Origin of the sequence: Luteibacter sp. (genome assembly GCF_009912395.1) — a bacterium.
Taxonomy (GTDB): Bacteria; Pseudomonadota; Gammaproteobacteria; order Xanthomonadales; family Rhodanobacteraceae; genus Luteibacter.
In genome coordinates, this window is the sequence record NZ_WNDO01000001.1 from 335,335 (window position 1) to 390,755 (window position 55,421).

The following is a 55,421-nucleotide window of genomic DNA, read 5'->3' on the forward strand; positions in this document are numbered from 1 at the left end:
CTCGACCTTGCGGTACGGCGTCTCGAGGAAGCCGTAGGTGTTGGTGCGAGCGTACACGGCGAGCGAGTTGATCAGGCCGATGTTCGGGCCTTCCGGCGTTTCGATGGTGCAGACGCGGCCGTAATGGGTCGGATGCACGTCGCGCACTTCGAAGCCAGCGCGCTCACGGGTCAGGCCGCCCGGTCCGAGCGCCGAGACGCGGCGCTTGTGGGTCACTTCGGACAGCGGGTTGTTCTGGTCCATGAACTGCGAGAGCTGCGACGAACCGAAGAACTCCTTCACCGCCGCCGCGACCGGCTTGGCGTTGATGAGCTCCTGCGGGGTCAGGCCCTCGGACTCGGCCAGGGACAGACGCTCGCGCACGGCGCGCTCGACGCGGACCAGGCCGATGCGGAAGGTGTTCTCGGCCATTTCGCCGACCGAACGCACGCGACGGTTACCGAGGTGATCGATATCGTCGACCGTGCCGGTACCGTTGCGGATGTCGATGAGCACGCGCAGCACGTCGAGGATGTCCGACGTCTCGCCAAGCTCGCCGAGCAGGCGCTGGGACTCTTCTTCCTTGCGATCGCTGAAGTACTTGTAGTCGTACAGCACGCCCGGACCGACGATGTCCTTACGGCCCACGCGACGGTTGAACTTCATGCGACCCACGGCCGACAGGTCGTAGCGGTCGAAGGTGAAGAACAGGTTGAAGAACAGGTTCTGCGCGGCGTCCTTGGTCGGCGGCTCGCCCGGACGCATCATCCGGTAGATTTCGACCAGGGCTTCGAGCTGCGTGCGCGTGTTGTCGATGCGCAGGGTGTTCGAGATGTACGCGCCGCGATCGAGATCGTTCACGTACAGCGTCGGCACCGTCTCGATACCGCCCTTGCGGAAGCGCTCGAGATGGTCGGCGGTCAGTTCGTCGTTGGCCGCGGCGATGATCTCGCCGGTGTCCTTGTCGATCATGTCGATCGCGACGATACGGCCGACCGGGTAGTCGTCCGGCACTTCGAGCGTAGTGATCTTCTCGTTGGCGAGCTGGCGGACGTGGCGCGCGGTGATGCGCTTGCCGGCCTCGACCAGCACCTTGCCGTCGACGACGAGGTCGAAGCTCAGGGTTTCACCGCGCAGGCGCTCGGCGACGAGGTCGAGCGTGACACCGCCCTTCTTGCCCAGGTGGAACACGTTGTGCTCGAAGAAGATGCTGAGCATTTCTTCGTTGACGTAGCCGAGCGCGCGCAGCAGCACGGTCACCGGCAGCTTGCGGCGACGGTCGATACGGGTGAACAGCGCGTCCTTCGGGTCGAACTCGAAGTCGAGCCACGAACCACGGTAAGGAATCACGCGAGCGGAGAACAGGAGCTTGCCCGAGCTGTGCGTCTTGCCGCGGTCGTGATCGAAGAACACGCCCGGCGAACGGTGCAGCTGCGAGACGATGACGCGCTCGGTGCCGTTGATGATGAAGGTGCCGGTGTCGGTCATGAGCGGAATCTCGCCCATGTAGACCTCCTGCTCCTTCACGTACTTCACGGCCTTCTTCGAGGCCGGGCTGTCCTTGTCATAGATGACCAGGCGCACGGTGGCGCGCAGCGGCGCACCGAAGGTCATGCCACGGTTGCGGCACTCGCGCTCGTCGAAGGCCGGCTCGCCGAGGCGATAGTCGACGTATTCGAGGGCGGCGTTGCCGGAGTAGCTGGAGATCGGGAACACCGATTTCAGGGCCGCATGCAGGCCCTTTTCCTCACGCGCCTTGGCGGTGGTGTTCTCCTGGAGGAATTCCTTGTACGAGTCGGTCTGGATCGTCAGCAGGTTGGGCACGCCCAGCACGGGCGGGCGCTTGCCGAAGTCCTTACGGATGCGCTTCTTCTCGGTAAACGAGTAGGTCATGGTGGTTACCGCCTCGGTCTCAGTAATGCCGTCGTTCATCGCGACGGCTTAAGGTGAATCGAAAATCGGAGATCGGGATTCGAACCGCGGAGCCCCATGCGGGCGGCTCTCGAATCGCGATGTCCCATTTCCGACGGATGGAACACGGATACATGCTCTGGAACGGCCAAAGCCCGGGGGCTTACGCCCCCAGGCCTGGCTTGACGCTAGATCAAACTCGTTGCGCGCAAGGCGCCAATTACTTGAGTTCGACCGTGGCGCCGGCAGCTTCGAGGTCCTTCTTGAACTTCGCAGCGTCTTCCTTCGAAGCAGCTTCCTTCACGACGCCACCGGCTTCGGTGAGGTCCTTGGCTTCCTTGAGGCCCAGGCCAGTGATGGCACGGACGGCCTTGATCACGTCGACCTTCTTGTCGCCGGCGGACTTCAGGATCACGTCGAACTCGGTCTGCTCTTCGACAGCGGCGGCCGGACCGGCAGCAGCGGCGACAGCGACCGGGGCGGCAGCGGAGACGCCGAAGGTGTCTTCGATCGACTTCACCAGTTCCATGATTTCCGTCAGGGACTTGGCCTTGATGGCTTCAACGATCTGTTCGGTGGTCAGGGTGGACATTGTTTCTTACCTTCTGAAATGGGTTTCGATGAAATAAGTCAGCGAGATCAGGCTTCAGCCGGGGCTTCGGCGGCGACTTCGCCACCACCCTGCTTCTCCGCCACGGCGTTGACCGCGCGGGCGAACATCGTGATCGGCTCGACGAGGACACGGGCCAGCATGGCCAGGGCCTCTTCGCGGGTCGGCAGCGAGGCCAGCACGTCGACGTGCGTAGCACCGAACACCTTGCCCTCGATGGAGACGACCTTCGGCTTGAGCTTGTCGTTGGTCTTCGCGAATTCCTTGATCAGGCGGCCAGCGGCGCCCGGTTCCTCAGTCGAGAACGCATAGAGCAGCGGACCGGTCAGGGCGTCGGCGACGACCTCGAACTCGGTACCAGCCACGGCGCGTGCGGCGAGGGTGTTCTTCACAACTTTGAGGAACACACCCGATTCACGGGCCTTCTTGCGCATCGCGGTCATCTGAGAGACCGTGGTGCCCGCGTATTCGGCGGCGACCAAGGAGTGAGCCTTCGCGGCGACTTCTGCCAGCTCGGCGACTACTTCTTGCTTCTGAGACAGATTGAGAGCCATTGCACTCCTCCAATTGAACTCCGCTTGCGACTCCTGCCGCTTGCGGTCCTGGGCGACATCCTCCGTGACGTCGGGGACGGGAACGTCCCGGGTGGTGGCCTTTCCAGATTCGAAACGAATACCAGAAGGGGCTGCACCATCTACGCCGGCTGGATCCGTGGAGGCATCCGATTAAGCGATCCCGCTGTCGACGACGGCGTGTCCATGCCAACACGAGCTCCATGCTCGTCGCCGTCGTGCGCTGATCGCGCCTGCGGTCTTTGACGGCTGCCGCGACGTTGCAGTCGGGCCGCCCTCAAAAACGTGCCCTCGCCAGCGAACTGGCGAGGGTCGTCCTAACTCTTACTTGGCCGAGGTCGTCACGGTCGAGGTATCGACCGGCACGCCAACGCCCATGGTGCTCGACAGCGCCACCTTCTGGATGTACTGACCCTTGGCAGCTGCCGGCTTGGCCTTGAGCAGGTCGCCGAGCAGCGTGTTCAGGTTGTCGGCGAGCTGGGCAGCGTCGAAGCTGGCCTTGCCGATGGTGGCGTGGATGATGCCGCCCTTGTCGTTACGGAACTTGACCTGACCGGCCTTGGCGTTCTTCACGGCGGTGGCGACGTCGGCGGTGACCGAGCCGTCCTTCGGGTTCGGCATCAGGCCGCGGGGACCGAGCACCTGGCCGAGCTTACCGACGACGCGCATGGCGTCCGGCGTGGCAATGACACGACCGTAGTCGAGGTCACCCGCCTGCATCTTCTCGGCGAGGTCGTCCATACCGACGGCGTCGGCGCCGGCGGCGAGGGCCGCGTCGGCCTTTTCACCCGGCGGCACGAACACGGCGACCTTGATGGTCTTGCCGGTGCCGTGCGGCAGGAGCGAGGAACCGCGAACGCCCTGGTCGGACTTCTTGGCGTCGATACCGAGGCGGACGGCGACGTCCACGGACTCGGCGAACTTGGCCTTGGCGTTGTCCTTGACGATCTTGATGGCTTCATCGAGACCGTAGGTCTTGCCCGGCTGGACAGCGGCCGTAGCGGCCTTCATACGCTTGGTGAGCTTTGCCATGTCTTAACCCTCTACCACCAGACCCATGGAACGCGCGCTGCCGGCGATGGTACGCACGGCGGCATCGAGATCGGCAGCCGTGAGATCCGGCTCCTTCTGCTTCGCGATTTCCTCGAGCTGGGCGCGGGTGACCTTGCCCACCTTGTCGGTGTTCGGCTTCTGCGAGCCCTTGGCCACGCCCGTGATCTTCTTGAGGAGGATCGAGGCCGGCGGGGTCTTCGTGATGAAGGTGAAGGTACGGTCCGAGTAGGCCGTGATCACGACCGGGATCGGAAGACCCGGCTCGAGCTTCTGCGTGGCGGCGTTGAAGGCCTTGCAGAACTCCATGATGTTCAGGCCGCGCTGACCGAGCGCCGGACCGACGGGCGGCGACGGGTTAGCCTGGCCGGCCTTCACCTGCAACTTGATGTAACCAATGACTTTCTTTGCCATTTCTCTTTAACCTCGCGAGTGCTGGCGCCTTGCGGCTCCTCGCTGTTGGCCATCCCTGGGGTGATGGGCTCGACGTGGCGAACCCCTGAAACACGGCCACGCCGGAGTAAAAACTCCAGCGTGGACCGAGAATTATAGGCACTGAGCAAAAATTAAGCAACGCCCGTGCCGGGGCCTTGGATCAGGCCTTTTCGACCTGGCCGAACTCGAGCTCGACCGGGGTGGAGCGACCGAAGATGAGCACCGCGACGCGCAGGCGGCTCTTCTCGTAATTGACTTCCTCGACGACGCCGTTGAAGTCGTTGAACGGACCGTCCGTGACGCGGACCATTTCGCCCGGCTCGAAAAGAACCTTGGGACGGGGCTTCTCGACACCCTCGCGCACGCGACTCAGGATGTTGTCGGCCTCGGAATCGCGGATCGGGTGCGGACGATCGGCGGTGCCGCCGATGAAACCCATAACCTTCGGGGTTTCCTTGACCAGATGCCAGCATTCGTCGTCGATACGCGGCGTCTTGCCGTTGGTATCGGTCTCGATCTGCACCAGGACATAGCCCGGGAAGAACTTGCGCTCGCTACGACGCTTCTGGCCGCCACGCATTTCGATGACTTCCTCGGTCGGAACCAGGATTTCACCGAACTTTTCTTCCATGCCTTCACGCACAACGCGCTCGGTGAGCGCCTTGCGAACCTGCTGTTCGAACCCCGAATAGGCGTGAACGACGTACCAACGTTTGCTCATGCCTTACCTCAATGTCCGAGCTTGAGCAGCCAATCGAGCACGATCGACTTCAACAGCCAGTCGATGAGCCCCATCAGCAGCGAAAGAATGATGACGACCACGATGATGATACCGGTGGTCTTCAGCGTTTCGTCGCGCGACGGCCAGACGACCTTGCGCAACTCGAACTGCGACTCGGCAATGAAGCCGCGCAGCTTACGGCCCGGAGCCGTGAAAGAGCCGATCGCCAGGGCGGCGGCGACTGCGACGATAACGCCCACGACGCGCACAAAAGACGGCACGCTCTGGTTATCGGCGAAATAGTAGAAACCGGCGATGCCGGCGGCGAGCACGACCAGCGCAAGCGCCAGCTTGCCGAAATCGGCCGGGCCCATACCCTTGGCTGCTTCTTGTGCCTTCGTGTTCATGCGCGCTCGAAAGTGGCACGCCAGGAGGGACTCGAACCCCCAACCTGCGGTTTTGGAGACCGCTGCTCTGCCAATTGAGCTACTGGCGTACAGATGAAACGGAGTGAATCGAAGGGTGGATGATACAAGATCATTCCGCCCTTCAAGCCGGAAGCCGACCCTTACGGGCCGGCGACCAGGTGATTACTTGGTGATCTTGGCGACCACGCCCGCACCGACGGTACGACCGCCTTCACGGATAGCGAAGCGCAGACCATCTTCCATCGCGATCGGCTTCAGCAGGGTGACAGCCATCTTCACGTTGTCGCCCGGCATCACCATTTCCACGCCTTCCGGCAGCTTGCAGGCGCCGGTGACGTCGGTGGTGCGGAAGTAGAACTGCGAACGATAGTTGTTGAAGAACGGGGTATGACGACCGCCTTCATCCTTCGACAGGATGTAGACCTCACCCTCGAACTCGGTGTGCGGGGTCACGGTGCCCGGCTTGGCCACGACCTGGCCACGCTCGACGTCTTCACGCTTCAGGCCACGGACCAGCAGACCGACGTTGTCGCCTGCCTGACCCTGGTCGAGAAGCTTGCGGAACATTTCCACGCCGGTGATCGTCGTGTTCTGCGTGTCCTTCAGGCCCACGACTTCCGCCGCGTCACCCACCTTGACCACGCCACGCTCGATACGACCGGTCAGCACGGTACCGCGACCCGAGATCGAGAACACGTCTTCGACCGGCAGCAGGTACGGCTTGTCGATTTCGCGAACCGGCTCCGGGATCCAGGTGTCGAGGGCGTCGACGAGCTTGATGATCGCCGGCACGCCAATCTCGGACTGGTCGCCGTCGAGGGCGAGACGGGCCGAACCCGAGATGATCGGGGTGTCGTCGCCCGGGAACTCGTACTTCGACAGCAGTTCGCGGACTTCCATTTCGACGAGCTCGAGGAGCTCGGCGTCGTCGACCATGTCGGCCTTGTTCAGGAACACGACGATGTACGGCACGCCGACCTGACGCGAGAGCAGGATGTGCTCACGGGTCTGCGGCATCGGGCCGTCAGCGGCCGAGCAAACGAGGATCGCGCCGTCCATCTGGGCGGCACCGGTGATCATGTTCTTGACGTAGTCAGCATGTCCCGGGCAATCGACGTGACCGTAGTGACGGGTCGGCGATTCGTATTCGACGTGCGCGGTCGAAATCGTGATGCCACGAGCCTTTTCTTCAGGAGCGGCGTCGATCGAGCCGTAATCCTTGAATTCACCACCGAAACGCTCGGCGCCGACCTTGGTCAGGGCAGCCGTCAGCGTGGTCTTGCCGTGGTCGACGTGGCCGATGGTGCCGACGTTGACGTGCGGCTTGGTGCGTTCGAACTTACCCTTTGCCATGAGCGCTAAACTCCGCTGGAGCCAATGAGATAGAGAAAAAAGGAACCGCCGCAGGCGACGAAGATGGTGCTCATGACTGGAATCGAACCAGCGACCTCTTCCTTACCAAGGAAGTGCTCTACCGACTGAGCTACATGAGCACGAAACGCAACGCGTGTAGAAACAATGGAGCGGGAGACGGGAATCGAACCCGCACAATCAGCTTGGAAGGCTGAAGTTCTACCATTGAACTACTCCCGCACTACGCGGAACTCGTACTGGTGGAGGAAGGTGGATTCGAACCACCGAAGGCGTAAGCCAGCAGATTTACAGTCTGCCCCCGTTGGCCGCTTGGGTATTCCTCCAACAAAGAACGCCTATTGTCGCGAGCGCCCCAGATACTGTCAACAACTTCCGCACGTTTCGATGACGGTGCGTTGCCGACCCGGGATGCCTGACAACCCCGCCGATACGGGTGGTCGGCGGGTGGGCCGCGAAGTGTACAGGGGTGTTATCGGGTTGTGAAGCTGGGTCGGGCGATTTTTTATCGATCGCGCGCCCTTGGGGGCCATCGCGCGCAAGCGCGCTCCTACATGGGTAGGGTCAGGCGTCGCGGGTGGCCAGGACCAGGGGCTCCATCGCGCGGGACATCTCCATGAGTTTCATGGCGTATTCCTGCAGGCGAAGATCCTTCTCTTCCACCGGTTTCCAAGGCGGCACCGGGGTGGGCTTGCCGCCGTCGGCCTTGTCCATGGCCACGAAGACCATGACGCAACTGGTCGCCAGGCGCTGCTCACCGCTACGAAGATCGCGCGCCAGCACGTCCACAGCCAGGTGCATGCTGGAGGTGCCGGTGTGGATGAGACGGGCGCGAACGGTGACCAGGTCACCGATGAGGATCGGCGCCAGGAACTGGATGCCCGAGACCGAGACCGTGACGCAGTAGGCCCCGCTCCAACCCACCGCGCAGGCGTACCCCGCCTGGTCGAGCCATTTCATGGCCATGCCACCGTGGACCTTTCCACCGAAGTTCACATCGGTGGGTTGGGCCAGGAAGCGGAATTCGACTTCTCGCTGGGTGCCGGACATGGGCCTACCTTGCTGGGAAAAGTCGCCATTATGCGGCGTGGCGGCTTGTCGCGCCGCCCTGCCGGGCATAGATTGCGCCTATCACCCCCTGGAGCACCCGATGGTCCTGCGCAGTGTCGCCTCGCGGCTCTCCCTGGGCGTCCTCCTGGGCTCGGCGATCGTCCTGGTCGTCACCGGCGGCCTGATGCTCTCGCATACCCGGGAGCAGAGCCTCGAACAGACCGAGCGCGAGGCGGCTGCCATCGCCGACTCCGCATCCAGCCGCATCCAGGGCCATATCGACGGCGTGGCCCGTGTGGCCCGAGTCCTCGCCGGCCAGCTCGCCACCCGTCGCGATCAGGCGGCGGCGCTGGTGCACGACGCCCTGGTGGTGAATCCCGAGATCGTGGACATCAGCGCCGCGTTCATTCCCCGCGATACCGCCAACGTGAAGGCCGACGATGCCCCGGTCGCCCGCCGCGCCGCCGACGGTCGGATCACCGCGGGCAGTCGACGCGACGATCCGGACACCTACTGGACAGCCCCCTGGTTCGTCCACGGCCTCAACTGCGATGCGGGCTGCTGGCAGGCACCTTTTCACTCATCGGCCCGGACGGACATGCTGGTGGGCTACTCCACGACGATTCCAGGCCGCTCCGTGACCGTCCAGGGCGTCGCCGATGCGACGATCAGCCTGGGCTGGCTCCAGCGTGTCCTGGGGTCCCTGGCCAAGCCGGCACACGCCTCCGCCTTCGTCCTCGACGCAAGCGGGGAGTTTCTTGCCCACGACTGGGTTTCGTACATCGGCACCCGCGGCAGCCGGCCGCTTCTTACCGCGGTGGCCCAGGGCCACAACCCGGTACGGATCACCCCGGAAGAAGGCGGCCGGGTCAGCGAGCCGGTCTGGGTCTACTTCGTACCGATCAAGGGCACCCACTGGACCTTCGGCCTGTCCATGCCCGAGCAGGCCGTCATGGCCGATCTGCGGCAGACCTACATGGTGGACATCGTGCTCGGCCTGCTCGCGCTGGCTGGCGTCTCCCTCATCGCCCTGCTCATCACGCGACGGCTGATGGCGCCACTGACCGTGCTGGCCGACCGCGCGGAAGACGTCTCCCGCGGCGAACTCGATTTCGAGCTGCCCAATGTTCGTCGCAATGACGAGGTGGGCCGCCTGACCCGCGCGTTCGACCAGATGCGCCACCAGCTTGCCGGCCATATCGATTCGGCCAAGCGCGTGGCACGCGAGCAGGAGCGCATTGCGAGCGAACTCGACATCGCTCGGCAGATCCAGCTCGCGCTTATCCCCTCCCCCCACTGGCTTGCCAGCGACGGGCGAATCGAAGTACATGCCGCGCTGCGTCCCGCTTCGGCGGTCGGCGGCGACCTGTACACCTACTTCGCGCTGGGCGCCCGCCACATCTGCATCATGGTCGGCGACGTCTCCGACAAGGGCATCCCCGCCGCGCTGTTCATGGCACGAACGGTGACGCTCGCGCGCACCCTGGCCACGCACGCGCGCTCCCCCAGCGACATTCTTGCGGCGCTGAACCGGGAGCTGTGCAAGGGTAACGACACCTGCATGTTCGTGACCCTGCTCTGCGGCGTCGTGGAAACGGAGACCGGTCTGCTCACCCTCGCCAGCGCGGGCCACGAGCAACCGGTGCTCCATGCCGGTGGAAGCGTCACTCTGGTGGACGTGGAAACCGGCCCCGCGCTCGGACTCGACCCGGAAGCGCGCTACCCTGTACGCGTACTTTCGTTGCTGGGGGGCGATACCTTGCTCATGTACACCGACGGCGTCAGCGAAGCCCATACGGGAAACCAGCGCCTTTTCGGCACGCACGGCCTGCTGCGCAGCGTCTCCGGCGTGCCCGAGGGCGCCGCGCCGGAAACCTATGTCGAACGCATCCTTGGCGACGTGGAAGCCTACGTCGACGGCGCGCCCGCTTACGACGATATCGCCCTGCTCGCGCTCACCTGGCACGACCTCGGCGTGGAAGGAGCCCGGCTCGATGCGGTTGCGCATTCCTAACCGCCTGGAAGACGTGTTCCTCGCGCTGGACCAGGCGGCGACCGCCCTCCAGCGCAGTCGCGTGGACGAGGCCTGCTGCGCCGATGTCCGCCTCGTGCTCGAAGAGTTGCTGGTCAACACCGTGCGCCATGGCTATCCGGACGGGCGCGACGGCTATATCGACATCGACCTGGAGATCCGCGACGACGCGGTACGGCTCGAGCTGCGCGACGACGCGCGGCCTTTCGACCCGATGCTGCACGAACCTCCAGACCTGCCGGGCGACCTGGCGGACCGGGCCATCGGCGGCCTCGGCCTGCACATCGCCCGCAGCATCGCCGACGAACTGCGCTATGAACGCCACGCGCACATCAATCAAGTCATCGTGCATTTCCGCCCCACCCCGTCCGACGAGTCCACCCCATGACCCTGATCGTCCGCAGCGAAAGCCCCGTTCCCGAGCGCAGTACCGTCTGGCTGGAAGGCCGGCTGGACGCCTCGACCTACGTGGAATTCGATGTAGCCATGCGCGACATCGTGCCGCTCGTGGACAATCACGGCACGCTGGTGATCGACCTCTCGGCCCTGGAATACATCAGCAGCGCTGGCCTGCGTAGCCTCGCCGTGCTGCGCAAGCAGATGCACGATCGTGCCGGTCGCACGCTGCTGGTCAACCCGCAGCCGCAGGTGAAGAAGGTCTTCGACATCGTGAAGGCCGTACCGGTCGCCGAGGTCTTCGCCAGCGTGGCCGAACTCGACCTCTACCTCGATCACATGCAGCGACAGGTCAGCTCACCTGAGAGCTGACGCCCTTAGCGGTCGTTGTGCTCGATGAGATTCGCCCGCAACGTTTCCAGCTGGCTCTTCAGGCCACGTAGCTGGTCGATTTCGCAGTCCATGGCGCAGAAGACATCCACCGGGATGTCACCGGCCTTCGCACGTAGCGCCCGGCCCTCGTCCGTAAGTGTGACGATGACCTGCCGTTCGTCGCGCGTACCGCGCGCCCGCTGCACCAGACCGGCGACCTGAAGGCGCTTGAGCAAGGGCGTCAGCGTGGCCGAATCCAGGAACAGGCGCTCGCCCAGCTCCGACACGGTGATGCCGTCGCGCTCCCACAGCACCAGCATGGCCAGGTATTGCGGGTAGGTGAGGTCCAGCTTCGCCAGCAACTGACGGTAGACCTTGCCCATCGCCAGGTTCGCCGAATACAGGGCGAAACACAGCTGCCCGTCGAGGGTACGCGGGGCATCGACGCCGGGTGGGAGGGACTTCTTGCTCATGCCCCGGAATGTAGGGACCGGGGTATTGGTTTGCAAGCGATTCAATTGCGCAACCTGTAGGAGCGCGCTTGCGCGCGATGGGGCGGGCGGATAACCCCCATCGCGCGCAAGCGCGCTCCTACATGGGCTTTTAGGGCCCGAACTTCTTCTCGATGCCCAACAGGATCGACTGGTTGTCGCGCGTCGTGTTGTCCAACTGGTTCTGGTACTCGGCGCGGATCATCCAGCCACCCCGGGTCTGCAGGACGATGCCGGCGCCCAGCAGCGTGTGGTTGCGCGACTGCCGGTACAGGGTGGCCCGATACAGGGGACCATCGAGCAGGTCGGCGTAGCGCATCACGGCCTGGCCGGAACCCTGCATGTCGTGACCGAACTCGGCACGCAGTTGCGGAGCCCACACGCCGTAATCGCGCTTCACCGCCCACTGGGCGAGCACGCCCACGGTCGCCGTGGTCGTCTTCACCGTCTGACCCTGGTACTTCAGGGAATACACGTCGTCGCCATGCTCCGTGTAACCGTCGAGACGCGCGCGGGCGACATCCAGGCGACCGTACGGCGTGAACTGCGAGTTGTCGCCCACCATCTGATAACCCGCCGAGATCGACGCGAACCACTGCGTGCCGTCGCGGCTGCCATTGACGCGGTTACCGTTGTCAGTGACATAGCGCTTCGAGTCGAACGACAGCCACTGGTAGCCGATCAATGCATCCGTATAGAACGACGTGGTCGGACGGTAGCTCGCGTAGAGCGCCACGTTGTAGCTGTCCACCGCGCTGCGGCTGCCCTTGTTGCCGACGTCCGTGTTGTCGTGGCCGTAGCCCACGCCGGCACCCACGGCCAGCTTCTCGCTGAACTGCTTGTCGACACCGAAGCTCAGGCCCGAAGTGGTGAAGTCGGTTCCGTTGTCGCTGGTGCCCACCTGGCTCTTGCCGAAGTTGATCGCGCCGCCGGTCCACACCGACACGTCGCCCGGGAGATTGCCGTGCTGTGAGCTGGCCGCCGTCAGCGATTCAGGCGAATCGCCGTTCGGCTGCACGAGATAACGGCGGCTGTTCTCGTCCTGGGTCCGACGCAAGTCGGCATACGCGTCGCCTCCACGCGACATGCCGGCCGAGGCCAGGGTGATGCCGTTGGTGAAGCCGCTCGCGCCACCGCTGTGCAGCATTTCCAGGCGACGCTGGAAGTTGCTGATCTGACCCACGGCCATGCGGCGGGTGGCATCGGCCTGCGCCGAGAGCACGCCCAGCACTTCGGGATCCTTCGACGGATCGCTGCGCGGTGTCACTGTGACGGTGATGTAACCCGGTGCCGACGTGGCATACGCGTTGGTCAGCGTGTAGCCGATCTGCGCCGTGCCGCCGAATGTCGGCGCCGCCGTGAAGGTCAACACGTAGCCGTTGGCCGAGGCCTGGATGCTCGTCGCACCGGCGTTGGACGGCGACACGGAGACCACGTTGGCACCGGTGAACGGACCGCCATGCGCTGCGCTGGTGAGGTTCACCTGGACGACGCGACCGGCGATCGCCTCGGCCGCGACGGGCGGCGCGATCGGCGCGGGATTGACCGTCACCGTCACGTGCGCGGGCTGCGACGTACCGAAGACATTGCTGAGGGTGTAGTCGAACGTGATGTCACCGGAGGCCTCTGCCGGCGCGGTATAGACCAGGTCCGTACCCTGCACCTGCACGTTGCCGGTGGATGGCTGCGCGACGACGCTGGCCGCGGTAAACGGACCGTTGCCGGCGCCCGCCGCACCATGGATCGTCACCGACTGGCCGCCGAGCACTGTGGCCTTCTGCGCCGTCACCGTGGGCACCGGTCCGGCGGCGACCGTGACGTTCACGTTGGCGGCGTTGGATGTCCCGCCGGGCCCCGTCGCCGTGTACTTGAACGTGTCGGTACCGAAGTAGTTCTGCGCCGGGGTATAGACCACGTTCACGCCATTGACCACCGCCGCACCGTGGGCCGGCGCCTGGGTGACCGCGATGCTGGTGATGGGGCCGCTGTCGTTACTCGTCACCGGGATGGTGACCGGGTTGTTCGCCCCCACGGTCGCTGTGTCGTCCACGGCGATCGGCGTCGGCTCGGCCATCGTGACGGTATAGGACTGCGAGCCGGTGTAACCGAAGTTATCCGTGGCCGTAATGGTGAGGTTGAAGGATCCGGCGGCCGTCGGCGTACCGCTGATGGTGCCCGCCTGGGTCATCACCAGACCCGCGGGCAGGTTGCCGGAGGTGATCGCATAGGTGTACGGGGCGATACCGCCGCTCGCGCTGACCGTCGTGGTCTGGTACGGCACGGCGGCCTTGCCGTTCGGCAGCGACGACGGCGTGAACACCAGGGTCGGCGAGACGACGCTGACGCTGTAGTTCTGCTCGGCGAACTGCTGTGCCTGGTCGGTCACGCGCACGCGGAAATTGAAAGTGCCCGACTGCGTCACCAGGCCCGTGACCCCGCCATCGGAAGGGTTCAGCGTCAGGTTACCCGGCAGCGAGCCGCTCACGACCGTGAAGGTGTACGGCGGCGCGCCGTTGCTGGCGACGATGTTCTGCGCGTACTGCGTACCGCGGGTCGGCGAGGGAAGCGAGGTGGTGTCGATCGTCACCGCGCCACCGGGCACGATGATCTGGAAGTTCTGCGTGACGTTCGCTGCGGCGCGATAGGCAGGGGTCCCATCCTGGGACGCCTGCATGGCGCAATTGCCAGGCGCCTTGCCGAATACCTGGTTGGAGTTACGCACCTCGCACACGTTCGGCGTGGTCGTCGCGAACTGCACAGGCAGCCCCGAGGTGGCGGTGGCGCTCATCGTCACCGTCGCCCCGAAGTTCACGTTACCCGGGTTGTTGAAGGCGATCGTCTGTGCGCCGACCGGCGTCACGGCGTTGCTCTGTCCCGACGACGACCCCGGACCGGAGCCGTTGGTGGCGACGATCGAGAACGTATAGGCCTGGCCGAGCGTCAGCCCGGTCACGGTGATCGGCGAGGTGGCACCGCTCGCCGTGATGTTGCCGGGGCTGGCCGTCACGGTATAACCCGTGATCTGCGAGCCACCGGTGTTGGCGGGCGGAGAGAACGGCACTTGCGCGCTGCCCGTGTTCTGCCCTGCCGGTGAATCCGGCGCGACGACCAAACCGACCGTCGGCGCACCTGGCGCGACCGAATTCACCACGAACTGCACCGTCTTCGAGGCGGGTAGATAGGTCGCGTCGCCCGCCTGAGTCACCGTGATCGAACAATTACCGCCCGACACGAAGGCGAGTTGGCCCGTCGAGGGGTTGATGGTGCAAATGTCCGTCGTGGTCGATGAAAACGTCAGCGGCCTGTTCGTATCGACCGACGCCGTGAGGGTGGGCGTCGTACCGTAGTTCTGTGTGCCCGGATTGGTGAAGACGATCGTCTGGCTGATCTGCGGAGTGATCGAGCCGGAGGGCGACGACGCCGCTCCGGTACCCACGCCATTGGTGGCGACCACGGTGAACGTATACGCCGTGCCTCGCTGGAGACCGTTGACGGTGATCGGACTGCCCGAGCCCGAAGCGGTCAGCCCGCCGGGACTGGAGGTGACGGTGTAGCCGGTGATCGTCGAACCGCCGTTATCCGTCGGCGCCGTGAAATTCACGTCGGCGGAGGCCAGTGTCGACGGGCCGCCCGCCGCCGAAGTGACGCTCCCCACCGAGGGAGCGCCCGGCACGACGGCATCGATATTCATCGAATAGAAGCGTGAACCGGTGAAACCGTTCGCATCGGTCGCGGTGGCCGTGAAGGTGGCCGGGCCACCCGACGTCGGCGTACCGCTGAGCGTGCCGGCGTTGGGATCCAGGACCAGGCCCGCAGGCAGCGCCGTGGCGCTGAAGGTATAAGGCGCGGTGCCGCCGGAGGCGCTCAGGGTTTGCGAATAAGCGGTGCCATGCGTCGCATTCGGCAGGGTCGGCGGATTGACGGCGATAGTCGGCGGCGCGACGACCTGCAAGGTGTATCCCTGTGTCGCGGTCGCATGCGACCCGTCGACGCTGGGCGTGCTGTCGGTCACCGTGAAGCTGACCGGATAGTTCTGCGCCGCCCCGGTGGGCGTACCGCTGAGCACGCCCGTCGCCGGATTGAAGCTGATGCCAACGGGCAGCGGACCGCTGGCCAGGCTATAGGCGTAAGACGGCGTGCCGCCGGAACCGATCAGCGTGACGGAATACGGGCGCCCCTGCGTCGCCGCGGGCAGCGTCGCCGGCGTCAGGCTCACCGTGGGGAAGGCGACCGCGACGGTATAGGCCTTGTCCACCGCATTGTTGCCGGCGTCGATCACGTGCACCGAAAATGAGAATGAGCCGGCCTTGGATGGCGTGCCCGAAATGATGCCACCGTCGGAGATCGACAAACCGGTGGGCGGCGTTCCCGTGAAAGTGTAATGGTAGGGCGCCGTACCGCCGGTGGTCTGCATTTGCACCGCCGTAATGGCCTGGCCGTACGCCATCGCGGGCAGGGTAGACGGCGTGACCGTCAGGACCGGACCGATCGTGATATTGAACTGGATCAGGGTATTGCTATCGTCATTGGCCGTGAACGAATCCGTCTGCGTGATGCCCGTATTGGTATAGGTCAGAGCAAAGGCGTCATCTGGCGTGCCTGCCGTGCTGACCGATCCGAATTGAGGTCCGGAGACCACGGTGAAGCCAAAGGCCGAGCAAGTGAATGTCGCCGTGCCGCCAGGAGCGATATGCGCCGTCTGTGGCGATGTACATGCCGCCCAGGCGCTTCCCGCTCCCGCGAGCCACAGCAACAAGACCAGCATGAGCCAGCGTGCCACACCCCTACCCTGGCGCGACGCGCATGCGCCGCTCCCGCCCCGTGACATCTGCGACATGGTTTTCCCCTGCTGGTCCCCGCGGTGACATGGCGAGCCTGTTGACCCGCTCTTCTATAGCGACGACGCATTCCCCTGTAGCGATGCTACTCCGGGGCTTTTACGCATATGCCGCATACGACAGCCGTATTCGGCAATATCGACATGCGACACACGGGCCGCCAACCGTATTGGACCAAGCCAAAGCCCGGGCAGGTATCACCGATTTCGGGGGTATACGCCATCCGCGGACCGGCAGAGCATGCGATCCACGCCGACACTTGCACTTGTCCGAAAGGGCAGGCGAGAGTCTGTCGCACGTCCAGCCCGCCCACGCTGCTCAAAGGGGAGAACTAATGAGCGAGCCCTTCGTTGGCCAGATCATGATGGCCGGTTTCAACTTCGCGCCGAGAGGCTACGCGCTGTGCAATGGACAGACGATGTCCATCCAGCAGAACCAGGCGCTATTCGCGCTGCTGGGAACCCAGTTCGGAGGCAACGGCACCACCAATTTCGTACTTCCCGACCTGAGGGGACGCGCGCCGCTCGGCATGGGACAGCTCACCGGCGGCACGAATTATCCGCTGGCAGGCTTCGGAGGGGCCGAAAACGTCACGATCGGCATGGCGGAAACCCCGACCCATACGCATACGCTGCGGGCGACCACGCAACAGCCCGCGGTCAAGAATCCAACGGGCGGATACCTGACCAAGAACCCGACCGAAAATCTTTACGCGGCACCTGGCGGCGCGACGGCCGTGCTCGCACCCGGATCGATCGGCCTTTCCCCCCCTGGCGGCCAACCCCACACGAACATGCAGCCGTTTCGCACGATCAATTTTGCGATTGCGTTGACCGGCATCTTTCCGCCGCGCCCCTGATCAGGAGACGAATGATGAGCGACCAGTACGTCGGTGAAATCCGTCTCTACGCTTTCTACAAAATCCCCATTGGCTGGCTGGCTTGCGATGGCAGCCTCAAGTCGATCGCGCAGTACCAGACCTTGTATACGTTGATCGGCACCACCTACGGCGGCGATGGCGTGAATACCTTCGGTGTGCCCGATCTCCGCGGCCAGGTCCCTATCCACCAGGGCACGGGCAACGGCCTCAGCCCTCATCCCCTTGGCTCCACCGGCGGCACGGAAAACGTGACGCTGACCAGTGGCCAGATTCCACAGCACTCCCATACGCTCAATGCCTTGACCGGAGCGTCGACATCGCAATCGCCCGGCGCAGGCTTCATGCCAGCCACGATCGGTAATGACGACACCTTCTACGTCGACGTCGCCGGCGCGACGGCCATATCGATGAATACGCACTGCGTCGATTCCGTGGGAGGCAACCAGCCGCATGCCAACCTGATGCCGACGCTGACGGCCAACTTCTGCATCTGTGCGCAAGGCATCTTCCCTAGCCAGCAGTAACCCATCGGCCCCGTATCCAGAGAGACTCCATCATGGCAGACCCCTATATCGGTGAGATCCGACTGTTCGGATTCAATTTTGCCCCCCAGGGATGGCTCCTATGCAACGGCGCGTTGCTACAGGTCCGCCAGTATGCGGCCCTCTACTCCCTGCTCGGCGTGAACTATGGCGGCGACGGCGTCAACACGTTCGGTATTCCTGACTTTCGGGGGCGCGTACCGGTCAACCAGGGCACGGCCCCCGGCCTGACGCCGCGCACGATCGGCCAGTCGTTCGGCACGGAAGGCGTCACGCTGGCCACCCAGCAGATACCGTCTCACACACATCAGTTCACGGTCTACCAGCAGGCCACGACCGCCAAACGCCACGCCCAGCCGCAAGCAGGCTATGGCATGGGCACGTCGACCAAGGACGGCAGCTTCTTCACAAACCCCCAGCCGGTGGATAGCCAGCTCAGCCTGACGACGATCGGCATGTATGGCGGCGGCTTGGCGCACGAAAATCGTCAACCCTACCTGGCATTGAACTTCTGCATTTGCGTTCAAGGCGACTTCCCGCCGTTCGACTGATGCCGACCTTGCGCCCCTTTCCCATCCGCAAGACCCTTTACGAGGATATCGGAGGGACTGGTTTTCACCTGAGGGCCGCAGGAACGGACGATCTTCCGTTCCTGCGGCAGCTCTACGCTCACTCGCGCGCCGAAGAAATGAAGGGCGTACCCTGGCCCGAAGCAGCGAAGCATCGTTTTCTGGACTCGCAGTTCGAACTGCAGCACACGCACTATCTCTCGCATTATCCGGACGCGGATTTCTTCATCCTGGAGCGCGACGGCCATCCCATGGGCCGCCTGTACGTCGACGATCGTGACGGCAACCTCCACGTCATCGACATCAGCCTGTTGGTGTCCATGCAAGGAAAAGGCATCGGAACCGACGTGCTCGCCTCATTGCAGGCGACGGCGGTTAGCCGCGGATTCGGCGTAACCCTGCATGTAAGCCGATTCAATCCCCGCGCTCAGGCGCTCTACGAGCGTCTGGGTTTCATGGTCACCGGGACCAGCGACACGCATACCGCCATGCGCTGGATCAGTTGAATACGGCCTGATAGAGAAACCCGTCGCGATCCCGGGCCACCGGCACAAGAAAGATGCCGACCTCGCCCATCGATGCGTTCGTCATCGCATAAATGCGCTGCGGAAAGACCACAGCTGCCTCATTACGGAACAAGAGGGCGAACGGTTCACGCACACCGTCCGGCACGGCGTGCGCCGGCATCGGCAACACTTCGAGCAACGTAAAGACGACGCTATGGCCATCGACATCCACCGAGAACGCCTCATTGACGCGACCGGAAAAATGCGAAATCTGAAGAAATTCCATGGATGCGCCCCCTGACGTATCTTGCAGCATGCATGCGAAAAACCCTTATTTCAAGGATTAGAACGCATCTTCCATGCACGTATCGCGATGTACTTCCATCAGGCGCTCCGCATGACGCGTCAACTGCCCGATTCGCCATAGAAAATGGATTTCAGTCCGGCCAACGTCACCCAGCGCATGCGCTCGCACATGCGCGTGGGCGGCCAACGTCGGAAGCACGGAACGCGGAATCCACGCAGCCCCCATGCCCGCGACCACGCGGGAGAGCATCGCGTGGTACGACTCGACTTCTACGACGGGAAGCAGCTGACGACCTGCCGCTTCGAGCCATGCATCGATACGATAGCGAAACGAGCCATCGTGACGAGACCCGAACAGTTGCATACCACGCAGATCGCGAGGCGATTCCACGACGGGATGGCCGAACTCCGTAACCAGGAGCATGTCGTCGGTATAAGCCAGCCGGCTCTCCAGCGCCGCCGTGCTCACGGGGCCATCCACAAGAGCGATATCCAGCACACCGTCCGCCACCTGCTCGACAAGCACCTCGGACGCCTCGCTGCGCACATCCAGCGTCACCGCCCGATGCCGTGAACGGTACCGAGCAATGAGACGGGGCAGAAATCCGACCTGCGTGACCCCAAGGGCACCCAGGACAAGATGCCCTTCGGCGTCCTCCTCACGCATGAAGGCGCGGGTGCCATCGGCCAGCCCGACCAAGCGCTGGGCGTGCTCCAGCAGCTTGCGGCCCTCATGCGAGAGGCTCATTTTCTGCCGTTCGCGAACGAACAGCTCGCAGCCCAGATCTTCCTCGAGCTGCTGGATCCTGACGGTGATACTCGACGGCACCCGGTTCAGGACCCGCGACGCCCCGATGACCGATCCGGTCTCGGCCACCGCGCAAAAGGCGCGGAGCTGGGATAGCTGCATACCGTCATTCTCCCCTTGAGAATACTTGAGTCGACAAAATTCGATTTCAAGAATACTTAATTTTTCCCATGGAGCGAGGTTTTTTCACGCATTGGCAGGCCATAAAGGAGGACCGGACAGGGACTCTCGTCCACGCTTGTCGCGACGAAACGCGTCTGTAGGAGCGCGCTTGCGCGCGATTCGCGGCAGCGGCAACCTGGCCCGCTGCCGCGGGTCGCGCGCAAGCGCGCTCCTACAAAGCGGTGGCGGATACGACAAGGCCGCGCAAATGCGCGGCCTTGGGGTACCAGCGAGCTTGCCAGCGGGTCAGACGTTGAAGCGGAAGTGCAGCACGTCGCCTTCCTTGACGATGTATTCCTTGCCTTCCAGGCGCAGGCGGCCGGCTTCCTTGGCGCCCTGCTCGCCCTTGAGCTTGATGTAGTCGTCGTAGGCGATGGTTTCGGCGCGGATGAAGCCTCGCTCGAAGTCGGTGTGGATGACACCGGCGGCCTGGGGGGCCGTGGAACCGGCGCGGAGCTGCCAGGCGCGGACTTCCTTCACGCCGGCGGTGAAGTAGGTCTGCAGGCCGAGCAGCTTGTAGCCGGCGCGGATCACGCGGTTGAGGCCCGGTTCTTCAAGACCGAGGTCCTTGAGGAATTCGTCGCGGTCGGCGTCTTCGAGCTGTGAGAGTTCTTCCTCGATGGCGGCGCACACCGGCACCACCTCGGCGCCCTCTTCCACTGCGCGGGCGCGCACGGCATCCAAATGCGGGTTGTTCTCGAAGCCGTCTTCCGCCACGTTGGCGATGTACATCAGCGGCTTGAGCGTGATGAGGAACATGTCGCGGATGAGCGCCTTCTCGTCGGCGTCGAGGCCGGCGGTGCGCGCGGACTTGCCTTGGTCGAGCACCGCGGCGAGCTTCTCGAGCACCGGCTTGCGGGCGAGCGCGTCCTTGTCGTTGGCCTTGGCCGCGCGGGTGGCGCGATCAAGGGCCTTCAGCACGGACTCGAGATCGGCCAGCGCCAGCTCGGTGTCGATGGTCTCGATGTCGGCGATCGGGTCGACCTTGTTCGCCACGTGGATGACGTTGCCGTCTTCGAAGCAGCGCACCACGTGGGCGATGGCGTCCGTCTCGCGGATGTGCGCGAGGAACTTGTTGCCCAGGCCTTCGCCCTTCGACGCGCCGGCCACGAGGCCTGCGATGTCGACGAATTCCATGGTGGTGGGGATGATCTTCTCGGGCTTCACGATCGCCGCGAGTTCGTCCAGGCGCGGATCGGGCACGGGCACGATGCCGGTGTTCGGCTCGATCGTGCAGAACGGGAAGTTGGCCGCTGCGATGCCCGCCTTGGTCAGCGCGTTGAACAGGGTGGACTTGCCGACATTAGGCAGGCCGACGATGCCGCATTTGATACCCATGGGGCGATGCTCTCGATTCTTCGCAATAGTCGTTGGCTTACGGAGCGTGGCCCTGTAAGTCGGGCCGTCGGCCCTGTAACCCGGCCGCTAGGCGGCCGTATGCAGTCTTTTCATGGCTTCCTCGAACTTGCCCGACAGCGCCAAAGGCAGCACGTCGAAGGCACGTCCGATACCGATCATGATGGCGTCCTCGTCGGCTGCGCTCGGGCGACCGAGCACCCACGGGGAGACCTTGTCCTTGTGCCCCGGGTGGCCGATGCCGACCCGCAGGCGATGGAATTTGCCGTGGCCCAGGTGGGCCATGATGTCGCGCAATCCGTTCTGGCCGCCGTGGCCGCCATCGAACTTCATGCGGACGGTGCCGGGCGAGAGGTCCAGTTCGTCGTGGGCGACGAGGCACTCTTCCGGCGCGATCTTGTAGTAGCGCAGCGCCGAGGCGACGGCGATGCCGCTCTTGTTCATGAACGTGGCCGGCTTCAGCAGCCAGACGTTCTCGCCGGCGATGCGCAGCTTGCAGGTTTCACCGTGCAACTTGCCATCGAAGGCCCAGCGTTCGCCCTGATCCATGGCCAGGGCATCGACACACCAGAACCCGGCATTGTGCCGGGTCCTGACGTATTCGGCCCCGGGGTTGCCGAGGCCGACGATGAGACGTATGGACGCCATGAGATGAAGCGGAAGCGGCCCGCGCCATGCGCGGGCCGCCGCCGATTACTTCTTCTCTTCGGCCGGAGCGTCGCCGCCTTCGGCGGCCGGATCGACTTCTTCCTGGATGGCGGCCACGGTCACGACGGCAACGTCGTGTTCCTTGCCCAGGCCCAGCTCAGGAATTTCCACACCGGCCGGCAGCTTGAGGTCGGACAGGTGGACGATGTCGCCAGCCTTCAGGTCGACGAGGTCGAGCGCGATGAACTCCGGGAGGTCCTTCGGCAGGCACGAGACGGTGATTTCCGTCAGGTTGTGCGAGATGACCAGACCGGCGGTCTTACCGGCCGGGCTCTTTTCCTGGTTCAGGAAGTGGACCGGCACGGCGACGCGAACGGCTTCGTTCTCGTTGATGCGCAGGAAGTCCATGTGCAGCATGAGCTGCTTGAACGGGTGCTTCTGCCAGTCCTTGATCAGGACCTTCTGCAGCTTGCCGTCGACGGTCAGGTCGATCACCGACGAGTAGAACGACTCAAAGCGCGAGCCGAGCAGGATGTCGTTGTGAAGGACCTGGATCGCCTGGGGGGCTTCGCCCGCACCGTAAACGATCGCCGGCACGTGGCCCGCAATACGAAGGCGGCGGCTCGCACCCTTCCCTTCGATCTTGCGGCTCGTGGCCGTGAGCTTGTGGTTGGTAGACATTGGTGTTGCCTCAAGTGAAACCGCCTCGCGGCGGCTTGTAAAGGACTCCCCCGCGACCAGGGGAGCCCGAAAAACGGTGGATCAGTCGATGTAGAGCGAGCTCACCGACTCGCCGAAGGCGATGCGGCGGATCGTCTCCGCGAGCAGTTCCGCGACCGACAACTGGCGAATTTTCGCACAGTTACGGGCGTTGTCGCGCAACGGCAGCGTATTGGTGACCACCAGCTGGTCGAGCTGGGAGTTCTCCAGGTTGGTGATCGCGGCGCCCGAGAGCACCGGATGCACGCAGTAGGCGACGACCTTGCGGGCGCCCTTTTCCTTCAGCGCGGCCGCCGCGGCGCACAGCGTGCCGGCGGTGTCCACGATGTCGTCCACGAGGACGCAGGTCTTGCCTTCCACGTCGCCGATGATGTTCATCACCGTCGCGACGTTCGCCCGGGGGCGGCGCTTGTCGATGATGGCCAGGTCGGCGTCGTCCAGGCGCTTGGCAAGTGCGCGGGCGCGCACCACGCCGCCCACGTCCGGGCTGACCACGATCAGGTCGTCCATGCTGTGGTGGCGCCAGATGTCGGCCAACAGCACCGGCGAGGCGTACACGTTGTCGACCGGGATGTCGAAGAAGCCCTGGATCTGGTCGGCGTGCAGATCGATCGTGAGCACGCGATCGGCGCCGGCCGTGGCGATCATCTTGGCGGCCAGCTTCGCCGTAATCGGCACGCGGGCCGAACGCGGGCGACGATCCTGGCGGGCGTAGCCGAAGTACGGCATCACCGCCGTGACGCTACCGGCCGAGGCGCGCTTGAGCGCGTCTACCAGCACCAGCAGGTCGAACAGGTTCTCCGCGCTGGGAGCGCCCGTCGGCTGGATGACGAAGACTTCCTGCTTGCGTACGTTTTCCTCGATCTCGATCTGCGCTTCGCCATCGCTGAAGCGACCCACAAGGGCCTTGCCCAGCGGGATGCCCAGGCGGGCGGCGACATCGTCGGCGAGCGCGCGGTGCGCGTTGCCGGTGAACAGCATCGGGGTGGACGTATCCACGGGGAACTCCTGGCGTGAGATGGGTTGGATCGGCTTTGCCACCGCGGACGGTGGCTGGGGCGGCAGGATTCGAACCTGCGTATGCGGGAATCAAAATCCCGTGCCTTAACCAGCTTGGCGACGCCCCAACAATTCTTCCGGCGAGCCGGCGGCCCACCATGGCTTGCCGCTGCCCGCGGCCCTTCCCGTCACTTACGTCACGATGTCCCCGGCGACGATCCGGCTCCGCGCGACCTGCAGCGGCGAAGGATCGACACCCGCCGCCACATGGGCCGTGAAGCCCTTGGGACAGCGCGAGGCGATAGCAAGCGCCGCCTCGTGGGTTCTCGTTTCCAAGAAAACGCAGCCGCCGCTACCGGACAGCCGGGCATGGCCGAAGCCCGCCAGCCAGTCCAGCGCTGTCGCCACCCGCGGGTGACGCGCACGGACCACGGGTTCGAAGGCGTTATCCGCCGTTTCCCCGGAAACAAAGGCCGAAATTGTCGCCCGAGGGGCGTTTCGTGTCAATTCGGGGTCAGCGAACAGGGCCGCCGTGGGCACGTGCTCATGGGGATCGAGCACCACGTACCAGCGACGCGGCAGGCGGATCGGACTGAGCGCCTCGCCCACCCCCTCGGCCCAGGCCGAGCGGCCGCGCACGAAGACCGGCACGTCCGCCCCCAGGCGCAGGCCCAATTCGGCCAGGGCGTCCTCATCGAGCCCGGTACCCCACAGGGCGTTCAGGCCAACCAGGACCGTCGCGGCGTCCGAACTGCCCCCCCCCAGGCCGCCCCCCATGGGGATGCGCTTGACCACACCGATCTCGGCGCCCAGGCGGGTGCCCGTGGTCTCCGCCAGCAGGCGGGCGGCCCGAACGGTAAGGTCGGTGTCCTCGGGAACGCCGGGGATGGCGACAGGGCGGGTGATCGTGCCGTCGTCGCGGATGCGAAGACGGACTTCGTCGCCCCAGTCCAGCAGGCGGAAGACGGTCTGGAGTTCGTGGTAGCCGTTGGGCAGGCGCCCCACGATGCGCAGGAACAGGTTCAGCTTGGCCGGCGCGGGCCAGACGGTCCAGTCGCCGCGCGCCAGGGGCGTCAGCTGACGACTCATGAAGACGCGCAGATGGTCGGGAAAGCCATTCTCGCGGTCGCGGGCCAGGGCGTCGGCGAATTCGGGCGCGTGCTTGTCCACCTCGACAAAGCCATGCTTGGCGTAGAACGGCGCGTTCCAAGGTACGTCGGCCAGCGTGCCCAGATCCACCTGCCGGTAGCCCGCCTCGCGGGCCCACGTGCAGGCGTGTTCGAGCAGGGCCGCGCCGATGCCCTTGCCTCCATGCGATGGCAGCACGTCGATCTCTGCGATGCCGATCGCGTCCGTGCTGCTTTCGGTATCGAGGCAGACGAAGCCCACCACCTCGTCGTCGACCAGCGCCACCCAGACCAGTCCCCGCGTGATCAGGTCATGGACCACATCGGACGGCAAGGAGACCGCCGAATAGGCCGGCCAGGCTTCATGACCGCGAAAAAGCTCAACGGCGGCCCGCTCGATCGCGCAGATACGCTCGACGTCGTCGGCATGGGCGCGGGCGATGGTGAAGTGCATGGCGTCTCCAGGCCGCATAAACCCGGCATTGTAGGAGCGCGCTTGCGCACGATGCCAGGCTGGGATGTCACGTTGTCGCTAGCCTCTATCGCGCGCAAGCGCGCTCCTACAGACCTATGCAAGCCCGCTTCTAGGGGCCGAGTTTCCAGTCTTCGATGGAGAGGCGGACCTTGAAGGGGGCTTTTTCTGCAAAGACCTTGGTCGGCATCGCGGGCTGGCGAGTGGCGTCCCACTGTTTGTAGTCCACGGTCCAGCCATCCTGCACGAGGCGAGACGGCAGGCGGTCGGCGCCGAAGGCAATATCCGCCGGACCACCATCGGCGCGCAGGCCGAGCACCCAACGCTTCAATTCCACCATCGGGATCTGCCAGCCGACGGCCTTGGCCATCAGGGTCTCCGCATCGGGCCCCTGGCGGGGACCGCCGTCGAGGCCATCGAGCTGGGCGCCTTCCGGGCCGCCGGTCAGTCGAAAGCTGCGGCCGGTCACCGGCGCGCGGACAGTGAATTCGTAGCGATCGCCATCCTGTCGCCAGGTAAGGCTGCCCGAGCCTGAGTCGTTACCGTCGGAGACCGAGAGGCGGCCTTGCAGCGTCCAGTGATCGGTGTCGGCCAGGGCGCGTTCGCGCTCCTCCTGCATGCCCAGAGTGACGGCGTCGCCGGGCTGGTGGACGGCAGGCCGGGTGGTGGCGCAGGCGGCGAGGAGCACCGAAAGCAGCACCGAGGCGATGCGGAGAGGGCGAACAAAGGTCATGCGAATTCCAACGTGGATGACCCTGTAGGAGCGCGCTTGCGCGCGATCGCGCGCAAGCGCGCTCCTACAGAGCCCGTCCCCCCTCAGGGGCTGAGTTTCTTCTCGGTCTTCTGGAGCGAGGCGTTTTTCGGGTCGATACGGCGCACTTCGTTAAGCACCTTGCGGGCCTCGTCGTGCTCGCCGCGCGTCCACAGCACCTCGGCCAGATGGACACCAATGTCGGCGTCCTTGCGCTTGGACCAGGCACCACGCAGCGCCGACTCCGCCTGATCGAGCTGGCCCTGGCGAAACTTCAGCCAGCCCCAGGAATCGGCCACCGACGGATCGTCGGGGCGCGCGCTGCGCGCGGCCTCGATCAGCGACTGCGCCTCGCCCAGGTCGCGGTCGTTGTCGGCCAGCGTGTAGCCCAAAGCGTTGCTGGTCTCGATATCGCCCGGCTTGATCTCCAGCACCTTGCGGAAATCGGCCACAGCAAGGTCGATCTTGCCCGCCTCGGCGTAGGCCATGCCGCGACCGTAGAGGATCTCCGGATCGTCGGGCTTCACCCGCAGCGCCTTGTCGTAGGACGCCGCCGCCGCGGCGTAGTTGCCTGCGTCCATATACAGCTCCGCATCCAGCGCGAAGGCCTTGCGCAGCGCTTCAGGGCGGTCCGCGTAGGTCGTCTGCAAGTCGGCGACCACCTCGTGGGCGTCGTCATCCTTGCCTTGCTGATGCAGGATCACGGCGCTGCGCACCGAGGCATCGAAGGCGCGCGGATCGTCGTCCGCGACGGCGGCATACCAGTCGAGGGCGTCCTCTTTCTGATCGAGGATCTCGGCGAGCTGGCCGAGGGTGAAGGCGTTGTCGGCCTGCACGTCGTCGGACTGGCGACGAATCTCGTCATAGAGACGCTTCAGCCCCCCCTTGTCCGCGGCGCGCGCGGCGAGGGTCATGCGCATGGTGTAGGTGTCACTGTCTTGCGCACCGGACGAAAGCAGTTTCGCCGCGCCCTTCTCGTCGCCGCCCTGGGCAAGGATCGTGGCGTAGGCCATGCGCAGGCGGGTGTTCTTCGGCTCCTTCGCAACCGCCTTGGCGAACAGCTTCTTCGCCCCTTCGCGGTCGCCCGCCCGGTACTTCTGCTGCGCGGCCCAGGCCAGAGTCGAGCCATCGTGGAAACGTGCCTGGGCCATCTCGCCGATGCGCTGGGCGTACTCGTGCCGGCCGAAGCTTTCGCCCAGCTCGCTCATGGCCATCCAGGCGGCCGAGTCGTTGGGCAGCCGTTCCGGCGTGGCGATCCGCTCCAGCAGCTGGCCAGCCTGGGCCTGGTCGCGCCCCATCGCCAGGGTGCGGCCGAACTCGCGCCAGGCATCGTGGTCGCCGGTGGCGATCATGGCGTTGAGCTGACGCTCCGCTTCCGCCGTGTCGCCGCGGTCGAGAGCGATGCGGGCCCGACCCTCGGCCAGGTCGAGCGGCTTGGCGCCAAGGGCGGCCCAACGGTCGAGCGCCTTCACGGACGCCGCCTGGTCGTGGATGGCGAGCGCGAGCTCGGTGGCCCGGGCGGCCACATTGGCGTCGTCGCTGATCATGGCCGCGTTGCCGTAGGCCGTCGCAGCTGTCTTGAGATCGTTGTTGGCAATGGCGAAATCGCCCGCCATCAGCTGCGCCTGGAGATCGCGCTCGGGCGGCACGATGGCCACCTGCAGGCGGTCCAGGGGCTGCACGCCCGTCCGCACCGCCTTGGGGGCCTCCGGCCGGGTCCCCGTGGCAGCGCAGCCCGCCAGGGCCGCGGCCAACGCGGAAAGGGCCACAAAATGCCGCACTCGCTTGAACTTGGACCGACCGCTCAGCACACTAGTCTCCGTCGTTTTCCTCAGGCCCCGCCTACATGCGGATGCCTCGTGAGCGCACAATGCGCCCTTAGCTTAGCCGACGCCACCGACACCGAACCAAGCCCGTCATGCCACTCATCGCCCTCGGGCTCAATCACCTCACCGCGCCGGTCAGCCTGCGTGAGCAGGTGGCCTTCGACACCTCGGTGACGCCCGAGGCGTTGGGCGATCTCACCCGCCAGCCGGGCGTGGAAGAGGCGATGATCCTCTCCACCTGCAACCGTACCGAGTTGTACGTGAGCGTGACCGAAGGCTTCGAAGGCGTGCCGGGCCAATGGCTGTCGCATCAGCACCGGTTGACCCCGCAACGGCTCGATGAGTTCCTCTACCGGCACGACGAGCAGGACGCCGTGCGTCACATGTTCCGCGTAGCGACCGGGCTGGACTCGATGGTGCTTGGCGAACCGCAGATCCTCGGCCAGGTGAAGGACGCCTACCAGCAGGCGCGCAGCGCGCAGACCCTGAAAGCCCCGATGGAGCGCCTGCTCCAGCACACCTTCGCCGTGGCCAAGCGCGTACGCACGGATACCCGCATCGGTGCTCATACGGTTTCCGTCGCCTATACGGCGGTGCGCCTTGCCGAGCAGGTGTTCACCGACCTGCGCCAGGCCTGCGTGCTGCTGATCGGCGCGGGCGAGACGATCGAGCTGGCCGCGAAGCACCTGGCCGACAAGAAGGTCCGGCGGCTGATCGTCGCCAACCGCACGCTGGAGAACGCCCAGGAGCTGGCCGGTCGCCACGGCGCCTATGCCATCGCCCTGGCCGACCTGCCCCGCCACCTGGCGGAAGCGGACATCGTCATCAGCTCCACTGCCTCGCGCCTGCCCGTGGTGACGCGCGGCATGGTCGCCGATGCCATCGTCCAGCGCCGCCGGCGCCCGATGTTCATGGTGGACATCGCCGTGCCCCGCGACATCGAGGCCGAGGTCGCCCAGCTCGACGACGTATACCTTTACGGCATCGACGACCTGAAGCAGGTCATCGACGAGAACCGTCGCTCGCGCGAGCTGGCCGCCCGCGAGGCCGATGCCATCATCGACCTCCAGGTCGAGCGTTACATGGCCTGGCGTCGCGCCCTCACCCTGCGCAACCCGGCCGTCGACATGCGTACGGCCGCCGAAAGCCATCGCGACGAAGTGCTGGCCAAGGCCCAGGCCATGCTGGCCAAGGGGCGTCCGGCGGAGGAAGCCCTCGCCTTTCTCGCCAACACCCTCACCAACAAGCTCCTGCATACCCCCAGCGCCCGCCTCCGCGACGCCGCGCTGTCCGGCGATCTCGACCTGCTCCACGCCGCCGGCCGCCTTTATGGACTGGACCCGGACGATGAGGTTTCCGCATGATGTACGGCTACCGCCGAACCTCGTGCCCTGAATGACCCCGTCGATCCGCCGCAAACTCGAAGCCCTCGCCGAACGCCACGAAGAAGTGGGCCTGCTGCTGGCCCAGCCCGACGTGCTGTCCGACGGCCATCGCTTCCGCGAACTGTCGCGCGAGTACGCCCAGCTCGAACCGGTGACCCTCTCCCTCAAGGAGCACGATGCCGCCGAACGCGAGCTGGCCGACACGCGCGCCATGCTCGACGACCCGGATATGCGCGAGATGGCCGCGGACGACATCGATCGACTGGAAGCCCGGCTGGTCGAGCTGGACGGCGAGTTGCAGATCCTCCTGCTGCCAAAGGACCCGCGCGACGAGGGCAATCTGTTCCTGGAAGTACGCGCCGGCACGGGTGGCGACGAGGCGGCGATCTTCGCCGGCGACCTCTTCCGGATGTACGCGCGCTACGCCGAGCGCCAGCGCTGGCACGTCGAAATCCTCAACGCCAACGATGGCGAGCATGGTGGCTACAAGGAAATCGTCGCCCGCGTGGAGGGCCGCGGCGCCTATTCGCGGCTCAAGTTCGAATCGGGTACGCACCGCGTGCAGCGCGTGCCGGAGACCGAATCCCAGGGCCGCATCCACACCTCGGCCGCCACGGTGGCGATCCTGCCCGAGCAGGACGAGGTGGACGACATCGAGATCCGCGACGCCGACCTGAAGGTGGATACCTTCCGCGCTTCCGGTGCCGGTGGCCAGCATGTGAACAAGACCGACTCCGCCATCCGCATCACCCACCTGCCCACGGGCACCGTGGTGGAATGCCAGGACGAGCGCAGCCAGCACAAGAACCGCGCCCGGGCGATGAGCCTGCTCAAGGCCCGCCTGCTCGACGCCGAGCGCAGCAAGCAGAGTGCAGCGCAGGCCGAGTCCCGCCGGCTCCAGGTCGGCTCCGGCGACCGCAGCCAGCGCATCCGTACCTACAACTTCCCGCAGGGCCGGATCACCGACCACCGGATCAACCTCACTCTGTATCGCCTCACCGAGGTGATGCAGGGCGACCTGGACGAACTGGTCGACACCCTGACCCGCGAGCACCAGGCGGATGAGTTGCAGACGCTGACCGCGGGTAGCTGACGGCATCGCGCGCAAGCGCGCTCCTACGAGGGGTGAGCCCACGAACCGATGACGTCGGGTGTGGCATGGTGAGGGTGACCCACACAGGAACCCGTCACATGGGCAAGAAGAAGAAGGCCTACGATCACGCCCTCGAGGACCTCCAGATCGAACTGGTCGGCCTCACCCGCTGGCTGCGCAACACCGGCAAGCGCATGGTGGTGATCTTCGAAGGCCGTGACGCCGCCGGCAAGGGCGGCACCATCAAGGCCATCACCGACAAGCTCGACACCCGCGCCGCGCGCGTGGTCGCCCTGGGCAAACCCTCGCAGACCGAGGAAAGCCAGTGGTATTTCCAGCGCTACGTGCCGCACCTGCCCGCCGCCGGCGAGCTCGTGCTGTTCGACCGCAGCTGGTACAACCGTGCCGTGATCGAGCCCGCCATGGGCTTTTGCACGCCGGACCAGTACGAGGCCTTCATGAAGGCCTGCCCCGCCTTCGAGAAACTGCTTACCGACGACGGCATCCTGCTGTTCAAGTGCTACCTCACCGTCGACCAGGGCATCCAGGAAGAACGCTTCGCCGCACGTGCGGAGGATCCGCTCAAGCGCTGGAAGCTCTCACCCGTGGACCTCAAGGGTCGCGAGAAGTATGGCGAGATGAGCGACCTGCGCGACGCCATGATCGAGCGCACGCACAGCAAGCACGCGCCCTGGTTCATCGCCGACTACAACGACCAGAAGGTCGGCCGGCTGAACCTCATCCGCCACCTGCTCGACCAGTTGCCCGACACCCTGTGCCCGCAACCCGAGGTGGACCTGCCACCGCTGGACAGCAAACCCAAGCGCGACAAGGTGAAGGTCAAGGCGGTGAAGGTGCCGCAGGTCTACTGACGCGCGACCACCACGCGGCGGGGTGGCGGCCGCTTCGGCAACCGCCCCAGTCGCGACAGGCGTAGCCACTGGCGCATGGCCAGCAGGCCGCCCGCCGTCTCGATCATCGCCGCCGGCACCCACATGATGACGCCGCCGATCAGCTGGCCGGTCAGCACGTTCATGGTGAAGGCGCGCCCGCAGATTTCGAAGATCGGGTAGAGATCGGAACGTGAGAAGGTGACGATGGCACCGGCGACGATCTGCGGCGTCATCGTGATCGCCGGCGACAGCACGCGCCAGCCAGGCGACATGCGCCCCGGCGGCTTCGGGCGATGGTCGAGCACCAGCCACCAGTACGCCAGGCCAGACACGATCATCGACCAGTTCATCGCGCGATAGATGCGCCAGTCCAGCATCGCCAGCGTCTGCGCGTCGGGAATCAGCCAGACCAGGATCAACGCCACGAACGACAGCGTGACGAAGGCGGGATTCAGCAGGATGGCCGCCACGATGCGGATAGGCAGCGAACGCCCCATTCGACGCAGGCGGACGCGCAGCGGCAGGGGCAGCCCTGCACGCAGGACGGTGTCGGGATAGGCCGCCACGATGAACAGCGGCGCGAGATGATGCAACAGCACCTGCTGGATACGGTGCATGAAGAACTCATGCTCCGCGTAGTAATCGAAGTACGTGTGCAGCGAGACATAGACCATCGCCATGCCGATCCAGAACGCTGCCTGGCGTCCTGGAGACACACGCAGGCGACGCGAGCCGATGGCATACAGGATCGCGGCGACCAGGAAGCAGAGCAGGAACACCCAGGAGAACTCCCAGGGCACGATCCACTTCATGAGGCCGCTACCCGTCATCGCTATACCGTCCGCCGTCCGCGCCGGGAACGGCGCCAGCCGTAGATCAGGCCCGCGAGAGCGACCAGGCCCGGCACCAGCACGATATTGATGAACTTCAACCGTAGGCCCAATGCATCGATCTCGGCGTTGAGCTGGTGCTGCACGTCACGCAACTCCTTGCCGATGGCCAGCTTGCGGTGGAGGTACTGCTCGACCTCGCGGCGCTGTTCGGCCGTCGCCGTGGCACCGCCGCTGCCCTTGGCCGGCTGCAGTTCCACGAGGCGACGCTGGGTCTCGTACAGCTCGTTTTCCAACTCCCGTTTCTTGACCAGGAACTTCCGGTCAGCGGCGGCCTGCAAGGCCTTCACGCGAGTGAACGGCCGCTGCAGGTTCGCCCGACCACGGATCGACAGCAGCGCGCTCGAACCGCCGAGGTTGTCGACGATATTGGCGACCAGGTCGCCGTTGTTGGCGAATGGCGTCAACTGTTGTTGGCCGAGCAGCGGCTGCACGTCGATCCACAGGCGGTCGGACAACATATCGGTATCGCCCACCAGCACCACCTCGCCCGGCCCCTTGGCCTCGGACAAGTGGCCCGGTTCGTTGCGTTCGGGGAAGGCGGTACGGAAGGTGTCGCGAAGCCGTGCCGCGAGCACGTAGCGCTCGTGCGTGGGTTCGTAATTTTCCAGCAGTACCGACGGGTCGGCGGCGGCATCGCGAACCCGCTGGGACGGGACGACGGTGGCATCGTCGGAGGTCTGTACCAGGGGCAGCAGGCGTGCGTGCGTATCCTGGGCCAGTTCGAAGAAGCCCGCCGTGGACACGTTGACGCGCTGCAGGCTCGCCGTGACCACGTCGTCGTGGTTCAGGTCCTGCGCGCTCAGGCCGAGCATCGCGGGATGAATCACGTTGTTGCCGTTCAGTTCGATCGTAAGCGCCTGCGACCGGTCGAGCACCACCTTGGTCGGGTCGTAGACGACGCCCCATGTGGTGAACAGACGATGCAAGTCGGAATTGTGATCGTCGACGATGCCATGCGAATCCACCAGCGGCGCGTTGTCCATCTCCGAATCGGGGTCCACGAACACCACCAGCCTGCCGCCGCGCAGCACGAACTGGTCGATCGCGTACTGCGCGTCGTCCGAGAGCTTCTTCGGATGGATCAACAGCAGCACCTTGATACCCTCGTCGATGTGCTTCAGCGAGGAGGCATCGATCGAGGTCACGTCGGCGAGCTGGTCGAGCTGGCGCAGGACCGTCCACGCCTGTTCGCCGATCACGAGATTGCCCTCCACCGGAAGCGAACTGATCACCCCCAGGCGCGGCTTCTTCGGCATGCCCAGCTCGTAGAGCAGCTTCGCGATGTCGTACTCGACGAAGGCCTCGCGCGCCGGGTCGAAGAACGGGATCGATTGCGGCGGCACCTCGCCTTGCCCGCCCGTGCCGACCAGGCCGAAAAACACGCGTTCGCCATTGCTGCCGCCACTGGCCGGGGTCAGGCCATAGCTTTCCGCAGCATCCTCGTCATCGGAATACGGCACCGGATCGATCATCTTGAAGCGGATGCGGCCGTGCGCACGCACCGCCATCTCGCGCAGCATTTCCTGCACGCGCTGCTCGTAGCTGCGCAGCTGGGGCAAATCGCGGGTGGCATGCTCGGAGAAATACAAGGTGACAGTGACCGGCTGGGCCAGCTCGTCGACGATCTTCAGGGTGCCGGGCGTCAGCGTGTAGATACGGTCGGCCGTGAGGTCGACGCGCTCGGTGCGCAACGACAGCGAGCTGACACCAATGACCAGCAGGAACAACGCCGCAATGCCCAGCAGCGAAAGACGAAGGAGGAACGCGCGGGAGATACGAATCGGTGGCATGTCTCAGCGCGTCCTCTTCAGGTCGAGGACGACCACGCTGGCCCCCAGCCACGCCACGATGGTGGCGAAGAAGTAGACCAGGTCGCGCAAGTCCAGCACGCCGCGCGCGATCGCGTTCGCATGGCGGAACAGGCTCACCTGTCCCATCGCGCCGATCAGCTTCGGTGGCACCGTGTCCTGGAGGAAATCCAGCACCTGGGGCTGGCCCACCAGCAACAGTACGAAGCACACGCTGGCGGTGAGGATGAAGGCCACGATCTGGCTGCGGGTCAACGTCGACATGCAGGTGCCGATGGCGATGAAGGCACCGGCCATCAGCCAACTGCCCACGTAGCCCGCGAGGATCACCCCGTTGTCGGGGTCGCCGAGGTAATTCACCGTGATCCAGATAGGAAGCGTCAGCACGAGGCAGATGCCGATGAAGCCCCAGGCCGCGAGGAACTTGCCGAGCACCGCCTGGGAGATCGACACGGGCAGGGAGAACAGCAGCTCCAGCGTGCCAGACGCGCGTTCCTCGGCCCACATGGGCATGGTCACGGCCGGCACCAGCACCAGGTAAAGCCAGGGATGCATGTCGAAGAACGGTTGCAGGTCGGCCAGGCCGCGATCGTAGAAATCACCGGTGTAAAACGTGAGGAACCCGGCCATGACCAGGAAGATCACCATGAAGACATACGCGACGGGCGTGACGAAGTAGCCGGACAGTTCGCGGCGGGTAATGGCGAGCACCGGACTCATGCGTGACCACCCCGCGGCAGCGTCGTGATCTGCCGGAACACCTCGTCGAGGCGGCCCCGCTCCAGCTGGATTTCCGAGATCTCCAGGTTCTGCGTGCGCAGCAGGGTCTGCACGTCTTCCAGGATGGGCTGCCCGGGCTTCGGAAACACGGTCACGCGACCGTCCAGCGGATCGACCTCCACCATCGACACACCGGGAATACGTGCCAGCATCTCGCGCGACACGCCACTGCCCTGGGCACTGAATGACACGGCGCCATGGTAGCGGGAGCGTGCTTCCAGCTCGGCGGGCGTAGCATCGGCCAGCAGCTTGCCGTTGGCGATGATCGCCACCCGATTGCACAAGGCATGCACCTCTTCGAGCAGGTGCGTGGAGATCAGGATCGTGCGCTCACGCGCCATGGCGTCGATGAGCATGCGCACCGAGTGTTTCTGGTTGGGATCGAGACCGTCGGTCGGCTCGTCGAGCATCAGCACCGGCGGATCGTGCAGGATCGCCTGCGCCAGGCCCACGCGACGGCGCAATCCCTTGGACAGCGTGCCGATGGTCTGTTCCAGCACCTCCTCCAATTCCAGCCGCATCACCACTTCGTCGAAACGACGATAGGCGACATCGCTATCGAGGCCGCGGACACGCACCATGAAGTCGAGGAATTCGCGCACGGTCATTTCACCGTAGCTGGGCGCGCCTTCCGGCAGGTAACCCAGCGCCCGCTTGGCGGCCAGGGGCTCCTTGCGCACATCGTGACCGCAGACCCGCGCCGTGCCCGAAGTGGGCGTGAGGAATCCGGCGATCATGCGCATCGCGGTGGACTTGCCGGCGCCATTGGGGCCCAGCAGACCCACTACTTGCCCGGGCTCGGCACGCAGCGTCAGGGAGTCGACCGCGGTCAGCGGGCCATAGCAACGGGTGAGTCGTTCGGTCTCGATCATTACCCGCAGTGTAGCCCTGGCTGTTCCACTTACAAAGGCAGCTCCGTGGACAGCTTGACCTTCTGCATGGGGATGTCCGTCTTCACCGTCTGCACTCCGTTGGCGCGCGTCAGATGCGTGCTCTGGAACCGCCGATAGGCGTCGATATCCGCCGCCACGACGCGCAGCAGGGCATCGCATTCCCCCGCCATGATGTAGCACTCCATCACCTGGGGCAGACGACGCATCGCCTCGGCGAAATGCTCGACCGTCTCCGCATCCTGGGCCACGAGCGAGATCCTCGCGAACATCGTCATGCCGAAGCCGATCCGCGCGGGATCCAGAAGCGCCACGTAGCGTTCGATGACGCCGTCGTCCTCCAGTCGTCGGACCCTGCGCAGACACGGCGAGGGCGACAGGCCCACCGTCTCGGCGAGCTGGAGGTTCTGTAGCCGACCGTCGTGCTGCAAGGCACGGAGGATCGCCAGATCGGTGGCATCAAACGTGATGGGCATGAGATTTCTCCAAAATCGATATCAACAGCATAGGATGCTACTCATATCGGAATTCATGGATTAATAGCAATCGCATTTCGGCACTTGAAGGGTAAATTATTTCATCCCCTTCAAAGAGATTCACCATGTCGACAGGCCTCCCCTCTTCCGCCAGCGCCGGGCTTCGACGCGGTGCCGATCTCTTCGTGGAGGTGCTGCAAAGCGAAGGCGTGCGACATGTCTTCGGCAATCCCGGAACGACGGAGCTGCCCCTGCTGGACGCCCTGGCCAGCACCGCCGGCATCGACTACGTCCTTGGCCTGCAGGAAACCTCGGTGGTGGCGATGGCCGACGGTTATGCACAGGCGTCCGGCCGCCCGGGCATCGTCAACCTGCATACGGCGGGCGGTCTCGGTCACGCCATGGGAGCCATCCTCAACGCCCGGATGGCGAACACCCCGCTGGTCATCACGGCCGGCCAGCAGGACACCCGGCACGGGGTGACCGATCCGCTACTGCACGGCGACTTGGTCGCCATGGCCCGCCCGAACGTCAAATGGGCGGAGGAAATCCAACATGACGAACACATACCCATGCTGCTGCGTCGTGCGATGCAGGACTGCCGCACCGGACCCGCCGGCCCTGTCTTCCTGTCGTTGCCGATCGATACGATGGAGCGCCCCACAGAAGCGGCGAGTGGTCAAAAGGCGCGGATCGAGAGGCGGATAATAGCCGGCTCCCTCGAAGAAATGACCGCGATCCTCGCGTCGATCGAACCCGGGCGACTAGCCATCGTCGTCGGCGACGAGGTGGTGCCATCGGGCGCGGACGCCGAGGCCGTTGAGCTGGCCGAGGTCCTCGGCGCCCCGGTCTTCGGTCCGTCCTGGCCCGGCCATATCCCCTTTCCGACCGCCCATCCCCAGTGGCGGGGGACACTGCCCCCGAAGGCCTCCGATATGCGCGAGGCGCTTTTGGGGTTCGAGGCCGTGTTCCTCATCGGCGGCCATGCGCTGATCGGCTATCTCTATTCGCCAGGGCCTGCCCTGCCGCCGGGCTGCCGCCTCCTGCAGCTCACCAGCGACGGCCATCAGTTGGGCCGCGTCCATGGCACGGCATTGGGCCTGGTGGGCGACATACGCTCTTCATTGCAGTCCCTGCTGCCCCGATTGCGCGAGGCCATCGCGCCCATGGCGGAGGTGATCGGTACGCTACGCGACGCGGCTGTACGCGACAGGAATCAACGGCGTGTCCAGGTGGCCGACCGTGCGCGGCGTGAGTTCGACGCACCGGTGACCACGCCCTTCGTCGCTGCCCATGAAGCGATCAGGGCCATCGGTCCGGATATCTGGATCGTCGACGAGGCACCCGTCACGATCCCCCATGTCCGCACCTGCCTCGACTCTCACTCCGCCCGGCAATACCGCTTCACGCGCAGCGCAATCCTGGGATGGGGGATGCCCGCGGCGGTCGGCACCTCGCTGGGGCTCGATCGCAGTCCGGTCGTCTGCCTGGTGGGCGACGGGTCGGCGATGTATTCGCCGCAGGCCCTGTGGACCGCGGCCCATGAACGACTGCCGGTCACCTTCGTCGTGATGAACAACGGCGAGTACAACATTCTCAAGAACTACGCCCGGGGACAGTCGCATTACCGCAACGCGGGCACGAACCGCTTCATCGGCATGGATATCGCCGATCCCACCATAGACTTCCTCGCCCTTGCCACCTCGCTGGGCATTCCCAGTCGACGGATCGAGCGGGCAAGCGATATCGCAGGGGCGATCGAGGACGGCATCCGCTCGGGCCACCCCAACCTCATCGACCTACCGATCGGTGCTCCGTAGGAGCGCGCTTGCGCGCGATGGGGGCTCGCGGCACGCCTCATCGCGCGCAAGCGCGCTCCTACGGGCATAAAAAAAGCCCGCCGTTTCCGGCGGGCTTTTTGACTGGCTGAGGCCAGGATTACTTCGCGGCGGTGCTTGCCGGCGCCGGAGCGGTACCGGCGGCGGCCGGAGCCGAGGAGGCAGCGGCCGGGGCCGCGTCTTCCTGCTTGATGCCGGCTTCCTGTTCCGGGGTCTGGTCCGGGAGGTTGTCGCCCTGCAGCGGCAGGTAGATCTCGAACTTCTGGTCCTCGTAACCCTCGATGGTGCCGTGGTTGTTCGTCGGCGCCTTCACCTGGATGTCGTACGGACGGTAGGTGACGTCGTCGAACTTGTAACCATGGGTCTGCGAGTAGGCGGCGAGCATCTGGCGGGTCTGCGGGAGACCGGCGCCGGTGCCGTTCCATTCGGCCTTGAGGGCCTTGCCACCGAAGGCGAGGACGGCCTTGACGTTGCCGTCGACGATCACGCGACCGAGCTTGTCCTTGCTACCCGGGGTGGCGCCATCGGCGGCCGGCGCGGCACCGGCGGTCGAGGCCTCGGCCGGGGCGGCGTCGACGGACGCACGCTGGGCGGCGGTCAGCTCGACATCCTGGCCGTTGATCTTCAGCGTGGTGGCATCGATCTCGGCGGCCACGTCGAACGTGTAGTTCTGGTCGCCCCAGTTCGTGGTGAACGTGATGCGCGGGCTGACGATGTTCACGCCGAGCTTCTTGGCGGCCGCCTGGATTTCGGCCATGGCCTTGTCCGACGCGGTGTCCACGTCATCGAGCGTACGCGGGGCGGTGGTCGACACGAACAGGATCGGCTTGGCCGGCTGCTCGGCGATCGACGGCACCAGCTTGCTGTAGTCGATGTTCGGGATGGCAGCCATGACGTTCTGGAGGTTCGACAGGCTGAACTGGATCAGCGCGTCGGGGTCGCCATGGATGTAGAGGTTGGAGAAGCGGTCGACCAGGTTGAAGCCATAGCTGACGTCATAGGCCCAGTTCACCTTCACGAGCTTCTGGCTGCGGCCAGTGCGCTCGAGCTTGATGGTGAACTTCTTGTCGTGACCGCGCCAGCCGTTCTCCAGGTTCCAGACGATGACGCCCTTGCCGGCGTCGCTGATCTGGGCGAAGGAGGGGTCGATGGAAGCGATTTCGAGGGCGCCGTCGCCGATCTTCGGATCGGTGGCCTTCCAGGCAATCTTCGAACCCGGGCCGTAGGCCTTGCCGGACAGCTCGAACTGCATCTTCGGATCGAAGGTACGCAGGACGGTGTAGTCCGGGAAGCGACGGAAGTTACTGAAAACGTCGTAAACCTGGCGCAAGTCCTTGCTGATGAGCATTTCGCGCTCGACGTGTCCGGTCGAGGGCATCGCGACGCCGACTACGACGCCGAGGACGGCGACGATGAGGATGGCGACAATAAATTCTAACAGACGCGTCATTCCACGGTTCTCCGAACGTCTTTGAACAGGCTCCACGCGCGGTTGTGGACACCGGCGGTCACCCCTGGCGAATCGGCCCGTGGCAGGGGTTCGCCCGCGCCGAAAGGACTGATGGTACTTGCTCGCGACGGGGAACGCCATTGGGTCCCCTGCCCTTTTTTCCAAGCCGACACAAGTCGATTTTCGGCCGGCGGGGTGAAGGGGGTCACGCTTCGGTCAGCTTCTACTAGACAATGCCCAGTTCCAGGGCCTTCAGGACGGCCCGGGTGCGGTCGCGGACGCCCAGTTTGGAGAGGATATTGGACACGTGGTTCTTCACCGTGCCCTCGGCCACCCGCAGCGAATTGGCGATTTCCTTGTTGCTGTAGCCACCCGACAGCAGGCGCAGGATCTCGGTTTCGCGCTCGGTGAGCGGATCGGGCTGCTCGAGGCTGGTGAACTGGTTCTGGATGCGCCCCACCCCGGCGAGCAGGCGCTGGGTCACCATCGGGGCTACCAGGGAACCGCCGGCGGCCACGGTGCGCACGGCCTCCACCAGCTGATCGAGCGAGACGTCCTTGAGCAGGTAGCCGCGGGCACCGGCCTTCAGGCCCGACAGCACGAGCTGGTCGTCGTCGAAGGTGGTGAGGATGATGGTCGGCGGCAGCTCGTTGCGGCCACCGAGCGCCTGGAGGACTTCCAGGCCGCTCATGTTGGGCATGCGCAGGTCGAGGAGAACGACGTCGGGGCGCACCTGCGGGATCGTCTGCACGGCCTGGGCGCCGTCGGCGCATTCGGCCACGACGCGGATGTCGCCAGCGAGGTCGAGCAGCGAGCGGATGCCCTGGCGAACCAGGTTCTGGTCATCGACGAGACAGACGGAAATCATGATTGGCCCTCGGCAGGGGATGAGAGTTTGGCATGGGGCGCCGGGTCATGGTCATCCGCCAGCCCGTTATCGGACGACGAACGGAAAGGGGCATGGGCCAGCGTCGGTTCCACGCCCAACGGCAGGCGAGCCGTCAGGGCGAAACCGCCGGTGGGCCCCAGCCGGAAATCGAGGCTGCCGCCAAACTCGGCCAGCCGCTCGCGCATGCCGTTCAGGCCGTTGCCCGGTTGCAGCTGGCCGCCGCTGACACCGTCGTCCCGGGCGTCGAGGCAGAGCTCGTCCGGCCCCGTGTGGCGGAAGGTCAACCAGAGGTTGCGCGCGTTGGCGTGGCGCACGGTATTGGTCAGGATCTCCTGCACGCAGCGCAGCAGCATCTGCGCCCGACGCGGATCCTCGACACCGAAACGCTGGGGAATGCCCAGATGCACGGCCAGCCCCGGCACGCCCTCGGTGAGGCTGCGCAGGGCCTGAGTGAGATCGATGGCATCGTCCTGGCGCAGCTCGCTCACCACCTCGCGCACGTCGGCAAGCAGCTGCTTCGCCGTGCTCTGGGCCTTCAGCACGTGCCCGCGGGCCGTGTCGTTGGTGAGGTGGCTGGCCACTTCGAGGTTGAGGCTGAGCGCGGTCAGGTGATGGCCGACGAGGTCGTGCAGGTCGCGGGCGATGCGCATGCGCTCAGCGATGCGGGTGGATTCCGCCAGCAGCGCACGCGTGGCGCGTAGCTCCGAATTGAGCCGACGCAGTTCCTCGCGCTCCTCGGCCTGCTGGTTCGCCACCATCGAGGTGATGAACATCAGCGCGGAAAAGCCGAAATACAGGCAGGACTGCATCAAGGCCGCCAGGAACGGCACCGGGAAGCCCATGAACACGGGAATCAGCGCCAGATGGGCGAACACCATCCAGGCCATGCCGACGGGCACGCTGACCAGCCACGGCACCACCGAGGCCACGATGGTGAGCAACAGGGCCGCGAGGCCGCTCTTGCTGAGCACGCCGATCGCCAGCGCGGAGCCGGTGAGGATCAGCAGCACCGCCATGCGTGTCAGGCCGTCGACGCGCAGGCCCAGATCGCGGGTGAACAGCCAGTAGACCAGGCCGAACACGAGGTAGCACGCGGTCCACATGAGCAGGGCGACATCGCCGATCTGCCCCGGGCCGGTGCCGGCACGCTGCATGGAAAGCGGGAGGCCGACGCAGAGGAACACGAAGTACGTGGCGTACCTCAGCAGGCGGACGTGGTTGAGCTGCACCTTGGACATGCCGGGCATCATAGGGCTTTGACGCGGCACCGCCACCTGACGGATGGCACGGGACGGCGGCTGGCAAGCGTTGGCTTTACAACGGTTTTACATCTTTACCGGCACGCCACCACCCCGGCCGGCATGGCATAATGACGCGCATGCGGCGGCCCGGGGGCCGCCATTCCCGGAACCACCTGCGGAGCACTGAATGGCCCCTGCCATCCGCGACGTGCGCGAGCACGATCTGGACGCCGTGTTGGCAATGAACAACGCGGGCGACACCAGCATCCTCGCCATGGATGCCACCCGGCTACGCCACCTGTACGACATCGCCGATTATTTCCGCGTGGCCGAACAGGAAGGCCGCCTTCTCGGCTTTCTCATCGCCCTGCGCGAAAAAGCCGCCTACAACAGTCCGAACTACCGCTGGTTCCAGTCCCATTACGACAGCTTCGTGTACATCGATCGCATCGTGATTGCCCACGAGTCGCGTGGCCATGGGCTGGGCCGCATTTTTTACTGCGATGTACAGAGTTATGCCGAGGTACGTGTGCCACTCCTGACCTGCGAAGTCTTCCTTGAACCCCGCAACGACCAGACCGTGCTGTTCCACGGCACCATGGGCTTCCAGGAAGTCGGCCAGCAGAACATGGGCGAAACCGGCCCGAAGGTGAGCCTGCTCGCCCGCGAGCTGCCCAGCTTCCCCTTCGTGCGCGAGCGTTACCTGGAACACGGCGGCCTGCCCGATGTGGCCTGGCTGCGCGGACGCGAGCGTCCGGTCGACCGCAAGGGAGGCCATGCATGAGCGCCCGCGCCGAATCCCTCGAAGCCATCTGCGACCTGCGCTTTGGCCAGGTCGGCATCGCCTGCGTGCGCCTGCGCCGCGTCGATGCCGCCGCACTGGCGGAGGAACTGGAACGCCGCGTGCGCACGTCGCCGCAGATGTTCCAGCGCACGGCCGTGGTGCTCGATCTCTCGCACCTGCCGCGCCTGCCGGACGACGGCATGGTCGACGCACTGCTCGAAGCGATCCGCAGCGCCGGCATGTTGCCGGTGGGCCTGGCCTACGGCACCAGCGAGACCGAAGCGCTCGCCGAGCGCATGGATCTGCCGCTGATCGCCAAGTTCCGCGCCCAATACGAACCGGCTCAGGCCGGTGCCATGCCGGTGCCCGCACCGGCACCGATCCGTGAATCCGCCGCGTCGGCCCCGCCGCCGTCGGCCGCCTTCGAGCCCGCTGCGCCGTCCACGGCGCAGCAGCACGTCGGCAACACCGTGCGCTCAGGCCAGCAGGTCTACGCGCGCGATCGCGATCTCGTGGTGATGACCCCGGTGGCCAATGGCGCCGAAGTCATCGCCGACGGCTCCATCCATGTGTACGGACCGCTACGCGGCCGCGCCATGGCGGGAGCCCAGGGGGACGAGACGGCACGCATCTTCTGCACCGACTTCCGCGCCGAGCTGGTCGCGATCGCCGGGCATTACCGCGTGTTCGAGGACATCCCCAAGGAACTCGAGGGCCAGGCGGTGCAATGCTGGCTCGATAATGGAAAACTCATGATCGCGCGCCTCTGACGCCGGTCCTTACCTTATTTTCGCGGAGACATCCTTTGACTGAAATCATCGTCGTCACCTCCGGCAAGGGCGGAGTCGGCAAGACCACCACCAGCGCCTCCCTCGCCACCGGCCTCGCCATCGAAGGCAAGAAGGTCGCCGTCATCGACTTCGACGTCGGCCTGCGCAACCTCGACCTCATCATGGGCTGCGAGCGCCGTGTGGTGTACGACTTCGTCAACGTCGTGCATGGCGAGGCCACGCTCAAGCAGGCCCTGATCAAGGACAAGCGCTACGAGACTCTCTATGTGCTCGCCGCGTCGCAAACCCGCGACAAGGACGCACTGACCCAGGAAGGCGTCGAGAAGGTCCTCGAGGAACTGGCCAAGGAAAACTTCGACTTCGTCGTCTGCGACTCTCCCGCCGGTATCGAGAAGGGGGCGCACCTGGCGATGTATTTCGCCGACCACGCCGTGGTCGTGGTGAATCCGGAAGTTTCCTCGGTCCGCGATTCGGATCGCATCCTGGGCCTGCTCTCCAGCAAGACCCGCCGCGCTGAAAAGGGCGAAGCGCCGATCAAGCAGCACCTGCTGCTGACCCGCTACAACCCGAACCGCGTCGAAGCCGGCGAGATGCTCAGCGTGAAGGACGTCGAGGAAATCCTCGGCATCTCCGTGGTCGGCGTCATCCCGGAATCGGAGAACGTGCTGGCCGCGTCGAACGCCGGCGTGCCGGTGATCCTCGACGACAATTCCCAGGCTGGACACGCGTACAAGGACACGGTCGCCCGTATCCTCGGCAACGAACGTCCGCTGCGCTTCCTCGACCCGGTCAAGAAGGGCTTCTTCCAGCGCGTGTTCGGAGGCTAAGCATGGGCATCCTCGATTTCCTGAAGCGCAAACCCGAACCGAGCGCAGGCGTCGCCAGAGAGCGACTGCGCATCATCGTCGCCCAGGAGCGCTCGACGCGCGGCGGTCCCGACTACCTGCCGCTGCTGCGCAACGAGCTGCTGGAAGTGATCCGCAAGTACGTCAACGTCGACGTCGAGGCCGTGAACATCAACCTCGAACGCGACAGCGGTCACGAAGTGCTCGAACTTTCGGTCGCCCTGCCGGAAGGCAAGACCGGCGCATGAACGTCCCCGATCCCGCCGACGCGGTGCTCCGCGTCGGCGACATCGGCTTCGACGAACCGCGCACCCTGCTCGCCACCCATGGCCTCGACCTCGTGGCCGTGGGCGATGGCGACACCATTCCCGGCAGCTACTGGGGCGACACCGAGGCCGGCATCATCGGCACCACGGTCTATGCGCGGGCGGACACCCCGGTGCATTCGCTGCTCCACGAAGCCTGCCATCTCATCGTGCTGCCGGACGACCGGCGCGCGCTGGTGCATACCGACGCCACCGATTCCATCGAGGAAGAGGACGCCACCTGCTACCTGCAGATCGTGCTCGGCGGGCATCTGCCATCCGTGGGCTCGACGCGCGTCATGGACGACATGGATCGCTGGGGTTACACGTACCGGCTCGGCTCCACGAAGGCGTGGTTCGAACAGGACGCCGAGGAAGCGAAGGCCTTCCTGCTCGCTCGCGGCCTCCCCGTCGCCTGATCAAATGACGCGCTAAAAGCCCACCTACCGTCGTTCCAGCGAACGCTGGAACCCAGCGCGAAGCGATCGGTTATCGCGTCGCGGCCTCCTACGTAAAGCCGATGCGGCGCCCTCGCCCTACTGGCAAACCGAGGCGCTGGGTTCCTGTTTTCACAGGAACGACGAGCTCGCGAACCGTCGTTCCAGCGAACGCTGGAACCCAGCGCCCCGGTTCGCCAGCATCGCAACAAGCTCACATCGGCTCGTCAGCCTCGATCTCGGCCGCCACCTCGGCGGCGGCCGCTGCCTTGGCCTGGGCGACGCGACGTCGTTCCATCGCCACGTACCACACCCACCCCGACAGACCGAGCAGACACAGGGCGGTCCCACCCAAGGCTAGTACCAGCATGTCGCTGGAAAGCATCGGCGAGAGCACGCCCGCAACGAAGGCCGTCATCATCAGGCTGCCGAAGGTCTGCATCGACGAGGCGTTGCCGCGCTGCTCGGGAAACCGGTCGAGCAACAAGATGGCCAGCGTCGGGAAGGCAATCTGCACGCCGCAACCATAGAGGGCCAGCGGCAGCGTGGACCACGGCACACGCGGATGGTCGAGCGCCAGCGCCAGGATGATGTTGAGCGCGCACGAGGACAGCATCGCCACGTAGCCCCAACCCACCGTGCGGATCGCACTCACCCGGCCGGCGACACGGCCGGAAATGAAGGCACCGCTGACCATGCCCACCACCACCGGAACAAACAGCCAGGGAAAGCCGTCGGCTCCCAGGTGCAGCACGTCGCGGATCAGATGCGGAGCCGAGGCGATGTAGAGGAACAGCCCCGAGAAGTTGATCGAGCCGGCGATCGCCAGGGGCCAGAACGGCCGGTCGCCGAGGATCTGCAGGTAACCGCGCATCAGCGGGCGCGGCCGGAACACCGTGCGCTTTTCCACCGGGTGGGATTCGTCCAGGTAGCGCCAGGTCGCGGCCACCAGCAGCACGGTGAACCCGCACAGCGCCCAGAACATGCCACGCCATCCGTCGATACCCAGCAGCCACGCGCCGACGATGGGCGCGATGGCCAGCGCGATACCGAAGATCATCATCACCTTCGACATCATGCGCTGCGCGTCTTCGCCGTTCATCGTGTCGCGGACCACCGCCCGCCCCACGACGATGCCGGCGCCACCGCAGATACCCTGGAGGATGCGGCAGGCGACCAGGAAGCCGAAGCTCGTCGCCAACGCGGCGCCCAGCGACGCCACCGCGTAGACCGCCATGGCGATCACGATCACGGGCTTGCGGCCATAAGCGTCCGAGATCGCCCCATGGAACAGGCTCATCACGCCGTAGGCCATGAGATAGACGCTGAGCAGCTGCTGCAGCGCGACCTCGCCCACGGAGAACGATGTCCCGATATCCGGGAAGCCCGGAAAGATGGCGTCGATGGAGAACGGCCCGATCATGGTCAGGGCCGCGAGCAGGAACGGCAGATAGCGCCGCGAATCGCGGGGCGCGAGAGTCATGCGACTGGATTTCTATACGGGGATAGGAAATCAGTATATAGGCAATTCCACCGGCCCCTCACGTCTTCGCAGCGGGCAAGCCGATGTGCCCGTGTCGTGATGCTGACGGACCGGGGCGCTGGGTTCCAGCGTTCGCTGGAACGACGGTCTCCCAGACCTCGTCGTTCCTGTGAAAACAGGAACCCAGCGCCCCGGTTCGCCAGCACGGAGAGGGCGCTGCATCGGCTTTTGCGTAGGAGGCCTCGACGCGATAACCGATCGCCCCGCGCTGGGTTCCAGCGTTCGCTGGAACGACGGGCGGCCGGCCGCCCTCGCCGGACCGACCGGAAAGGCAGATAATCGGGGACATCGATCCATCTCGGGGGTAACGTGGGTTACACCGGATTCCTGGCCGTCGGCATCGGCGGCGTCCTGGGCTGCTGGCTTCGCTGGTGGCTGGCCATCGTGCTCAACCCGATCTCACCCAACGTACCGCTGGGGACGCTCGCGGCCAACCTGGTCGGCGGCCTGTTGATGGGTGTCGCACTCGGCGTGTTCGACCATTTCCAGTCGCTGCCCACCGAGGCCCGACTGCTGGTGGCTACAGGGTTCCTCGGCGGCCTAACCACCTTCTCCACCTTTTCCGCGGAGGCTACCGGCCTGCTGCTGCGTGCGCAGTACGCCTGGTTCGTCGGCCACGTGGCGCTGAACCTGTTCGGCTCGCTGATCATGACGATCGGCGGCCTCATGATCACACGCGGGGTACTCAGGCACTTCAGCTAGCGTCAGGCCGCGCGGGGCGGCACGAGGGTCAGACGGGAATCAGGACATGCACAACGATTCGTCTCTCAAGGCACGCGCTCAATCCCTCCTCGAACAGGCCGGCGTCACGATCGGGGGGAAACGTCCCACCGACATCGTCGTCCACGATGAACGCACCTATGCGCGCGTCTTCGCCCACGGCTCGCTCGGACTCGGCGAGGCCTACATGGACGGCTGGTGGGACACCGCCGACCTGCCCGGCTTCTTCAACCGGGTGCTGACCTCGCATCTGGACCAGTCACTACGCACGCTCGACACCTTGCTCATGCACCTGCGCGCCCGCTTCATGAACATGCAGCGCGGCGACCACGCCTGGGATGTCGGCCGCCAGCACTACGACCTGGGTAACGACCTGTTCGAGGCCATGCTCGGCCAGCGCCTGGTCTACTCCTGCGGCTACTGGGCCGATGCGGACAACCTCGACGATGCGCAGGAAGCAAAGCTCGACCTGATCTGCCGCAAGCTCCAGCTCCGCGAAGGCCAGCATGTGCTTGATATCGGCTGCGGCTGGGGCGAGGCACTGAAATACGCCGCCGAACGCTACGGCGTGAGCGGCGTTGGCGTCACCGTCTCGAAGGAACAGGCCGACTATGCACGGGAGCTCTGCAAGGGCCTCCCCATCGAGATCCGCCTGCAGGACTACCACCAGCTCGACGAGCCCTTCGACGCGGTGCTGTCCGTAGGGATGTTCGAACACGTGGGCCAGAAGAACTACCGTAGCTGGTTCGAGGTGACGCGTCGCTGCCTGAAACCGGATGGCCTCGCCCTGCTCCACTGCATCGGCAGCAACGGCCACCCGGGACGCCCGGACCCGTGGATCGAGAAGTACATCTTCCCCAACTCGGTCATCCCCGCGATGAGCCAGGTGGCGACCGCGCTGGAAGATCTCTTCATCGTGGAGGACTGGCACAACTTCGGTCCCGACTACGACCGTACGCTGATGGCCTGGCTCGCGAACATCGACCGCGCGTGGCCGGATCTGGGCACCCGCTACGACGAGCGCTTCCGCCGCATGTGGCATTTCTACCTGGGCTGCTCGGCCGGCGTGTTCCGCAGCCGGCGCGACCAGCTCTGGCAGCTGACGCTCTCGCCGAACGGCGTCCGAGGTGGCTACCGCGTGCCGCGCTGAAGACATAACGACGACTTTCGCCCCGGTAGGGTCCGTCGATGGCCGAGACACCGGGACAGCACGGCGAACCGATCATGGAGAGCGATGTCCCCGCGCGGCTGGACCGCCTGCGCTGGGGGCGTTTCCACACCCTGGTCGCCGTGGCGCTGGGCATCACCTGGGTGCTCGATGGCCTGGAAGTGACCATCACCGGATCGATCGCCGGTGCGCTGAAATCCAGCCCGGTCCTCCACCTCACGGACGAACAGGTCGGCCTCGCCGGCAGCCTGTATCTGGTCGGCGCGGTGCTCGGCGCGCTGTTCTTTGGCTGGCTGACCGACCGCCTGGGGCGCAAGAAGCTCTTCACTATCACCCTGGGCCTGTACCTCACGGCCACGGCCGCGACCGCGCTGTCGCCGGACTTCACCACTTTCGTGATCTTCCGCCTGCTCACGGGCGCCGGTATCGGCGGCGAGTACGCGGCGATCAATTCCGCCATCCAGGAACTGATCCCGGCGCGGTACCGCGGCCATACCGATCTGGTCATCAACGGCAGTTTCTGGATCGGCGCGGCGCTGGGCGCGCTCGGCGCCGTTGGCCTGCTCGACACCGGCTGGGTGTCCGCCGAGATCGGCTGGCGCCTGACCTTCGGCATCGGGGCCGTGCTCGGCCTGGGCATCCTGCTGCTACGCCGGTGGATACCGGAAAGCCCACGCTGGCTGATGTTGCACGGACGCATTGCCGAGGCAAACGCGGTAGTCGCCGATATCGAGCGACGGCTCGGCGTGGCCCCGCCGACCGAGGCCTTGCCGGTGCTCCGCCTGCATCCGCATTCGCTCACGCTTGCCGATGTCGCACGCACGCTCTTTCGCGGGTACCCGCGGCGCACCGTGCTCGGCGTGGTGTTGATGGCAACCCAGGCCTTCTTCTACAACGCAATCTTCTTCACCTACGCCCTGGTACTCGGCCGCTTCTATGGCGTATCCGATGCCAGCGTCGGTCTCTACCTGCTGCCGTTCGCCGCCGGCAATTTCCTCGGCCCACTGCTGCTGGGACGGCTGTTCGATACATGGGGACGCCGGCCCATGATCGTCACGACCTATGCGCTTTCCGGCCTGCTGCTCTTCGCGACCGCGTGGCTGTTCGTCCATGGCTGGCTCGACGCGCGCACGCAGACCATCGCGTGGAGCATCGTGTTCTTCTTCGCCTCGGCGGCGGCGAGTTCCGCCTACCTCACGGTCAGCGAGAGTTTCCCGCTCGAACTACGCGCGCTGGCAATCGCGCTGTTCTATGCGTTCGGCACCGCGCTCGGTGGCGTGGGCGGCCCCTGGTTGTTCGGCACGCTGATCGGCAGCGGCGAACGCACCTCCATCGGCTGGGGATACGCGTTGGGCGCATCCCTCATGCTGATCGGTGCGCTCGCGGCGTGGCTACTTGGAATCGCAGCCGAGCGGCGATCCCTCGAGGACGTCGCCGCCCCCTCGGACGGGCGCGCTGAATCGCGCAGGTGGCGCTTGGCCATGTCCGTCACGAATCGCAACGCGGGCCGCGGATCGTCCAGGCGAAAGGTATGCAGGCAGGCGCCACTCCACTGCGCCAGCACCTGCGACCAGGGCAGCGACTGGCGCTTGCGCAGCGCCCGTACGGAGGCGAGGTCGTGGTACAGGTCCACGCAACGCTTCGCTTCCGGGTAATGCCGCAGGGCACGCGTCACGGGCATGCCCAGCGCATCCTGCCATGCCATCTCGCAGACGTTCACGCCGTTGCGCGCGGCGAATTCTACGTACGTCCACGCGCGTGTGTTCACCTCGAGAATGCGGAACTCGCCGTCGCGTGGATCGCGCTTGAACTCCGCGCTGAAGATGCCCCGGTAATGCAGTCCGTCCAGCAAATGGCGCAGGTGGCGCAATGCTTCGGGGACATCGGACAGCGGCACCGAAACGCAGCAGGAACTGTTGCCGAAGTCCGGCGGCGACATGTGCAGGCGCTGGCGCGCGAACACCCCCACGTAGTCGCCGTGCAGGTCGCGGAAACCGTCGATAAAGAAATGTTCGGTCGCCGGCCCGGGGACGTACTCCTGCGCCATCACCTCGAAACCCTGCGCATGCAGCCGCAGCCAGGTCTCGCGCAGCTCGTCGCGCCGCGTCACCCATAGCCCCTTCACGCCGATCACGTCGCTAAAGCGCTGCGAATTGACCGGTTTGACGAACACGCGATCCAATTCACCGAAAGGAATCCGCTCGACATCATCGAGCGAAGCGAGCCGGTAGGTGCGCGGATGCGAGATGCCCTTATCCGCAAGATGGGCGGCGAACGCCGCCTTGTCCTGGAGCAGTGCCTGTACCCCCCGGGTGGACGTGCTCACCAGAAAGCGATGCCCCAGCAGCGATTCGGCAAGTTCGCTGGCCCACAGGGCGGCATCGTCCGCGCCGGGCACGATCACCGCCTTCTCGATCGGCATCGCATCCAGCGCCGCATAGGCCTGGGGACCCGGGCGACCATCCCATGGCGTATCGCCCGGCGTCGGGCGGTACCAGCGGGAACGGGTCACCAGGTCGTCCGCCGGTGCGGCGACATATACGGGGATGTTGGCCATGCGCAGGCTGCGCAGCACGCCGAGCGCGGTCGGCCCACGCCCCATCACGATCGCCGGAACCCTTCCCTTGCTCCCACCGTCCATTGCCACCCCCGACGCGGGGCACGATGCCGGAATGGCAAGCCCTGCGGAGCGCAATGTGACACCGGGCCGAACAGCCCGGTAGCTCGCCAGTTGGCCTAGTCCGAACCGCCAGCCACGCCCTGTCGACGCCGCGCAGCCAGCGCCGCCTCGATCGCGGCGTCCATGGACAGGGTGTCGGGATGATCGCCGAGGTCCATGACCTCGTCGAGGTCGTCGCCCGATCGATTGGCGGCATCGGCATCGATGGCGATCGCGTACTTCACGATCTTCACGGGACGGCCGTGGGCATCGAAGACCGGGTTGTAAGTCGCCTGCAACCAGACGACCTTGCCGTTGCGTCCGAGGCGGCGATAGAGCGCCGCGTCGTGCAGGCCGGAACGTAGCCGTCGCCAGAAGGTGATGTAGGCGTCGGAGCGGCTTTCGGCTTCGTCCACGAACATGCTGTGGTGGCGTCCCAGCAACTCGTCACTGCGATAGCCCATGAGTTCGAGGAACGTGTCGTTCGCCGACAGCAGCATCCCGTCGAGCGAGAACTCCACGACAGCCTGCCCGCGACCGGTATCGGCGAGTCGCTGGGCAAGGTCGAGGGAGCGCAGGTGCTCGGCGGTCACGTCGACCGCGTACATCATCACGCTCGATACGCCACCGTGCCCGTCGCCGAGCGGAAGATAGGACCCGTGCAACCAGGCCACCTGCCCGGAAGGACCCACGGCACGAAAGGTGCCGGTCATCGGCTCGCCCCGACCGACGCCGCGCCACAGGCGCTCCTCGTCGTCGTTCTGGATGAAACGGGCGTGCGGCAGGCCCAGCACGGCCTCCGCGCGGCACCCCAGCGCGGCAAGGAATCGCTCGTTGGCCGAGCGGATGACGCCATCGGGGCCGAACTCCACCACGGCCTGGCAACGCGACAGGCAGCCGAGGATCGCTCGCTCCGGGCGGGCGCGTCGGCCGAACCAATCGAACATTCCCATGCACTGCCCCACACGTCATCGTGATTACGAAAACGGTTATCGACCGGCGGATGCACCGGCTTTAGCCCCCTGTGGCGGGGACCATGATGCGCCTTTTCGCCATGCGGGTAGAGGCGGCTCCGGCAAGAATGAACAAGGGACCACGGTGGCAACCAACGGCGCTCCGGCCCTCGCTGACAGTGCCAAACCCTTGGGCGCCAATGGACACACCCCCTTCCCCAGGCTCCACGTGAAGACCGAACGTGGTCCCGGTCACGCCAGGCGATAACGGATCCGCACTTGTTCCCCCCGGGCGGCTAACATGGCATGGTCCATGGAGATCCACAGGGGAATCGGGCGCGTGCAGTCACGTAATTTCGCAGTATCCGTCGTACAGCCGGGCGGCAAGGCCGCCCTCGAGATCGAATTCAACGAAAAGGTCCACGGCCTTTCCGGCGACACGCTGTGGCTGTCGCTGGAGGAATCGGCCACGGCCGAGGACGCCGAAGCGCTGCGCGCGCTGCTCGAGCGGATCGGTCACCGCATCACGGTAACGAACGTACGCTCCTGACCGGAGCCTTCGCGGTGTCCGCCACGGCCACCGCCAACGGCCGAAGGTGCGGCGAAAGCCGGTGGTTCACGCCGTGCACCCGGCCGCAGCCCAGGCAGCGCCGGGTTTTCCCCAGGCCCTCGCGGGTCGGACGGGCCGCACCCAGCACGCAGCCGCACACATAGCAGGCGGCGACGGCGCCCCGCTCCCACTGACGCACGCGCATCGCCTGCATCGCCGCCAGGGCGGCCGCCAACGTCACGCCACCGGCGAACAGCCAGCGCGGCAGCTGCGAATACAGTGACGTGATGCCGAAATCGCCCGGCCATTCCTGCGCGGCGTGCGCCGCCAGGGCCGTCACGGCGCCCGTGGCCAGCGCAAGCGCGCTGGGCAGACACATCCGGAAATACATGCGGCCCACGTGAGACATTGGATTCCCCTTCCCGGTATGCCCGGTCGGGGCCAGCATGTGGGCGCCGGGGTCTAGCGATCGTGAACGAACCGCACGGGAGGCTTCCCGTGCGGCTCCAGGGCCTCAGATGCCAGGGGAGCGCGTATAGCGGTCCCACAGGGTATCCACGCTGGCGCCCGTGATCTGTACCCAGGTGTTGGCGGTGTAGCGACGACCGCGCAAGGCGGCGTCGAAACGCTGCACGGCACCCGGGAAATGCTGCTCCACCCAGACCAGGAATCGCGCGGTCACCCGGTAGCTGTCCGTGTACTTCTGGCCGGCCTGGTAGGCCGGCAGCGACCAGCCCGCCGCCGCGTTGTTCACTCCGTAACGATAGCGGGCGTAGTCGGCGATGCCCTCCACCAACCAGCCGGGAATGTTCTGCTGGCCATAGTCCTGCACGATGTGCATGGACTCGTGGGTGACCGTATCGGTGTCCTTCGGGTGCGAAATCATGTACTTCGCACTGTAGGTTTCCGTCGCGTTCGCCGTGGCGGCCACCCCGTCGTACGACGGGTCGAGCACGAAGGTGACGGTCTTCGAGGTATCCGGGTTGAAGTCGCGCGCCTCCTCGGGATAGATCGTGAAGAAGGTGCTCACCATCGTATCGACGGTGGACTGCGCCACGCCCGAATTCTTGTCGGTCACGACGAGCGTGTAGCCGCCTCGCTGGTAGGTCTTCGTCGTATCGGCCGACGCCGTGGCGGCGACGGACAGGGACAATGCGAGGACGACCGGTACCACGAAACGCTTGGCATGCTGCATGGTGGATACTCCTGCGTGGATGGTCGTCGCATGATGGATGTCATCATCCACGCGTTTCGCCACCTTCGTCACACTTGCGGCCATCAATGGATGAAGCGCCGCAGATCGGCGGCAAGCGCCGCACGCTGTGTCGGATCGTCACCGATCGTATGGCCTGCCGGATAGGCGTGTGTCGTCCAGCGCGCAGGATCGACACCCGCATGCGACAGCGCATACTGCCCCGCTTCCCATGGTGTGTTGGTGTCGAAGTAGCCGCCCGCCGTGAACAGCCGCAATCGTGGATCCGCCTGCATCGCGGCAGCGATATAGGCCACCGTCGAAGTCGGATGCGTGGCGTCGCTGCCATAGCGCCATTGCCTGTTGATCGTGAGGTTCAGCGCGCGATACAGCGCCACGGGTGCATAGCCGAGGCTGCGCAGATAGTCGTCCATCACCACGGACGACCGACGCCCCAGGCTCATGCCCGGATCGTCGTACGGGACCGGCAACCCGTCCAGTGAACCATCGACGGCCATCCGTGTGTCCAGGCGCCCTACGTGCTTGCCCGGCTCTGCCAATACCGCATCGCGGAAGGCATCGGCGGACAGTCGCAGGTGCGCGGCTTCCAGCCGTGACGCCGACACCCCGATGCGACGACCCGTCTCGACCGCCACCTCGTGCAGTTCGTCGGGCGTCAGGCGATCGCCTTCGAGCAACGCGCCCATGTAGCGTGTCCTTGCAAAACCAAGCGCCTGGTCGTAAGCGTCCTTCGCCGAGGGTGCCCGCTCGTCCTGCCGGCCGTGGAACCAGGCCGTGGCCGCGTAGCTGGGCAACACGGCCATCGCCTCCACGTCATCGTTGTCGATACCGCCGACGAAGAGCGACAGCAGCACCACGCCGGACAGGTGCAACCTTGGGTACGGCTGGTCCTCGTGCAGCATCGCCAGCGCACGCGTGGTGCCGTAGCTTTCGCCGATCACGTACTGCGGCGAGTCGTCGCGACCGTTCTCGCGCAACCAGTGCGCGATCAGGCCGACGAAGAATCGTGCGTCCCCTTCCATGGTCCAAAAGCCGTCGGCATCGCCACCCTCGACGGGAAAGCTCGCGCCCGTACCGAGCGGGTCGATGAAGACCAGATCCGTGACGTCCAGCAGGCTGGCCGGGTTGTCGCGCAGCGTACCGCGGGTGGCGTCGTAGACCTTCGGGCCCAGGCCTTCCATGTGTAACGGCCATGACGACGCGCCGGGCCCCCCATTGAAGACGAAGGTGACCGGCCGCCGAGCGGCCTTGTCGCCCTTGACGACGTAGGCATACGTCACCGCCACGCCCGCCGGCTTACCGTCGGCACCGTCTACGGGATACTCGGCCACGGTGGCCCGATAAGCGATCCGGCGCCCACCGACATCGAGCACATGGTCGCTCACGACGCAGCGCGTACTCACATCGGGGCGCGTACGCGTGGGCGCGAAGGCGGCTTTCGCCGCCTCCGCCGCCGACAGGTCGGCCATGGCGATGCAAGGCAACGAGGTCAGCGTACCGAGAGCGAAAAGGAAGGAGGCAAACGAAGAGCGCATGGGAACAAAATCCGTGACGATTCCCGGTGCGGCAGCAACAAGCATGCCATGCATGCCCGGCCACCACCGCCCTCTCGCGGTTCCATTCGGGGGTCCGCGGACCGTCTCCGTACATGTCCGCGGACAACACCTCCCAGACAGGGGGTTGCCAAACTGGTCGGTACTGGATTACAAGCCCTCACCACCCACACCCTAATCATGACGATGCGCTGCCTGCTGATCGAGGACGATATGCCCACCGCCTTCCTGGTACGGGAAGGTCTCGTGGAAGCGGGCATCGGGTCGAGTTGTCGCACGACGGCATCGACGGGATGGTTCGCGCCTGCGGCGAACCCTGGGACCTGATCGTGCTCG

54 protein-coding genes and 5 tRNA genes (2 of these 59 only partly in view) are annotated in these 55,421 nt (G+C 65.4%); 21 read left to right on the top strand and 38 right to left on the bottom strand.

All coding sequences use genetic code 11. The annotated features are described in order from the left end of the window. The 13 genes from rpoB to GAK28_RS01820 form a co-directional block, all read right to left on the bottom strand. A protein-coding gene (rpoB, locus tag GAK28_RS01760) for a DNA-directed RNA polymerase subunit beta (protein ID WP_291774495.1) crosses the window boundary here: on the bottom strand, positions 1-1,872 show its 5' portion. The gene continues 2,301 nt to the left of window position 1, outside the view; only the first 1,872 of its 4,173 coding nucleotides appear in the window; the start codon lies at positions 1,870-1,872; its stop codon lies beyond the left edge, outside the window. A 238-nt stretch (positions 1,873-2,110) separates the two neighbouring features. Next, positions 2,111-2,482, bottom strand: coding sequence for a 50S ribosomal protein L7/L12 (rplL, locus tag GAK28_RS01765; protein ID WP_291774203.1), 372 nt, complete (start codon positions 2,480-2,482; stop codon positions 2,111-2,113). Between the two features lie 47 nt (positions 2,483-2,529). Next, the gene (gene rplJ, locus GAK28_RS01770; RefSeq protein ID WP_291774206.1) at positions 2,530-3,054 is read right to left on the bottom strand and encodes a 50S ribosomal protein L10; all 525 of its coding nucleotides are present in this window, start codon (positions 3,052-3,054) and stop codon (positions 2,530-2,532) included. Between the two features lie 342 nt (positions 3,055-3,396). Then, the gene (gene rplA, locus GAK28_RS01775) at positions 3,397-4,104 is read right to left on the bottom strand and encodes a 50S ribosomal protein L1 (protein ID WP_291774208.1); all 708 of its coding nucleotides are present in this window, start codon (positions 4,102-4,104) and stop codon (positions 3,397-3,399) included. A 3-nt stretch (positions 4,105-4,107) separates the two neighbouring features. Beyond that, positions 4,108-4,536 carry a 50S ribosomal protein L11 gene (gene rplK, locus GAK28_RS01780; RefSeq protein ID WP_045829444.1) on the bottom strand — a complete coding sequence of 143 codons (429 nt, stop codon included), beginning with the start codon at positions 4,534-4,536 and terminating at the stop codon, positions 4,108-4,110. 181 nt (positions 4,537-4,717) lie between these two features. Next, on the bottom strand, positions 4,718-5,278 hold the full coding sequence (gene nusG, locus GAK28_RS01785) for a transcription termination/antitermination protein NusG (protein ID WP_291774220.1): 561 nt from the start codon (positions 5,276-5,278) through the stop codon (positions 4,718-4,720). A gap of 8 nt (positions 5,279-5,286) precedes the next feature. After that, on the bottom strand, positions 5,287-5,685 hold the full coding sequence (gene secE, locus GAK28_RS01790) for a preprotein translocase subunit SecE (RefSeq protein ID WP_291774223.1): 399 nt from the start codon (positions 5,683-5,685) through the stop codon (positions 5,287-5,289). Between the two features lie 13 nt (positions 5,686-5,698). Then, positions 5,699-5,774, bottom strand: a tRNA-Trp gene (locus GAK28_RS01795). Between the two features lie 94 nt (positions 5,775-5,868). Continuing rightward, a complete protein-coding gene (gene tuf / locus GAK28_RS01800) occupies positions 5,869-7,059 on the bottom strand; it encodes an elongation factor Tu (protein ID WP_291774225.1) in 1,191 nt (396 codons plus the stop codon). Between the two features lie 64 nt (positions 7,060-7,123). Next, positions 7,124-7,199: transfer RNA gene (locus GAK28_RS01805), tRNA-Thr, on the bottom strand. A 26-nt stretch (positions 7,200-7,225) separates the two neighbouring features. Then, positions 7,226-7,299 (bottom strand) — tRNA-Gly (locus tag GAK28_RS01810). An 18-nt stretch (positions 7,300-7,317) separates the two neighbouring features. After that, positions 7,318-7,403: transfer RNA gene (locus GAK28_RS01815), tRNA-Tyr, on the bottom strand. 238 nt (positions 7,404-7,641) lie between these two features. Then, a complete protein-coding gene (locus GAK28_RS01820; protein ID WP_291774226.1) occupies positions 7,642-8,127 on the bottom strand; it encodes an acyl-CoA thioesterase in 486 nt (161 codons plus the stop codon). Positions 8,128-8,227: 100 nt separating this feature from the next. Between GAK28_RS01820 and GAK28_RS01825 the strand changes: the two genes are divergently transcribed. The 3 genes from GAK28_RS01825 to GAK28_RS01835 are packed head-to-tail and all read left to right on the top strand — an operon-like array spanning position 8,228 to position 10,927. Beyond that, positions 8,228-10,141, top strand: a complete 1,914-nt coding sequence (locus GAK28_RS01825; RefSeq protein ID WP_291774228.1) for a SpoIIE family protein phosphatase — start codon at positions 8,228-8,230, stop codon at positions 10,139-10,141. Further along, positions 10,122-10,547, top strand: a complete 426-nt coding sequence (locus GAK28_RS01830) for an ATP-binding protein (protein WP_291774230.1) — start codon at positions 10,122-10,124, stop codon at positions 10,545-10,547. Before GAK28_RS01825 ends, GAK28_RS01830 begins: the two co-directional genes overlap by 20 nt. Next, the gene (locus GAK28_RS01835) at positions 10,544-10,927 is read left to right on the top strand and encodes an STAS domain-containing protein (protein WP_291774233.1); all 384 of its coding nucleotides are present in this window, start codon (positions 10,544-10,546) and stop codon (positions 10,925-10,927) included. Before GAK28_RS01830 ends, GAK28_RS01835 begins: the two co-directional genes overlap by 4 nt. A gap of 5 nt (positions 10,928-10,932) precedes the next feature. Here GAK28_RS01835 and GAK28_RS01840 read toward each other — a convergent pair whose 3' ends face one another. Next, entirely contained in the window at positions 10,933-11,400 is a 468-nt protein-coding gene (locus GAK28_RS01840; protein WP_291774235.1) for a MarR family transcriptional regulator, read from the bottom strand. 130 nt (positions 11,401-11,530) lie between these two features. Then, complete coding sequence (locus tag GAK28_RS01845) at positions 11,531-16,198, bottom strand: autotransporter domain-containing protein (RefSeq protein WP_291774237.1); 4,668 nt, start codon at positions 16,196-16,198, stop codon at positions 11,531-11,533. Between the two features lie 392 nt (positions 16,199-16,590). On the opposite strand from GAK28_RS01845, the gene GAK28_RS01850 reads away from it, so the two are divergent. The 4 genes from GAK28_RS01850 to GAK28_RS01865 are packed head-to-tail and all read left to right on the top strand — an operon-like array spanning position 16,591 to position 18,753. Beyond that, entirely contained in the window at positions 16,591-17,115 is a 525-nt protein-coding gene (locus tag GAK28_RS01850; RefSeq protein WP_291774239.1) for a tail fiber protein, read from the top strand. A 14-nt stretch (positions 17,116-17,129) separates the two neighbouring features. Next, positions 17,130-17,660, top strand: coding sequence for a tail fiber protein (locus GAK28_RS01855; protein ID WP_291774242.1), 531 nt, complete (start codon positions 17,130-17,132; stop codon positions 17,658-17,660). A 32-nt stretch (positions 17,661-17,692) separates the two neighbouring features. Further along, positions 17,693-18,229, top strand: a complete 537-nt coding sequence (locus GAK28_RS01860; protein WP_291774244.1) for a tail fiber protein — start codon at positions 17,693-17,695, stop codon at positions 18,227-18,229. Further along, positions 18,229-18,753, top strand: a complete 525-nt coding sequence (locus GAK28_RS01865) for a GNAT family N-acetyltransferase (RefSeq protein ID WP_291774247.1) — start codon at positions 18,229-18,231, stop codon at positions 18,751-18,753. The genes GAK28_RS01860 and GAK28_RS01865 overlap by 1 nt, the downstream gene beginning before the upstream one ends. Here the strand turns inward: GAK28_RS01865 and GAK28_RS01870 are convergent. From GAK28_RS01870 to GAK28_RS01915, 10 genes are all read right to left on the bottom strand, one after another. Beyond that, the gene (locus GAK28_RS01870) at positions 18,746-19,039 is read right to left on the bottom strand and encodes a hypothetical protein (RefSeq protein WP_291774250.1); all 294 of its coding nucleotides are present in this window, start codon (positions 19,037-19,039) and stop codon (positions 18,746-18,748) included. The two genes, GAK28_RS01865 and GAK28_RS01870, sit on opposite strands and share 8 nt — an antisense overlap. Positions 19,040-19,096: 57 nt before the next feature. Beyond that, complete coding sequence (locus GAK28_RS01875; protein ID WP_291774252.1) at positions 19,097-19,969, bottom strand: LysR family transcriptional regulator; 873 nt, start codon at positions 19,967-19,969, stop codon at positions 19,097-19,099. A gap of 306 nt (positions 19,970-20,275) precedes the next feature. Beyond that, the gene (gene ychF, locus GAK28_RS01880) at positions 20,276-21,367 is read right to left on the bottom strand and encodes a redox-regulated ATPase YchF (protein ID WP_291774254.1); all 1,092 of its coding nucleotides are present in this window, start codon (positions 21,365-21,367) and stop codon (positions 20,276-20,278) included. A gap of 87 nt (positions 21,368-21,454) precedes the next feature. Next, positions 21,455-22,033, bottom strand: coding sequence for an aminoacyl-tRNA hydrolase (gene pth, locus GAK28_RS01885; protein WP_291774256.1), 579 nt, complete (start codon positions 22,031-22,033; stop codon positions 21,455-21,457). A gap of 45 nt (positions 22,034-22,078) precedes the next feature. After that, positions 22,079-22,714 carry a 50S ribosomal protein L25/general stress protein Ctc gene (locus GAK28_RS01890; RefSeq protein WP_291774258.1) on the bottom strand — a complete coding sequence of 212 codons (636 nt, stop codon included), beginning with the start codon at positions 22,712-22,714 and terminating at the stop codon, positions 22,079-22,081. An 81-nt stretch (positions 22,715-22,795) separates the two neighbouring features. Further along, entirely contained in the window at positions 22,796-23,734 is a 939-nt protein-coding gene (locus GAK28_RS01895) for a ribose-phosphate diphosphokinase (protein WP_291774497.1), read from the bottom strand. Between the two features lie 69 nt (positions 23,735-23,803). Further along, positions 23,804-23,880 (bottom strand) — tRNA-Gln (locus GAK28_RS01900). 64 nt (positions 23,881-23,944) lie between these two features. Beyond that, positions 23,945-25,333: a 4-(cytidine 5'-diphospho)-2-C-methyl-D-erythritol kinase gene (gene ispE / locus GAK28_RS01905; protein ID WP_291774260.1), complete on the bottom strand. Its 1,389-nt coding sequence runs from the start codon at positions 25,331-25,333 to the stop codon at positions 23,945-23,947. A gap of 130 nt (positions 25,334-25,463) precedes the next feature. After that, on the bottom strand, positions 25,464-26,084 hold the full coding sequence (lolB, locus tag GAK28_RS01910; RefSeq protein ID WP_291774264.1) for a lipoprotein insertase outer membrane protein LolB: 621 nt from the start codon (positions 26,082-26,084) through the stop codon (positions 25,464-25,466). Positions 26,085-26,167: 83 nt separating this feature from the next. Then, entirely contained in the window at positions 26,168-27,784 is a 1,617-nt protein-coding gene (locus tag GAK28_RS01915) for a tetratricopeptide repeat protein (RefSeq protein ID WP_291774267.1), read from the bottom strand. 236 nt (positions 27,785-28,020) lie between these two features. Here GAK28_RS01915 and hemA point away from each other — a divergent pair, with 236 nt between their 5' ends. The 3 genes from hemA (at position 28,021) to ppk2 (ending at position 31,278) form a co-directional block, all read left to right on the top strand. Continuing rightward, a complete protein-coding gene (gene hemA, locus GAK28_RS01920) occupies positions 28,021-29,292 on the top strand; it encodes a glutamyl-tRNA reductase (protein ID WP_291774270.1) in 1,272 nt (423 codons plus the stop codon). A gap of 31 nt (positions 29,293-29,323) precedes the next feature. Then, the gene (gene prfA, locus GAK28_RS01925) at positions 29,324-30,406 is read left to right on the top strand and encodes a peptide chain release factor 1 (RefSeq protein WP_291774271.1); all 1,083 of its coding nucleotides are present in this window, start codon (positions 29,324-29,326) and stop codon (positions 30,404-30,406) included. Between the two features lie 98 nt (positions 30,407-30,504). Further along, positions 30,505-31,278, top strand: coding sequence for a polyphosphate kinase 2 (gene ppk2 / locus GAK28_RS01930; RefSeq protein ID WP_291774274.1), 774 nt, complete (start codon positions 30,505-30,507; stop codon positions 31,276-31,278). Here ppk2 and GAK28_RS01935 read toward each other — a convergent pair. The 5 genes from GAK28_RS01935 to GAK28_RS01955 are packed head-to-tail and all read right to left on the bottom strand — an operon-like array spanning position 31,272 to position 36,146. Next, complete coding sequence (locus GAK28_RS01935) at positions 31,272-32,129, bottom strand: cytochrome c oxidase assembly protein (protein WP_291774278.1); 858 nt, start codon at positions 32,127-32,129, stop codon at positions 31,272-31,274. The genes ppk2 and GAK28_RS01935 overlap by 7 nt on opposite strands. A gap of 2 nt (positions 32,130-32,131) precedes the next feature. Then, entirely contained in the window at positions 32,132-33,982 is a 1,851-nt protein-coding gene (locus GAK28_RS01940; RefSeq protein WP_291774283.1) for a Gldg family protein, read from the bottom strand. A 3-nt stretch (positions 33,983-33,985) separates the two neighbouring features. After that, on the bottom strand, positions 33,986-34,720 hold the full coding sequence (locus tag GAK28_RS01945; protein ID WP_291774286.1) for an ABC transporter permease subunit: 735 nt from the start codon (positions 34,718-34,720) through the stop codon (positions 33,986-33,988). Beyond that, positions 34,717-35,652: an ABC transporter ATP-binding protein gene (locus tag GAK28_RS01950; RefSeq protein ID WP_291774291.1), complete on the bottom strand. Its 936-nt coding sequence runs from the start codon at positions 35,650-35,652 to the stop codon at positions 34,717-34,719. The genes GAK28_RS01945 and GAK28_RS01950 overlap by 4 nt, the downstream gene beginning before the upstream one ends. A 29-nt stretch (positions 35,653-35,681) precedes the next feature. Further along, positions 35,682-36,146 carry an Lrp/AsnC family transcriptional regulator gene (locus tag GAK28_RS01955; RefSeq protein WP_291774294.1) on the bottom strand — a complete coding sequence of 155 codons (465 nt, stop codon included), beginning with the start codon at positions 36,144-36,146 and terminating at the stop codon, positions 35,682-35,684. A 125-nt stretch (positions 36,147-36,271) separates the two neighbouring features. Here GAK28_RS01955 and GAK28_RS01960 point away from each other — a divergent pair, with 125 nt between their 5' ends. Continuing rightward, a complete protein-coding gene (locus GAK28_RS01960; protein WP_291774297.1) occupies positions 36,272-37,966 on the top strand; it encodes a thiamine pyrophosphate-binding protein in 1,695 nt (564 codons plus the stop codon). A 118-nt stretch (positions 37,967-38,084) separates the two neighbouring features. Here the strand turns inward: GAK28_RS01960 and GAK28_RS01965 are convergent, their stop codons facing one another. The 3 genes from GAK28_RS01965 to GAK28_RS01975 all read right to left on the bottom strand — a co-directional run bounded on the left by GAK28_RS01965 (position 38,085) and on the right by GAK28_RS01975 (position 41,561). After that, entirely contained in the window at positions 38,085-39,434 is a 1,350-nt protein-coding gene (locus tag GAK28_RS01965; RefSeq protein WP_291774300.1) for a polyketide cyclase, read from the bottom strand. 226 nt (positions 39,435-39,660) lie between these two features. Continuing rightward, positions 39,661-40,302, bottom strand: a complete 642-nt coding sequence (locus tag GAK28_RS01970) for a response regulator transcription factor (RefSeq protein ID WP_144915358.1) — start codon at positions 40,300-40,302, stop codon at positions 39,661-39,663. Further along, positions 40,299-41,561, bottom strand: coding sequence for a sensor histidine kinase (locus GAK28_RS01975; RefSeq protein WP_291774312.1), 1,263 nt, complete (start codon positions 41,559-41,561; stop codon positions 40,299-40,301). The genes GAK28_RS01970 and GAK28_RS01975 overlap by 4 nt, the downstream gene beginning before the upstream one ends. A 190-nt stretch (positions 41,562-41,751) precedes the next feature. On the opposite strand from GAK28_RS01975, the gene GAK28_RS01980 reads away from it, so the two are divergent. From GAK28_RS01980 to GAK28_RS02000, 5 genes are read left to right on the top strand one after another with little or no spacing between them, the layout of a single operon-like run. Next, on the top strand, positions 41,752-42,348 hold the full coding sequence (locus tag GAK28_RS01980) for a GNAT family N-acetyltransferase (RefSeq protein ID WP_291774316.1): 597 nt from the start codon (positions 41,752-41,754) through the stop codon (positions 42,346-42,348). Further along, complete coding sequence (gene minC, locus GAK28_RS01985) at positions 42,345-43,118, top strand: septum site-determining protein MinC (RefSeq protein ID WP_291774319.1); 774 nt, start codon at positions 42,345-42,347, stop codon at positions 43,116-43,118. The genes GAK28_RS01980 and minC overlap by 4 nt, the downstream gene beginning before the upstream one ends. Before the next feature lie 35 nt (positions 43,119-43,153). After that, positions 43,154-43,966 carry a septum site-determining protein MinD gene (minD, locus tag GAK28_RS01990; RefSeq protein WP_291774323.1) on the top strand — a complete coding sequence of 271 codons (813 nt, stop codon included), beginning with the start codon at positions 43,154-43,156 and terminating at the stop codon, positions 43,964-43,966. A 2-nt stretch (positions 43,967-43,968) separates the two neighbouring features. After that, complete coding sequence (gene minE, locus GAK28_RS01995; RefSeq protein ID WP_291774327.1) at positions 43,969-44,232, top strand: cell division topological specificity factor MinE; 264 nt, start codon at positions 43,969-43,971, stop codon at positions 44,230-44,232. Further along, positions 44,229-44,708: a hypothetical protein gene (locus tag GAK28_RS02000; protein ID WP_291774330.1), complete on the top strand. Its 480-nt coding sequence runs from the start codon at positions 44,229-44,231 to the stop codon at positions 44,706-44,708. Before minE ends, GAK28_RS02000 begins: the two co-directional genes overlap by 4 nt. Positions 44,709-44,940: 232 nt before the next feature. On the opposite strand, the gene GAK28_RS02005 is transcribed toward GAK28_RS02000, so the two are convergent. Beyond that, positions 44,941-46,209, bottom strand: a complete 1,269-nt coding sequence (locus tag GAK28_RS02005) for a multidrug effflux MFS transporter (protein WP_291774333.1) — start codon at positions 46,207-46,209, stop codon at positions 44,941-44,943. A gap of 369 nt (positions 46,210-46,578) precedes the next feature. Here GAK28_RS02005 and crcB point away from each other — a divergent pair, with 369 nt between their 5' ends. The 3 genes from crcB to GAK28_RS02020 are packed head-to-tail and all read left to right on the top strand — an operon-like array spanning position 46,579 to position 49,812. Next, positions 46,579-46,971, top strand: a complete 393-nt coding sequence (gene crcB, locus GAK28_RS02010; protein WP_291774336.1) for a fluoride efflux transporter CrcB — start codon at positions 46,579-46,581, stop codon at positions 46,969-46,971. A 46-nt stretch (positions 46,972-47,017) separates the two neighbouring features. Continuing rightward, positions 47,018-48,139: a cyclopropane fatty acyl phospholipid synthase gene (gene cfa, locus GAK28_RS02015; RefSeq protein ID WP_291774339.1), complete on the top strand. Its 1,122-nt coding sequence runs from the start codon at positions 47,018-47,020 to the stop codon at positions 48,137-48,139. A gap of 38 nt (positions 48,140-48,177) precedes the next feature. Further along, positions 48,178-49,812, top strand: a complete 1,635-nt coding sequence (locus GAK28_RS02020; RefSeq protein WP_291774342.1) for an MFS transporter — start codon at positions 48,178-48,180, stop codon at positions 49,810-49,812. A gap of 1,081 nt (positions 49,813-50,893) precedes the next feature. Here GAK28_RS02020 and GAK28_RS02025 read toward each other — a convergent pair. Beyond that, entirely contained in the window at positions 50,894-51,769 is an 876-nt protein-coding gene (locus GAK28_RS02025; protein ID WP_291774346.1) for a PAS domain-containing protein, read from the bottom strand. Between the two features lie 340 nt (positions 51,770-52,109). Between GAK28_RS02025 and GAK28_RS02030 the strand changes: the two genes are divergently transcribed. Beyond that, positions 52,110-52,319 (top strand): hypothetical protein, encoded by a 210-nt coding sequence (locus GAK28_RS02030; protein ID WP_291774349.1) that lies wholly within the window; start codon positions 52,110-52,112, stop codon positions 52,317-52,319. On the opposite strand, the gene GAK28_RS02035 is transcribed toward GAK28_RS02030, so the two are convergent. The 3 genes from GAK28_RS02035 to GAK28_RS02045 form a co-directional block, all read right to left on the bottom strand. After that, on the bottom strand, positions 52,294-52,728 hold the full coding sequence (locus GAK28_RS02035) for a hypothetical protein (RefSeq protein ID WP_291774352.1): 435 nt from the start codon (positions 52,726-52,728) through the stop codon (positions 52,294-52,296). The two genes, GAK28_RS02030 and GAK28_RS02035, sit on opposite strands and share 26 nt — an antisense overlap. A 105-nt stretch (positions 52,729-52,833) precedes the next feature. After that, positions 52,834-53,514, bottom strand: a complete 681-nt coding sequence (locus tag GAK28_RS02040; protein WP_291774355.1) for a basic secretory protein-like protein — start codon at positions 53,512-53,514, stop codon at positions 52,834-52,836. Positions 53,515-53,597: 83 nt separating this feature from the next. Beyond that, positions 53,598-55,067: a hypothetical protein gene (locus GAK28_RS02045; protein WP_291774358.1), complete on the bottom strand. Its 1,470-nt coding sequence runs from the start codon at positions 55,065-55,067 to the stop codon at positions 53,598-53,600. 311 nt (positions 55,068-55,378) lie between these two features. Between GAK28_RS02045 and GAK28_RS02050 the strand changes: the two genes are divergently transcribed. Continuing rightward, positions 55,379-55,421 carry the 5' portion of a response regulator transcription factor gene (locus tag GAK28_RS02050; protein ID WP_291774361.1) on the top strand. The gene runs 548 nt beyond the window's last position, so only the first 43 of its 591 coding nucleotides appear in the window; the start codon lies at positions 55,379-55,381; its stop codon lies off the right edge, out of view.

What these genes read in the sequence shown, in the direction of transcription:
- rplL (WP_291774203.1), bottom strand. Translation starts at nt 2,482, where the DNA reads ATGTCCACCCTGACCACCGAACAGATCGTTGAAGCCATCAAGGCCAAG.
- rplJ (WP_291774206.1), bottom strand. Translation starts at nt 3,054, where the DNA reads ATGGCTCTCAATCTGTCTCAGAAGCAAGAAGTAGTCGCCGAGCTGGCA.
- rplA (WP_291774208.1), bottom strand. Translation starts at nt 4,104, where the DNA reads ATGGCAAAGCTCACCAAGCGTATGAAGGCCGCTACGGCCGCTGTCCAG.
- rplK (WP_045829444.1), bottom strand. Translation starts at nt 4,536, where the DNA reads ATGGCAAAGAAAGTCATTGGTTACATCAAGTTGCAGGTGAAGGCCGGC.
- nusG (WP_291774220.1), bottom strand. Translation starts at nt 5,278, where the DNA reads ATGAGCAAACGTTGGTACGTCGTTCACGCCTATTCGGGGTTCGAACAG.
- secE (WP_291774223.1), bottom strand. Translation starts at nt 5,685, where the DNA reads ATGAACACGAAGGCACAAGAAGCAGCCAAGGGTATGGGCCCGGCCGAT.
- tuf (WP_291774225.1), bottom strand. Translation starts at nt 7,059, where the DNA reads ATGGCAAAGGGTAAGTTCGAACGCACCAAGCCGCACGTCAACGTCGGC.
- GAK28_RS01820 (WP_291774226.1), bottom strand. Translation starts at nt 8,127, where the DNA reads ATGTCCGGCACCCAGCGAGAAGTCGAATTCCGCTTCCTGGCCCAACCC.
- GAK28_RS01825 (WP_291774228.1), top strand. Translation starts at nt 8,228, where the DNA reads ATGGTCCTGCGCAGTGTCGCCTCGCGGCTCTCCCTGGGCGTCCTCCTG.
- GAK28_RS01830 (WP_291774230.1), top strand. Translation starts at nt 10,122, where the DNA reads ATGCGGTTGCGCATTCCTAACCGCCTGGAAGACGTGTTCCTCGCGCTG.
- GAK28_RS01835 (WP_291774233.1), top strand. Translation starts at nt 10,544, where the DNA reads ATGACCCTGATCGTCCGCAGCGAAAGCCCCGTTCCCGAGCGCAGTACC.
- GAK28_RS01840 (WP_291774235.1), bottom strand. Translation starts at nt 11,400, where the DNA reads ATGAGCAAGAAGTCCCTCCCACCCGGCGTCGATGCCCCGCGTACCCTC.
- GAK28_RS01850 (WP_291774239.1), top strand. Translation starts at nt 16,591, where the DNA reads ATGAGCGAGCCCTTCGTTGGCCAGATCATGATGGCCGGTTTCAACTTC.
- GAK28_RS01855 (WP_291774242.1), top strand. Translation starts at nt 17,130, where the DNA reads ATGAGCGACCAGTACGTCGGTGAAATCCGTCTCTACGCTTTCTACAAA.
- GAK28_RS01860 (WP_291774244.1), top strand. Translation starts at nt 17,693, where the DNA reads ATGGCAGACCCCTATATCGGTGAGATCCGACTGTTCGGATTCAATTTT.
- GAK28_RS01865 (WP_291774247.1), top strand. Translation starts at nt 18,229, where the DNA reads ATGCCGACCTTGCGCCCCTTTCCCATCCGCAAGACCCTTTACGAGGAT.
- GAK28_RS01870 (WP_291774250.1), bottom strand. Translation starts at nt 19,039, where the DNA reads ATGGAATTTCTTCAGATTTCGCATTTTTCCGGTCGCGTCAATGAGGCG.
- GAK28_RS01875 (WP_291774252.1), bottom strand. Translation starts at nt 19,969, where the DNA reads ATGCAGCTATCCCAGCTCCGCGCCTTTTGCGCGGTGGCCGAGACCGGA.
- ychF (WP_291774254.1), bottom strand. Translation starts at nt 21,367, where the DNA reads ATGGGTATCAAATGCGGCATCGTCGGCCTGCCTAATGTCGGCAAGTCC.
- pth (WP_291774256.1), bottom strand. Translation starts at nt 22,033, where the DNA reads ATGGCGTCCATACGTCTCATCGTCGGCCTCGGCAACCCCGGGGCCGAA.
- GAK28_RS01890 (WP_291774258.1), bottom strand. Translation starts at nt 22,714, where the DNA reads ATGTCTACCAACCACAAGCTCACGGCCACGAGCCGCAAGATCGAAGGG.
- GAK28_RS01895 (WP_291774497.1), bottom strand. Translation starts at nt 23,734, where the DNA reads ATGCTGTTCACCGGCAACGCGCACCGCGCGCTCGCCGACGATGTCGCC.
- ispE (WP_291774260.1), bottom strand. Translation starts at nt 25,333, where the DNA reads ATGCACTTCACCATCGCCCGCGCCCATGCCGACGACGTCGAGCGTATC.
- lolB (WP_291774264.1), bottom strand. Translation starts at nt 26,084, where the DNA reads ATGACCTTTGTTCGCCCTCTCCGCATCGCCTCGGTGCTGCTTTCGGTG.
- hemA (WP_291774270.1), top strand. Translation starts at nt 28,021, where the DNA reads ATGCCACTCATCGCCCTCGGGCTCAATCACCTCACCGCGCCGGTCAGC.
- prfA (WP_291774271.1), top strand. Translation starts at nt 29,324, where the DNA reads ATGACCCCGTCGATCCGCCGCAAACTCGAAGCCCTCGCCGAACGCCAC.
- ppk2 (WP_291774274.1), top strand. Translation starts at nt 30,505, where the DNA reads ATGGGCAAGAAGAAGAAGGCCTACGATCACGCCCTCGAGGACCTCCAG.
- GAK28_RS01935 (WP_291774278.1), bottom strand. Translation starts at nt 32,129, where the DNA reads ATGACGGGTAGCGGCCTCATGAAGTGGATCGTGCCCTGGGAGTTCTCC.
- GAK28_RS01940 (WP_291774283.1), bottom strand. Translation starts at nt 33,982, where the DNA reads ATGCCACCGATTCGTATCTCCCGCGCGTTCCTCCTTCGTCTTTCGCTG.
- GAK28_RS01945 (WP_291774286.1), bottom strand. Translation starts at nt 34,720, where the DNA reads ATGAGTCCGGTGCTCGCCATTACCCGCCGCGAACTGTCCGGCTACTTC.
- GAK28_RS01950 (WP_291774291.1), bottom strand. Translation starts at nt 35,652, where the DNA reads ATGATCGAGACCGAACGACTCACCCGTTGCTATGGCCCGCTGACCGCG.
- GAK28_RS01955 (WP_291774294.1), bottom strand. Translation starts at nt 36,146, where the DNA reads ATGCCCATCACGTTTGATGCCACCGATCTGGCGATCCTCCGTGCCTTG.
- GAK28_RS01960 (WP_291774297.1), top strand. Translation starts at nt 36,272, where the DNA reads ATGTCGACAGGCCTCCCCTCTTCCGCCAGCGCCGGGCTTCGACGCGGT.
- GAK28_RS01965 (WP_291774300.1), bottom strand. Translation starts at nt 39,434, where the DNA reads ATGACGCGTCTGTTAGAATTTATTGTCGCCATCCTCATCGTCGCCGTC.
- GAK28_RS01970 (WP_144915358.1), bottom strand. Translation starts at nt 40,302, where the DNA reads ATGATTTCCGTCTGTCTCGTCGATGACCAGAACCTGGTTCGCCAGGGC.
- GAK28_RS01975 (WP_291774312.1), bottom strand. Translation starts at nt 41,561, where the DNA reads ATGTCCAAGGTGCAGCTCAACCACGTCCGCCTGCTGAGGTACGCCACG.
- GAK28_RS01980 (WP_291774316.1), top strand. Translation starts at nt 41,752, where the DNA reads ATGGCCCCTGCCATCCGCGACGTGCGCGAGCACGATCTGGACGCCGTG.
- minC (WP_291774319.1), top strand. Translation starts at nt 42,345, where the DNA reads ATGAGCGCCCGCGCCGAATCCCTCGAAGCCATCTGCGACCTGCGCTTT.
- minE (WP_291774327.1), top strand. Translation starts at nt 43,969, where the DNA reads ATGGGCATCCTCGATTTCCTGAAGCGCAAACCCGAACCGAGCGCAGGC.
- GAK28_RS02000 (WP_291774330.1), top strand. Translation starts at nt 44,229, where the DNA reads ATGAACGTCCCCGATCCCGCCGACGCGGTGCTCCGCGTCGGCGACATC.
- GAK28_RS02005 (WP_291774333.1), bottom strand. Translation starts at nt 46,209, where the DNA reads ATGACTCTCGCGCCCCGCGATTCGCGGCGCTATCTGCCGTTCCTGCTC.
- cfa (WP_291774339.1), top strand. Translation starts at nt 47,018, where the DNA reads ATGCACAACGATTCGTCTCTCAAGGCACGCGCTCAATCCCTCCTCGAA.
- GAK28_RS02020 (WP_291774342.1), top strand. Translation starts at nt 48,178, where the DNA reads ATGGCCGAGACACCGGGACAGCACGGCGAACCGATCATGGAGAGCGAT.
- GAK28_RS02025 (WP_291774346.1), bottom strand. Translation starts at nt 51,769, where the DNA reads ATGGGAATGTTCGATTGGTTCGGCCGACGCGCCCGCCCGGAGCGAGCG.
- GAK28_RS02035 (WP_291774352.1), bottom strand. Translation starts at nt 52,728, where the DNA reads ATGTCTCACGTGGGCCGCATGTATTTCCGGATGTGTCTGCCCAGCGCG.
- GAK28_RS02040 (WP_291774355.1), bottom strand. Translation starts at nt 53,514, where the DNA reads ATGCAGCATGCCAAGCGTTTCGTGGTACCGGTCGTCCTCGCATTGTCC.
- GAK28_RS02045 (WP_291774358.1), bottom strand. Translation starts at nt 55,067, where the DNA reads ATGCGCTCTTCGTTTGCCTCCTTCCTTTTCGCTCTCGGTACGCTGACC.